Below are 57,671 nucleotides of genomic sequence, written 5' to 3' on the forward strand. Positions count from 1 at the left end.
TTCTTGTCCAGCTCTTGAAGCTTCTATTGATGCATTAAGTCCTAAAAGATTAGTTTGATTAGCTATATTCCTTATAAAATCTGTAATTTTAGAAGTCTCATCTACACTTTTTCTTGTCACTTCAGCGGAAGACACCATTTCTTCCTGCGAGGAGGCTATGTTTTGTGCATTTGTAGTTATATCATTAATGCCTGTTGATATTTGTTCGATGGAACTTGCCAAGCTATCAACAACATTACTTAGTTGTTCATATATTTTAACTCTACTATCTAAACCCCAACCTACTCCTGCAGCACCTATTATTTGTTTGTTTTCATCAAACAAGGGTATGGTAATGGCCTTAAATGGGGTACCAAATAGTTCTTTTGGAACGATGACTCTTAAAGTTTTCTTAGACTGAACAACTTCATATAAGCCATCGCCAGGTCTCAATGATAATCCCTCATGTCCTGCGTCTACAGTTTTTCCAGCTTTGTAATATACTATTTTCTCTAAGTCTGATACCACAAGCATTGCATCTTCATCTTGAAACATATCTTCAAGAACTGAAATAATATTTAACATAGAATCTAACATGTTCAAAATTTTATCCCCCTTAATACAAAATTAAACAATATGTTTAACAACATTAATATGTCATATAAATATATTAGCAAAAATTGCAAAAATATGAAAGTTTTTATTAAAATATTTCTAACAAATTGGTAAAAAGTAATAAAAAGTAATAAAAACGAAAAAAGTAATTTATCATTTATATAGCTAAAAATAGGCGATTAAATAGAAATAAAAGTAGCTTCATGGTATTTGCTAACCATGAAGCTACTTTTTAATAAAATTCAACTCTATCTCTTATTTATCCAGGACAAACCGATGCTTCTAGTTCCTGTATGTACACTTATTACAGGTGATAGCTCTTCAATGAGAATTTCATGTTCAGGATATATATCCATCAACATTTCCTTTAAATCCAAGGCATAATCATATCCATTTGCATGTGCTAGAATAATCTTCGAGTTATTTGTAAGCTTTTCATTTTTAATTTGTTCAATTAAATTGTTATATACTTTTTTCATTGTTCTTACTTTTTGACTTACTAATATTTCGCCTTCCTCAAAGGACAAAATTGGCTTTATACTTAACATTCTGCCAAAGGAGGCTGCAGACAATGATATTCTTCCAGTACGATGTAAATGTGCTAAATCATCTACCACTAACAGTATTCTTGAGTTTGACCTGATGTATTCAAGATTTTTAATAATATGTTCAATACTAGCTCCCTCTTTTATTAACTCCAAAGTCTCAAGGGCCATCTGCTTTTGAATAGTTGCCGTAAATAGGGAGTCAAAAACAGTTATTTTATCCTCGGAAATTTGAGCCCTGGCAAACAGTCCTGTTTGGAATGTACCACTTAGCTTAGAGCTAATGGTAATGTATATAATATGATCGTACTTTTTTACTAATTCATCTAAAAGTTTAAAAACTTCTCCAGCAGAGGGTTGCGAAGTAGTTGGTAGATCCAAGGATTCCTCCATTTTCCTGCAAAATTCACTTGGAGTTATATCTAAGCCGTCTCTAAGATCTTTACCGTCAACTATTACACGTAATGGTATTGAGTATAAGTTGCTATTTTTTTCAATTATTTCTTTGTCAATTACAGCAGTACTATCAACTACTACAGCTATTTTATGCATACAATCCACCTCAAAAAAATGTTATAAATGTTACAAGTTATACACTTGTAACACTTGTATACTTATAATATAATACTATAAAGTGTGAAGTCAATTAAATATAATAAGTTACACAAATAAGGAGAAATGTTACAAATGAATCAAATGAAAGAAAAGGTTAATCCTATAACTTTAAGGTCTAAAAGTTTCATTGTAAAGTCATTAATTGAATTAATGGATAAAAAACCCTATAGTGAAATAACTTTAAAAGAAATTGCGGAAAATGCAGATTTAACTAGGCAAACAGTTTATAGAAACTTTGCTAAAAAAGAAGCTATATTAGAATACTATGTTGATGGATTTTACAATAATTTTATAAACACAATTTCAGCTAAAAATGATATAACATTATATGATCTGCTTATTACATATTTTGAATACTGGTATGAAAATAGAGAATTTGTAAAAAAACTTGTAGATAACAATGTATATCAAATACTGCTTGAGTTACATTTAAAATACTTAAATTCTATGGCAACAGATGAAAAATTTAAAAATTTAGTTTTTGTATCAAATAATAGTTATTTTAATCATTTTTCCGCTGGTGGATTGTGGTTTGCACTGAAAAAATGGGTGGAGGATGGCACAGAAAAAACTCCAAAGGAAATGACAAATACTATTTTAAACTTCTACCATGTTAAGGGGCTAAATGTTAGAAATATAAGAAGAGAATAAAATTTTATCTTATGTAATTACATGGATTAATTTCTAGTTTTTTCATATAACATAGCTAAAGAGTTACAAAAAATGTTGAATGTAACAGTTTTATATGATAATATATCTATGACTTATATTAGTTAAATTTAATTATAAGGAAACAATAAAAAGCTTTCTATAATTTTGTACCTTGAAAGCTTTGAGTTAGTTGTGCAACCGACCTGTATTTACTGAACAGAAGTTATGATGTTGTCTGTTTATAATTCAGGTCTTTTTTAGTGTAAATATATTTTTCAAAAGGGGGGAATATTGATGTATACAACTGCATCATAAGGGGTATGGGAAAACTAGGATTAAAGATTCTAAAAAGGGTAGGATTAATATTTATCTTTTCAATGATTTTACTATTTACAGTTAATTTATTTACCTTTCAGCATGTATTTTCAAAGGTACAGGAGGATGTAGCAGAGAACGCTAAAAAAGCAGTGAGTTCTGTTGATGGAGATAAGGTAGGGAGGCTTATTGAAAATAAGTCTATGGATAGTAAGGAATATAAAGAGCTAAAGGAATCGCTAATAACCTATAAAAATGATACAGGTATAAAGTTTTTATATATTATGGGAAAAGATGATAGCAGTGCCTATATGCTAGTAGATGCAAATATTAAAGAAAGCGACCAGATTGGAGAAAAGTATAACTTAGAGGAGGAAATGTTAGAGGCCTTTGGTGGAAAGGTATCTTATTCAAAGAATCCTGTAGAAGATAGCGATGGTGTACTTATATCTGGATATGCACCTATTAAAAATTCTTCAGGTGAGATTATAGCCATAATGGGGGCAGACATAGATGTATCATTATACACATATACTAAAAAGATCATGAACCTAAGTCTTATAATTACAGTTCTAGTTATGTGCAGCTTAACTATCTTAATGGTTTTTAGCTTATCAAAGAAGATATCCTTAAGTGTAGAAAAGATAAAGTATGGACTTGATAAAATGTCCGAAGGAGATTTAACAACTCCTATGCATATTAAAAGTGGAGATGAATTTGAAGATATAGCTTTATATATTAACAAAGTTAGGGTGGATATTAAGAAAATTGTTGAAGATATAGGAATAAGCTCAAATAGGGTAAGGCAGCAGACAGAAAGCTTATCTGCTGTATCAAAAGAACTGGCAGTTGCTTCTGAAGCTGTTGCTGAATCTACTGATGAAGGTGTAAAAAACCTAAGTGTTCAGAAGGAACAAATGGTAACTATAAATACTATACTAGATAACTTTGGGACAAAGGTTAATGAAATTTTGTCACTAGCGAAAATGTTAAATTCTGAAGTTGAAATTATAAATAATAAGGCTCAGGATAGTAATAAGGATTTAGTAAATTTTGAACAATCAATCAAGGAGGTAAATTTATCTTTTGATGATGTAAGAGATAAAATAAAAGGCTTTGCTATAAACTTAAATAAAATTAGCAAAATAACTAACATAATAAATGATATTGCAGATCAAACTAATTTACTTGCCTTAAATGCAGCTATTGAGGCTGCAAGAGCTGGAGAAAGCGGTAGAGGATTCTCAATAGTTGCAGAAGAAATAAGGAAGCTGGCAGAACAATCTAAGAATTCATCACAGAATATAACTTCCTTAATTGAAGTTGTTTTACATGAAGGGGAATTGATTGCTGAAACATCAGACAATATGAATGACAGGCTCAATGACCAGGTAATAAAGCTTAACAGTTCTACAGATAGTATTAGAACAGTTATCAGTTACATAGAAGAGGTTTTTCCTAAAATCAATAATATACATAATAATATAGTTGCTATTAATGGGGAAAAAGAAAGAATAATCGAAGACACTATGAGTATGTCTTGTGCTTCAGGAAATATTTCAGCTTCTGTAGAAGAAATATCATCTTCTACTCAGGAGATAAGTGCCTCTTCCCAGGAGATAGCAGGTGCCGCTGAGCAGTTAACGGATATAACGGAGGAAATGGTAAAAAATATAGAAAAGTTTCAAGTTTCTGAGGAAAAATAGAGAGTAATATAACTATAAAAATGACAAAAATTAAGTTGATATGTGGTATATTTAACTATATAATATAATTATGATATAAAATTATATTAATCTAAAGGGGGAGTTTATATGTTTTTAAAGGAATTAAATAAAAAAGAGAGAATTGCTTTTATTAATTTAGTTCATGCTTTGTCTAATGTAGATGAAGTATTTTCGAGCCATGAAAAGGAACTAATGGATGAATACCTAGAAGAGCTATCCCTAGATAATGAATCTATAGAAGAGCTAACTTTGGAATCAGCAGCTAAAGAGCTAACTGATTCTTCAGATAGAGCTAAAAATATAATTTATTTTGAGTTATTTGGAGTTGCTTTAATAGATGGAGAATTTGATAAAAAAGAGATTGAGTTTTTAAATACTCTTGCCTCCAAGTTAAATATAAGCTTAAAGAAGCAGCAGGATTTTATAAACTATTTTAAGACTGTTAAGGAAGCTTATGATGGAACTTTTGTTAACTATGAAAGTAAGTTAGATGAATTAGAAAAATTAGCTAGAGAATTAATATAGATACTATGTAAAGGTAATATAAGAAGTGTGGATATTGTTTCTGCACTTCTATCTTTTTAATTATCTTGAAGACAGGAGTTCTATAATAGGTGGTAAGATATATAGTAAAGGTTAGAATTAAGGAGCGTAGGAAAAATAACATAATACTTGGTAACCCTACAGCGTAATCGCCAATATAATATAGTATAACAAAGGATAAATCAATAACTACAAAGTGAGGTAATAATTATGGTCAAATCAGATAAAAACGATTATTCTAACTATTATTGTGGTATTGATATTACTAAGTTAAAGTTTATTGGACAAGGTACTCAAGGAAAAGTTTTTTTCTTACCACCAGATAAAGTAATAAAGGTTTTTCACAGTAAACATTCCTGTAAAAATCAGCTTCTTATCTTGCAGAATGTAAGTAAAAGTAGATTTTTTACAAAGGTATATGATAATGATGAATTTTCAATTGTTATGGATTTTGTACCAGGAATAACTCTTAAAGAATATTTAAATAATAATTCTCTTAGTGAAAAACTAGCCTTGGAATTAGTAGAATTAATATGCGAGTTTGAAAAGTTAGGATTTACTCGGTTAGATATACGTGCTCCTCATATTTTTGTACAAGCTGATGAATCTATTAGAATAATTGATCCTAGGAAAACCTATACTATTGTACAAAAGTATCCGGTAAAAATATTAAGTACACTAGAAAGAGCAGGTGTTTTAGAACAATTCTTTAGAATGATAAAAGACAAATATAATGACAAATATCTACAATGGAAAAATTTATACTAAACTAATGAAATGGTTCAGTCATTTTGATTGAACCATTTCTCATTATGTATATAATTAATTATAGAGAAATTTAATTAAAAATAGAAATGGAATAGGAGAAATATTAATGAAAAGAAACGTACAGATAGATCAGTACTATAGACATTTCAAAAATCATTGGTATAGAGTAATAGATGTAGCGGAGCATACAGAGACAGGAGAAAAACTAGTAATCTATACGCCGCTATACGGAAATAGAGGAACCTTTGCCAGGCCGCTAAAGATGTTTCTTGAAGAAGTACCAGCGGAAAAAGAAAATCCTACAGCACAAAGGTATAGATTTATGAGTCTTGAGGAATTAAACTTAAAATCTGAGGATGTTCATCATAATTAGAAAAGGGGAGAAAAACTAATGGAAGAATGCATATTTTGCAGCTATAACAAATCAGAAATAATAGCGGAAAACAAATTAGCCTTTGCCATAACAGATAAGTTTCCAGTAAATGAAGGGCATACGCTGATAATACCTAAAAGACACTTCAAAAATTTCTTTGAAGCTTCAGAAGAAGAGATTAAGGCTATTTACTCTCTCATGCATGAAGTAAAAGAAATGCTAGATATTCAATATGAACCATGGGGATACAACATAGGAGTAAATGTTGGATACTATGCAGGACAGACGGTAATGCATCTTCATGTACATCTTATACCAAGGTATAAAGGAGATGTAGATAATCCTAGGGGAGGCATAAGGAATTTTAAGACAGCTTTAGTTGAATATGATGGATAAACATAATCCTGATGAGGTGAGTTACAAATGATAGCTATAATATCGCCAGCAAAAACTTTGAATATGGAAAAGCCAATAAATACTGATTTATATACAAAACCTACTTTTATCAAGGAAGCAAGTGAACTAATGAAAGAGCTTCAAAAGTATACTCCACCTGAACTGGAGAGCTTAATGAAGATAAACGGTAAACTTGCAGAAGAAAATTTTATGAGGCACATAATATGGAATGAGGAACATAATCTATCCAATGGAAAACAGGCTCTCTTAGCTTATGATGGTGCAGTTTATAGAGGAATAGATGCTAAGAAGCTTAATAAACAGCAGTTGTCTTTTGCAAATAATCATTTAAGAATAATTTCTGGTTTATATGGCGTACTAAAACCACTGGATTTAATACAGCCTTATAGATTAGAAATGGCGACTAGACTTAAAAATAGTTCAGGCAACAATTTATATAGCTTTTGGAGAGATAAACTTACTAGTTATTTCAAGGAAGAATTAGATAAGCAAGATGATAGTATACTGATAAATTTGGCGTCAAAGGAATACTCTTCAGCAATAGATATGAATAAACTGAATGCAAATATAATAACTCCTATATTTAAGGAATATAAGGGAGGAGTTTATAAAGTTATAACCATTTATGCAAAGCGTGGAAGAGGGCTTATGAGCAGATTTATAATTGAGAATAGCATTGTTTCATCAAATGATTTAAAAGGGTTTGATGAGGAAGGCTATAGTTATAATGAATATCTGTCTACTGACTTAGAATGGGTATTTACTAGATAAGAAGTACTCCTATACCTTTTTTTTCTATATGGCAAAGGATAAATTTATCTTATATAATATTAAGGTACTAAAAATTTTTGGGAGATGGTTAAAGATTAGCATGAAAAGAATAAATGAAATTTTTAGTGATTATGAAGTAGGGGGCAACATAGGCACTGCCATTGTAGAATCGGTAGTTCTAAGTAAAAAGACTAAAACCCTGGAAATGAAAATCAGCTCAGATAAATATATTGAAGTAGGAGAATTTGAAGGTCTTAATAAGTTTATAAGAGAAAGATTTTCGTTGAGAAATTCTGAAATCGCTGTGAAGTATGTTGAGGGAACATATAAAAAGCCTATAGAAGAAGAATTGCAAAAGATTATATCTTCTATTTCAGAAAAATATCCTGCTCTAAAGGCAGTGCTGAATAATAGCCGATACGAAGTGGCTGAAAATACTATAAATTTTAATTTTAAAATTGCAGTATCCGGCTTTTTAAAATCCATGGATTATGATAAAAAAATCTATGATGCCGTAAAAAGCCTATATGGCACAGCATATAAAATAAATTTTATTGATAAAGTAAGCAGTGAAGAATTATTAAAGATGGAAGAAGAAACACGTGCAAGTGAAATGCTGTTTATTCAAAGGGAAGTAAAGGCTGCACCAAGCAATAATACCCCTAGTTTGCCTAGGGTAGCAGCAGAAAAGAAACAGGAAACAAAAGCAGAAAGCGATGGAAAGAAAGTTGATCCGTTCTTGATACTAGGCAGAAATGGTAATATTAGAGAACCTATAATAAAAATTACCGATATTACACCGGATGAAGGTAGGATAGCTTTAGAGGGTGAAATATCAAACATGGAAGCTAAGGAATTAAAAAGTGGAAAAACATTAGTTTCCTTCGATTTATATGATGGCTCAAGTTCCATGACTTGTAAGGCTTTCTTAAAGCCCGGTGAAGAGAGTGAGGTAGTATCCAGACTTAAAAAGGCTAAGGCTGTTAGACTTGCTGGAAATGCAGGTTTCAGTAAGTTCTCTGGGGAAGTTGAAATGATTGCCAATATTATAATAGAAACAGAAGGCATGAAGAAGGCTAAGAGGATGGATGATGCTGAGGTGAAGAGAGTAGAGCTTCATATGCATACACAGATGAGTCAAATGGATGCTATGACCAGTGCCACTGATTTGATTAAAAGAGCCATGAGCTGGGGCATGAAATCTATTGCTATAACGGACCATGGAGTGGTGCAGGCATTTCCTGAGGCACATAAGCTATTAGGAAGAGATAACCCTGACATGAAGGTTATATATGGAGTGGAGGCCTATTTAGCGCCAGATAAAAAACCTTCTGTAACAAACCCTAAGGGACAGAGCATTGATACCACTTACTGCGTACTGGATTTAGAAACCACAGGTTTTTCACCGGTAACAGAAAAAATTACTGAAATAGGAATTATGAAGCTTAAGGATGGAAAGGTAATAGATCAATTTAGTTGCTTTGTAAATCCTGAAAAACCTATTCCAGCAAGAGTGGTGGAAGTTACCAATATAACCGATGATATGGTAAGAGATGCAGAAACCATAGAAAAGGTATTTCCTAAAATGTTAGAGTTTATTGAGGGAAGTGTTTTGGTTGCTCATAATGCTGGTTTCGACGTAGGTTTCTTAAAGCATAATGCTAGAGTTTTAGGTTATGACTTTGATTTTACATATGTAGATACCTTGTCCTTGGCACAGGAGATTTTCCCTGAGTTTAAAACCTATAAACTAGGAAGAATTGCTAAGAACCTTGGCATAAAGGTGGAAGTGGCACATAGAGCTTTAGATGATGTTGATACCACTGTTAAGGTCTTCAAAGTAATGCTTGAAAAGTTAAAGGAAAGAGGTGCAGAAACCCTCCAGGATATAGAAATATATGGATCCGACGAAGTGTCATTGAGGGAGGGGTATAAAAAGCTCAAAACCTATCATGCAATAATATTCGCAAAGAATTATGAAGGATTAAAGAATTTATATAGACTAGTGTCTTATTCAAGTTTAGATTATTTTTATAAAAAACCTCGTATACTAAAAAGTATGTTGAAAAAATATTCTGAAGGTTTAATTCTAGGCAGTGCCTGCAGTGAAGGTGAATTATATCAGTCAATACTTCTAGGAAAATCTGATGAGGAAATTGAAGAATTAGCAAAGGAATATGATTATTTAGAAATACAGCCTCTAGGCAACAATGACTATCTAGTAAGGCAGGAGCAAGTACCTAATAAAGAATATCTAAAGGAAATCAATAGAAAAATTGTAGCTTTGGGAGAAAAATTAAATAAACCTGTAGTAGCAACAGGAGACGTTCATTTCATGGATCCTGAGGATGAGATATACAGACGTATACTAGAAGCAGGCCAGGGCTTTAAGGATGCAGATAATCAGGCTCCACTATACCTAAGAACTACCGAGGAGATGCTTAGGGAGTTCTCCTATTTAGGAGAGGAAAAGGCTTACGAGGTGGTAGTTACAAATACCAATAAGATAGCAGATATGTGTGAGAGAATTAGTCCTATTTCACCAGATAAAGCTACACCTCATATAGATGGCTGTGAGCAGACCATTAAGGATATTACCTTTAGCAAGGCTCATGAGCTTTATGGAGATCCTCTTCCTGAAATTATTCAGGCAAGACTTAATAGAGAGCTGGATTCTATTATAAAAAATGGTTTCTCAGTGATGTACATTATAGCTCAGAAGCTGGTTTGGAAATCCAATGAGGACGGTTACTTAGTAGGTTCCAGAGGTTCCGTTGGTTCTTCTGTTGTGGCATATATGACCGGTATAACAGAAGTAAATGCTCTGCCGCCACATTACAGATGTCCAAAATGTAAGTATTCAGACTTTACCGATTATGGCATTAAATTGGGCTTTGACCTACCTGATAAGGTTTGCCCTGTTTGTGGAGAAAATTTAGCTAAGGACGGAATTGACATTCCTTTCGAAACCTTCTTAGGTTTCAATGGAGATAAAGAGCCGGACATAGACTTAAACTTCTCAGGAGAATATCAAGCAAAGGCCCATAAATACACAGAGGTTATCTTCGGAAAGGGCACAACCTTTAAGGCTGGAACCATAGGTACTATAGCAGAAAAAACAGCCTTTGGGTATGTTAAGAAATACTATGAGGAAAAAAATGTTTCAGTAAATAAGGCAGAAATCCTAAGAATCTCAAAGGGCTGTACTGGTATAAAAAGAACCTCAGGACAGCACCCTGGTGGAATCATAGTTGTTCCTAAGGGAAGAGAAATTTTTGAATTTTGTCCTGTACAGCACCCTGCTGACGATCCAAATTCAGATATTATAACAACACACTTTGATTATCACTCTATAGACCAGAACTTATTGAAGCTAGATATACTGGGCCACGACGATCCTACAGTAATAAGAATGCTGCAGGACATAACGGGAGTGGACCCTCAGACTATACCTATGGATGATAAGGAGACTATGTCTATATTTTCATCCACACAAGCTCTGGGAGTAACACCAGACCAGATAAATTCTAGGGTAGGAACCTTTGGTATTCCAGAGTTTGGCACTAAGTTCGTAAGGGGAATGCTTCTAGACACAATGCCAAAGACCTTTATGGATTTAATATGTATTTCAGGACTTTCACACGGTACCGACGTGTGGCTTGGAAATGCTAAAGACTTAATTGATCAAAAAATAGTTACCAGCATAAGTGAAGCAGTGTGTACCAGAGATGATATCATGGTTTATCTTATTAAAAAAGGTCTGCCTCCAAATTCAGCCTTTAAAATAATGGAGTTAGTACGTAAAGGAAAGGCATTAAAAGATCCAAAGTTTCCAGAATATGAGGCCTTGATGAGGGAACATGAGGTACCAGAGTGGTACATAGGTTCCTGTAAAAAGATAAAATACATGTTCCCTAAGGCCCATGCTGCTGCCTATGTAATGATGGCCTTCAGAATAGCTTGGTTTAAGGTTCACATACCTAAGGCATATTATGCAGCGTACTTCTCCATCAGAGCTAAGGCCTTTGATGCAGAATTTATGATATTCGGAAAAGAAAAGGTCAAAGAAAAGATGAAGGAAATTGAAGCTATGGGCAATCAAGCAGCTCCTAAGGATAAGGATATGTACGATGACTTAGAATTGGTTTTAGAAATGTACGAAAGAGGACTTAAGTTCCTGCCAATTGATTTATATAAGTCTCATGCTACCAAATTCCTAGTGGAGGAAGATGGCTTAAGGCCGCCTCTAAACAGTATAGCGGGCATGGGAAATGTAGCTGCAGAGAGTATATATAATGCTGTACATGAAGAGAAGCCAATAAGCTCCATAGAAGATTTAAAGAAGCGTGCTAAGATTGGAAACTCTGCTATAGACTATCTTAAAAAGTTTGGCTGCTTAAAAGGGCTTCCAGAAAGTGATCAAATTTGCTTTTTTGATGTAATTTAATAAATATAGGTCACTAGCTAGGTTTGAGAGAAGACCACTAGTCTATTATTATGATAAAAGATAGAAAATAAGAAAGTGTATACAGTGCACTTTCTTATTTTTATTTCAACAAATAAGTTATAAAATAATACAATTTGTTAAATCATAATTTTATAAATAAAATAGAAAGGTGGTTACTACATGGAAAAAAACCTTATAAAACCTGAGGAATTAGTAGATGTACTAGAAGAGAATGGAGAATTAAGCATTTACAATGGTGTAAAAGAGTTGTTCATTCAAAGCGTAGATGACAAAGAAGGTTATTCCTATGTAAGCAGCACAAATGAAGAATTTGGCAGCAGCAGAGAAGCTGCAGAATGGGCAATTAATGAGCTCCATAAAAATGTTACGTAAAAGGTAGTTGAATAATGACACCAACAGCCCAACAGGGCTGTTTTTTTAGAGATTTAATAATTTACTACAGTAAACCATGCCTTTTTCAATATCTGAATACCTTCTTCAATCTGCAATGCCGTTAAACCACCAAAGCCCAATAAAACCATAGGAAATTCATTGGTTACGGATTCATTATAATAAATTGAGGTTGGATAGACTTTTACTTTCATCTTATGAGCAGACTGAATCAGCTCTTCCTCTGTCATACCATTTTTAACTTTCAACAAAAGGTGTAGTCCAGAATTGGTCCCGATAGCTTCGACTTTGTCTTTCATATGTTTATCAATTGCAGAAAGTAATATCCCACGTTTTTTACGATATAGTGTCCTCATTTTATTTATATGACTTGATAAGTATCCTTCTTTCATAAATCTATACAGTGTGTTTTGATGAAGCCTAGATACAGTCTGCTTATATCTTTGAAAATGTTGTTGATATTTCTCTACTAATTTTGGTGGTAAAACTAGATAACTTATTCTGATTGAAGGAATTAAAGATTTTGAAAATGTTCCCATGTAAATAACCTTGCCATTTCTATCTAATCCCTGCAAAGAAGGAATTGGTTTTCCTTCATATCTAAATTCACTATCATAATCATCTTCGATTATATAACCATCTCTTTCTTCACACCATTTCAATAACTCTAATCTTCGAGAAACTGGCATAATCATGCCACAGGGGAACTGATGAGAAGGTGTAACATAGACAACTCTAGCAGAACTTTTTCTTAAATCTTCTACACAAATACCATTTTCATCTATTGAAATAGAACAAATATCTATTCCCTGGTCTGTAAAAACATTTCTTGCTTTATCGTACCCAGGATTTTCAATTGCGTATGTATAGTCTTTACCTAATAGCATACATAATAATACCATTAGATATTGTATGCCTGCTCCAATAATAATTTGTTCTGGAATGCACCTCACGCTTCTTGACTGAAAAAGATATTTAGATATCTCTTTACGTAGACATTCCTCTCCTTGAGCTTCACCTACTAATAAGAGGTCGCCTTGGTCTGAATATAAGCATTGGGTTGTTAATTTTCTCCACATGCGGTACGGAAAATGGTCCAAATCAATATTTCCTGAGCTAAAGTCAATTAAGTATTTAAAGTCATCCTTTAATTTTATATTTTCACTAGGATTATTAATAGTTGATAGATTACAAAATAAGTTATCCTCTAGCCTTGTTACAAATATCCCTGAACGGGGTTTACTTTCCACGTATCCTTCTGCATGCAATTGTTCGTAAGCAGCTTGAATAGTGTTTTGGCTGATTCCTAGATAACTTGCCAATTTTCTTTTTGATGGCAGCTTCGTTTGTGGTTTAATCGTCCCAATTTCTATTTCATGTTTGATATATTCATATAATTGCATATATAGTGGAGTGTTTTTTGAGTAATCCCAAAGGGGCATAATTTCAATCATTCTCTCAATCCTTCCATAACTGATACTATAAAATATATTAAAACTGATACTTTTGATGATACCATATTAGAATTATAATATAAACAAGAGGGGGGATAATTTATGGATACTAAATATGTTGTTATCATTCAATGTGACATTGCACACAAAAGGTGCAGCGGGTTCGCATGTACAAATGCTTTTTATAATAAAGATGAGGCTTTTAAAGACTATGATGATACTACAAGATATATTTCTTTTACTTGTGGAGGATGCTGTGGAAAGGGAGTTGCTTCTAAATTAGAACATTTTTTTAAGAAAGCACGTAAAAATAATAATATTACTAAAGATGAGGTGGCAGTTCATTTATCATCCTGTATGGTAACAGATAATTATCATTATGACAGATGTCCAAATGCAGATTATATAAAGAGCATAGTAACAAAAAAAGGCTATAAAAATATGGTGGAAGGTTCTTATATAAGTAATAATGCAAAGAAGAAAAGAGAAGAAGGTATATATAATTGCTATGAGTAAGGTCAGTTTTTTATAAGTGCGGAAAAGAACAAATTTTAATTAAAGAAATAGGAAATCACTTAGGCGGCTAAACACCAAATTCCATTGGGCTTAGGCCCTTTAATTTTTCTTGCAGTCTTTTGAGTGCATCTCAAAAGTATAAACACTAATCCTATATTTACCGCGGATTTTATTATGTTGACTCACTGTTATAATTGGAAGCTTGAATTTGGAAGTAATCTTTATTATAATGGGTAAGCAACATTACTTGAATAAAGGAGATTTTAAATATATGAAGTTTTATTTCGCACCTATGGAAGGTTTGACAGGGTATATTTATAGAAATGCTCATAATACCTTTTTCAATAAAATAGATAAATACTTTTCACCTTTCATTGTAGCAAATCAAAGTAACAGTTTTAAAACACGGGAATTAAATGATATCTTACCTGAAAACAATCAGGGGCTAGTTTTGATTCCGCAACTACTAACAAACAATGCAAAGGATTTTATACATACTTCAAAGAAGATAAAGCAACTTGGATATAATGAGGTCAATTTAAACTTAGGATGTCCTTCTGGAACTGTAGTTTCAAAAAATAGAGGCTCAGGATTTCTTTCAAAAACAGAAGAACTTGATCTGTTTTTAGAGGAAATTTTTTCTGAAGCCACAACAAAAATCTCAATAAAAACTAGAATAGGAAAAGACAGCCCAGAAGAGTTCTATAAGTTGATTGAGATATTTAACAAATATCCCCTAGAAGAGCTTATCATTCACCCTAGAATTCAAAAAGATTTTTATAAAAACAAGCCTAATCTGAAGGTTTTTAAAGATGCCTTGGTTTTAAGTAAAAATCCTGTTTGCTATAATGGCGACATTTTTACAGTTAAAGATTATAGGGAGTTTTTAGCTGATTTTCACAGCGTAGAAACCATAATGCTTGGAAGAGGATTATTAGCCAATCCTGCACTTATTAGCAGTATTGAAAACAATACTAAACTGGAAAAAAAGCTGCTAAAAGATTTTCACGATAAAATTTATGAAGATTATAAAAAGGTACTTTTTGGGGATAGGAATGTGTTGTTTAAAATGAAGGAACTATGGTTTTATATAATACCAATGTTTTCTGATAACGGAAAATATGCGAAAAAAATCAGGAAATCAGAAAGATTACGAGATTACGATGAAGCGGTTTCAAGTTTATTTAGGGAACAGGATATTCTAGAAAATTAGAAAGATTAAAGAAACACTTAGGTTCTACCTAGGTGTTTTTAACTATGCACTTACTTAGTTATCGGACAAAGCAGCAAAACTAATATATGGGACAAGTAAAGATTCTTATATTTTTTGCACAATTGTGAGAAAATGTGGAAAATATGCTATAATATAGTTAAAGTATAAATTAGAATTGTAATATATTTACGAATATAGCTGTAAATATATTTAAAATGGAAATGGAGTGATAAAATTGAAAGAATTTGAAGAAAAATTAAAAGAATATATAATAGAAAATAATATAGACGCAGAACAGCATATTTATGAGAATACCTGCCACACTGTAGAAGAAGCCGCATCTGCTGCTAATGCATCGCCAAAGGATATTGTAAAAAGCATATGTTTAATAGGGAACGAAGGTAATCTTATTGTTGCTATTGTTGGAGGGAACGATAGGGTAAGTACATCAAGGGTAGCAAAAGCATTAAATATAGAAATTCCTAAAATTGCAACTCCTGAAGAAATACTCAATAAAACTGGATACATATGTGGAGGCGTACCGTCATTTGGCTATGAAGGGATATTCTTAATTGACCCTAAAGTTATGGAAAATGAGTTTGTTTACACTGGTGGAGGCTCACCTTATTCATTAACAAAAATTTCAGCAAAAGTATTACAGCAGATAAATAAAGGTCAAATAGTTAGAATAAGAAAATAATTAAGAGAAATAAGGTGGTTTTTTCTTAATAGTTTCCTTATTTAACGTCTCAGTTATAAAAATTAAATAATTTACTAGAGTACCGCGTTATTCATTTGAATTTTGGGGTGTTTTTTAAAAATTATATTTAAGTATTTTTATATAAAATAAACAGAGTGATTGGTAATTGAAAGATTATGTCTACTTATATTGCAAAATTAACCATGTAAAACTGTGGAAATACGATATAATTACCATTAGTTAAGTTAAAATAGTAAATTATAGCGACATATGTAAGTTAAAATAGTAAATTATAGCGACATATGAAGGATGCAAAATAACTCAATAAATAGTAATTTGAAGAGGAGATAAGATATGGCTTCTAGTCAAGAATATTTAGATTTTATTATTGGACAATTAGATACACTGGGCGATATTTCTTTTAGAAAAATGATGGGAGAATATATTTTATATTTTCGAGGAAAGATTTTTGGGGGAATATATGATGACCGTTTCTTGGTTAAGATAACCAAAGCCAGCAGACAGTTAATGCTAGATGCAACTGAGGAACTGCCTTATGATGGTGCAAAAACAATGCTTTTGGTTGAGGATATTGATAACAAGGAGTTCCTATATCAACTGATTACAGAGCTTTATAAGGAACTTCCTACTCCAAAAGTAAAAAAGAAAAAGTGATTTTCAAATTCCAATTTGCAGTTGAGATTATAGAATAATGTTTAGTTGAGTTATTTCGTAATCTTCTTATTTTATCTATTAATCATAAATTCACGATAGTTGGGTATTAGTAAAGTATTGTGGGCTATTGGGCTATCATTTAGAGTAAATCTATTAAAACGATAATAAATTACCTACAGTAAATAGAATACTGATTCTTAAAAGTTAAAATAATACTTGTAATGAGGAGATGTATTATGTGTCAACAGGTTGAAATTAAGAGTTTGGATATTGATGATTTGGTTTTTCTTCCCTATAAAAATAGAAACTGTCAAAAAAAATATTGAAATTAATTGTTCAACTGTAATTCCATTATAATGGAATTAAGTTTCCAAAACAAAAAAACACTCAGGTAAAACCTAGTGTTTTCAATCTGTAAGTAAGTCTATAAGCCGAGTTCTGTATTTGACAATCATCTATCTAGGCCTACTGTTACCAGCAGACTCAAGCGATACTATCGAGAAGTGGAACGGGCCGCCCCTTGGTACTTCTCAATCTTGCTCCAGATGGGGTTTACATAGCCGCAAAGTCGCCAATGCGCTGGTAAGCTCTTACCTCACCTTTCCACCCTTACCGAAACTAGTTTCGGCGGTATATCTCTGTTGCACTTTCCTTCAGGTTACCCTGACTGGGTATTACCCAGCACCCTGCCCTATGGAGCTCGGACTTTCCTCTCCTGTGTTTCCACAGCAGCGATTGTCTGGCTTACTCGCAGATATTATAATATCACAGCATATATCAAATTACAAATAATAATTAATGTTAAATATAGATAACATTAGTTCTATTTCTATTTGATGAAAGCAATAAAGTAGCAATTTTAAATTATTATTTTTTAAGCAATAAGGAATTACCAAAAAAGTATTGACTTGGAGTTGGCTCACAGGAGTATAATTGTTTAAGAAATGGTAAACTTAAGTGGATTTTAAGAATTGGGGGGTAAAGTATGAGTTTTAATATGTATATTCCAACAAGAACTTTATTTGGTGCAGGTCAGTTAAATAATCTAAAAGATCAGGTTATGCCAGGTAAAAAGGCAATGATTGTAATTTCTAATGGAAAATCTACCAGAGAAAATGGCTATCTTGCCAGAGTGGAAGAACAACTGAAAATTGCAGGTGTTGAAACAGCTGTATTTGATAAGGTTGAGCCAAACCCACTGAAATCAACGGTTATGGCTGGAGCTGCATTCTCAAAAGAAAACCATTGTGATTTTATTGTTGCTTTAGGTGGTGGAAGTTGTATGGACGCATCGAAAGCAATTGCAATCATGGCAACAAATCCAGGAGATCTCTGGGATTATGTTCAGTCAGGAACTGGAAAAAGAAAAGTAATTGAGAATAAACCACTTCCCATAGTAGCGGTTACAACAACAGCAGGAACAGGCTCAGAGACAGACATGGGTGCTGTAGTTACCAATGAAGAGACACAGGAAAAACTAGCCATTAAAACACCTGAATTATTTCCTGTCCTTGCTATTGTAGATCCGGAACTTATGAAGTCTGTACCACCTAAGTTCACAGCTTTCCAAGGATGGGATGCCTTGTCACACAGCATGGAAGGGTATATCAATAATAAATCAAATTTAATGAGTGATATGTATGCCATCACTGCAATTGAAAATGTGAGCCGTTATCTTGCAAGGGCAGTAAAAGATGGAAATGATATTGAAGCAAGGGAAAGAGTTGCCTTTGGAAATAATTTATCTGGGATAGTAATGTGCGTTGGTGCAATCTCCAGCCAGCACTCTCTGGAACATGCTATGTCTGCATACCATCAAGATTTACCTCACGGAGCAGGACTGATCATGCTTAGTAAGGCATATTTTACTCACTTCATTGAGAAACATGTTTGTGATGAGCGTTTTATACGTATGGCGAAAGCAATGGGCATGGAGGACGCAAAGGAGCCTATGGATTTTATCACTATGCTTACAAAGCTCCAAGAAGAATGTGGAGTGGCAGACTTAAAGATGTCCGATTATGGAATTAAACCTGAGGAATTTGAAACACTGGCACGTAATGCAAAGGATACAAACAGTGGACTCTTCTTAGTTGATAGGTGTGAACTGAGCATAGAAGATTGTATAGCTATTTATAAGTCTTCTTACAAATAAAAAGAGTCTAAATATACTAACTGCATGAGTTTATTTTTGTGGTTGTTAAAAATGAAGATTTGTCAGGAGGAGTTAAGATATGGATACAATACTTAATAGAAAAAGTATAAGAAAGTACAAGGATATTAAAATAAGTGATGAGATTGTAGAGGAATTGCTAAGAGCAGGAATGGCAGCACCTTCTGCAGGAAATGAGCAACCTTGGGAATTTATAGTTTTGAGAAATAAAGAGCTTATGAAGAAGATAACTGAGGTACATCCATATTCAAAAATGCTATTAAATACAGATGTTGCAATTGTGGTATGTGGTGACGAAGCAAAAGAGGTATTTAAAGGCTATTGGGTACAGGATTGTTCAGCTGCTACAGAAAATATATTATTAGCTGCTGAAGCTAAGGGGTTAGGAGCAGTATGGCTAGGAGTTTACCCATTAGCTGATAGAGTAGAGGCAATAAAAGAACTTCTCAACTTGCCAGCTGGCGTAATTCCTTTATCAATAGTTCCTGTTGGATATCCTGATGAGCAGAGAAAAGCATCAGATAGATTCGACAAAACCAGAATACATTATGATAGATGGTAAGGATTTTTAGTATTGAATATATTAGATAAAATATTTGATGAAAAATACTATAAAATTAAACACTTTGAACAGGATGGAAAAATATATGAATATTTAGGTATAAAGAGATTTAGAAAAGCCTTGCTGCATATAGCCAAGGATAGAAAAGATGAAGTGCCCTTTAAAAACTATTTCTTAACAGAGTACTCCGTAAATGCGATAAAAAAATATGAGCAGATGTCCAGAAAAAGCGAAAAATCTCATGTAATTATTGCAACAGTTATGTTACTTTATATGGTTAGAATAGGTGTTTTTATAAAAGATATTTTTGATGTTATGTTTCTATTATTTTTTACACTAGTAAATATAATAACGAATATTTACCCCATATTCTTGCAAAGATATAATCGTATTAGAATACAAAAAATTTTAAATAAAATTGAGGTTTAGGTTATTAGTAAATTAAGGTGGTGGCGCATAGCAGATATAAAAAGGGAAAATATATTTCCATAGGCTAGGAATAATATTAAATTTTCATACTTACAGGGGGAAAAAATGAGTAGTAATAAGGGCAGAGTTATTTTATATGTAATGAGGCATGGACAGACTATTTTAAATAAAGCTGAAAGAACTCAAGGATGGTGTGATGGAGTTCTCACTGCAGAAGGAATTGAAGTAGCTATAAATGTTGGACTTGGACTTAGTGATATCAAATTTAAATCAGCCTATAGCAGTGATTTAGGTAGGGCAGTAAAAACTGCAAGAATTGTTATAAAGGAAAATATTGCAAGTGCCAATTTAGAATTAAAAGAGCTTGAAGGTTTAAGAGAAGTGTACTTTGGAAAATACGAAGGAGAGCTTGAAAAAGTAAAGTTTAATGATATACTTAACTTTCTTAATGTAAGTTCCTATGAAGAAGCAAAGGAAAAATATGATTTTCAAAGAGAATATGTTAACTCATGTGCTGCTTTAGATGAGACAAAAGAAGCAGAAAATTATGATACAGCAATAAAAAGAGTTATGAAAAGCTTAGAGGATATATGCTTAGAAAATTCTAATGATAATGGTGGAAATGTACTTATAGTAGGCCATGGAGGAATAATTAGGTTAATTATTGATTATATAGATAAGAATTTTAATTTAAGAAACTTAGATAACTCAAGTATATCCAAGATAATATATGAAGACGGAAATTTTAAAGTTGAATCTGTAAATGATAATAGCTTTTGTGAAAAAGGTAAAGCTATGAAAATAGCAATTAAGCAACAGTAAGCTAGAAAAGGACTAATTGAAAACAAAATTTCAATTAGTCCTTTTGAGTATTTACATCAAGCTGTTAGACCTCTGTAATTATTCTAAAAAGTCAGTTGGTACTGGGTACTTTAGTAAGATGTTTTCTTGAAAAAAGGGAAAAAACTCTATTCCTCTATAAACTTTATCAATTCTTTATTAAATTTATCCTTTTCATCATAGAATAATCCATGACCACTAAATTTAAATGGTATAAGTCGAGAATTCTTAATTCCTTGTTTTTGTGCTTTAGCTAATGGGAAAAGACAAACTTTGTCATGAATTCCATGAAGAATTAAGGTTGGAACATTTATTTTTCCAAGGTCATAAAATAATACCTCCTTTAGCCAAGTTTTTGCAATTTCTGCTGTAGCCCAACCTGCTGCTTTTAGTCCCAGTTGGAAAAACCAATCTGAGAATGGCTCAGTTATGTTCTGGAAGAAGAACATTTCCCCAAAGTTTCTGAGCATCTTTGGACGGTTATTGTATGTTCCTTGAATGATGTCATTTATAGCTTCTCTTCTTTGGCCGTAGGGAAAATATGGAAGTTGAATAAGGCTTGGTGCAGCAGCGGCAAAAAGAGCTAGTTTAGATACACCATATCCATTATGTCTAGCCATATACCTAATGGCAATTGCTCCTCCTGTAGAATGTCCAGCTAAGGTAATGTTTTTTAATTTAAGTGTTTCGATTACACATCTTACATCATCTGATAACCTATTGTAGTCATAACCACTCCAAGGCTTATCTGAATTACCGAATCCTCTAGTATCTATTCCAATGCACCTATATCCCATTGATGGAAGCTGGTCAAACTGATATTCAAATAAATTATGATCTCCTGGCCAACCATGTAAGAACAAGATTGTTTTTCTGCCTTCTGGGTTGAGATCTTCTACGTAGATTTTTACATTGGGCTCTACTTTAACATAGTATCCCACACAAATACCTCCAATAATAAAGCTAACTCATTAATTAAGGTATTCTCCTGTACATAAATATGTGCACTGCCTATCTGACTTTAATGGAGAGTTTTAGTTTAAATAATATTCTATGATTTTAGATTTTATTAAAAAATAAACTTTTAATTTGTTAAATAGACAAATTATATCCATTTATGATTTGATATTAGGAGGAATCCTGTATAAAATGTAGAATTTTTTAACTAGGATCATTTATATTTTAAAAATTAATAAGTGGGAGTTAACGTATTCACGTCAAATTATAAAGGAAAGCTTAAAAAATGAAGTAGAAAAAGTGGTGAACTTAAATGAATGCTTATCTTGAAAATTATGAAAAGGCCTTTAATCTCGTTACTACTTTAATAGAAAGCAGTGAAAGGGACAAAGGCTCAAAAGAAAAACTTATGGTTGATAAAATTGAAAAGTTTATTCAAATGAATCTGATAGAGTTTATGAAGGAGGATTCACCTTCTCATAGTGCTGCACTATTTTATGATTTTATCTATGAATTTAATAGATTCAGGGAATTTGTTGCTTTTACAGCACTAGCGAAGAAAAATATAGTAGGACTTGGAGGGGCTTTTGGTTCCGGCAAATCTAGTTTTCTCAATTCTATTTTTGGTAAAGAAATATTACCTGCAAAGCTTACTCCAACTATCTCAGTTCCTTCTTATGTAATTCATGGAGAGAGCTTAGATATATGTGCCATAAACATATTTAATCAAAAGGTACATATGAACGAAGAGGCTTTAAAAGCTGTATCCCATGACTTTACTGAAAGATATGGAGTGGGCTTAGGACATATAATAAAAAGTATATTTATACAAATACCACAGCATGAGTTTCACAATATAGCCTTCTTAGACACTCCAGGTTACAGTAAAGCTCATTCAGAATATTATAGTGTAAATACAGATGAAAAATTAGCCAGAGCCCAATTAAATACTAGCAATTTTATAATTTGGTTTGCAGATGCAGAAGGGGGCACCATAAAGGAAGAGGATATAAGCTTTCTTCAATCTCTGAGAAAGGATATACCTATATTAGTAATTGTAAGCAGAGCAGATAAGAAGATCAAGGAAGACATAGAGAGTATAGTTAAAGAGACTAAAAATAGATTAAAGGAGAAAGCTTTATTTGTAGTGGATGTCGTTCCTTATTCCGCAAGAAAGCCAGCAATCTATCCTGCTGACAACATAATTAAATACTTGAGGATTTGGAATGACAGCAAAATTCAACTTTTGTTCGCTAAAAACTTTAAGATGGTTTTTTCCCAGTTTGAGAAATACTTTGAGGACAGTCTTGAAGAGGAAAAAGAAAAACTTAATAAATTAAATTCTTCCATAGCATTATTGGATAGGGACCAACAGGAAGTGGAAGAATATTTAAGTTGTATGAGAAAGGATGTTAAATCCAGAATTAAAGATTTTAAGGAAAGAAAAGAAAAACTCCAAACTATAAGAACTGATTTCTTTACAATTTTGAAAGCCACAGGAGATCAGGTAGGAATACCTCTGCCAGAGCCAAGGGATATAGATTTAATTGTGGAGAATTTTAAAGATCCTATTATAGTTTTACAGGAATATAAAAATAAAAATGGACTTAAAACCTTAGAATATAGCGGCAGAATAAAGTTTAAATTTGACACCCTAAATGAAAAAAAGGCTGAGAGAAGAATAAATAATTTGAGCAGCATAAGTGAAAACTATGGCAGCATAATTTTTGAAAATTTAAGGGGAGTTAAAATAAAAGATAAAGTTGTTAACTTTGAGGATGTAATTTCTGAAAAACTAAAAAAGGTAAAGGTAAAAGACCGCAGCATTAGCTACGGGGATGTAATAATAAATAAATTTAATGCTTTAGATAAATAAGCCGCTAAATACAATACACATTTTACGGAGGAAATTAAAAGTGGAACTAAAAACAGAAAAAATAATAAACATGATAAAAGAATGTGAAGATAAAGTAAAGAAAATAGAAGGACATGCTCTTTTAAATAGAGGCAATTATACAAAAGATTTATACATGACTTTGCTTAGCTGCATAGCTTTTTCAAATGGAGATATAGATAAAAGGAAGTATAATTTTTTAAAGGCCTTATGTAAAGGTGCAGAAACAAAAGAAGAACCTACTTCTTTTTTAAGCAAGGCAGGGGATCTTAAAATGGAAACTCTAAAGGAATTTTTAAAAAACATAGTATCAGAAAAGCTTCAATACAGCTTTATACTAGATGCACTAATACTTTCTGCTATAGATGGAGGAATAAGTGATAATGAAAGCAGCTTTGTAGGAGAAATAGCTGAAGTATTACAGCTTTCAAGGGATGAAATCGAGTTTTTATGTGATCTTTGTATATGTATTCTAGAAGAGGATGCTAAAAAGTTTAATAAAATAATTGAAAATGTACCTAGAAATATAGATATAAATCAATTTAGTCCATATTTTATGGAGTTTATACATGGATTGCCAATTAAGGATAGCTATATTTCAGGAGATGTTAACTGGAGAGGAAAGTTTATCATTAATAAACCTATTATTAATGAAGGTAATTTAAATATTGAAAATGCCAGAATTACCTTTCTTGAGAATGGAAAAATCACTTCTAAAAATGGCAGTAAAATAAGCATAAGTAATTCTGAATTCATAAACAGTGAATTCATACTTGAAACAGGAAGCACTATAACTGCAAAGAAGAGCGAATTTAGTGATAATGAAAATAAAAGAGTCTTTGTATTACAGAGTAATAAAGAAGAAAATTCTATTGAAAACTGTATTTTTCAAAATTGCAATTTTGATGACCATGGGGGGGCAATTTATTTAAATAACTCTCATTTAAATATGAAAAAGAACATCTTTAGTAATTGTAGGTCTGAGGGAGTTGGAGGAGCAATTTACGTTTCTGGAGAAAATAGCGGATCAGTAGCGATTACTTGGAGTGGACTTCAATTTAATAATTGCGAAGCTAATTATGGTGGAGCTATATATGAGTCTGGCAATATTATCTACTATGTTAACAGCTGTATTTTTAACAGTTGTAAAGCAAACATTGGAAGTGCGGTATATTGTTGTTGTGATTTCTATGTAGAAAACTTAATAGAAGAGTGTGAGTTTAACAACTGTTTATCTAAAACAGATGGAGCTGTATTCATAAAGTACATATATGCAAATAAGAGTGTTGTTCAATGCAGGTTTAATAAATGTGTCTCTGAAAATGGTGGATACAGCTGTATAGCCTATAGCGATCGATCTGATAGTTTTGGAAACGAAAATATATATAATAATTGCAGCAACCCTATTCATAGCTGATAGCATTTTATTATTTTCAAAGGAATTTACCTACAGTTTCTCTTCCTATTTATGAAGAGGATAAACTATTGCAGTTAATTTCCTTTGAGCAGCAAAGCCCTTGCAGAGCTTAAATAGTAAAATAAGTTTCTTCTTTTACTACTTAAGCTCTGTGAGATGAGTCCAATATCTTCTAGGCATAAAAAGGTTACGGAGCCTGTGGTTTTTACGTTCCTTAATGTTAACAGAGTTATAAAAAGTCTTCCAAAGAGCTTCGAACTCATCATCTGCTAAGGAAGATGTGAAGACTTTAGAGTCTTCCTTTTTAAAGTCAGTTATAATAGGGAATTTTTTGTTATACACAATTGCAAGCTCTCTTTTTAAATCATGAATTATAAAGTTTTGATCAGAAAATCTTTCTGTAAAATGATTAAGTATTATAGGTAAAATATTATGATCAGGTTCTATGGAGGCATAAAAACTTAATGGTGCTATTTCTTTAAATCTTACAAATCCAGTGAATCTATGGGCTTCTAAAGTAACTCTTCTAATGTATTTATCAACTAAAATTATAATATCGTTATTCTTAGCTAAGTTAACGTTTATGCCATACTTATAGCAAAGTTTAAGGTATTTCAAAGCCAGAGAATCAGAATCTGGAATGTCACTAAGATATAAGTAATATAGATTTGTTAAAACTTCATCATTAAGTTTTTCTACAATGCTGTTATAAACTCTATTAAATTTATCATATTCAGTTGAAATATCTGAAACTTCATTAAGAAATGAGGCAATATAATCTTTGGATTTTGTTATGATACAATCCTCTTTGCAGCTATAGGCATAAAAAATAGCAGTAAGTAAGCCTTCAAAAGTATTATCATATATATATTCTTTCAAAATAAAAACCCCCTATAGCTCACCGGTAATGGAGCTAGATTTATCATTTAATAAAAGTAACTTATTGTTTAAAGAAGCCTTAGGAAGAAGTGGATTGCTTATATTGTTATCAAAAAAGCTTAACTGCTCGGCACCTTCATCTATTGAATTTAAGTCAAGTTTAGGAGTAAGTGCTTTCTTAATTTTTATATCATCAAAGGAGACTGTTCCATAATACTTACCTTTACAAGTAATGAAATATTGGGCTCTTTTTATAACTATGCCAAGCTTTTTAAGATCAAAGAAGTCCAGTGAGTTAACTCTGCGAGCACTAACTATTTTCTGTGCACCACGTATTCCGATACCAGGGATTCTTATAAGCATTTTGTAAGGAGCTTTATTTATTTCAACAGGAAATAGGTGAATATTATTTAAAGCATAGGTTGTTTTAGGATCAAAGTTAATATCAAAATTAGGATTCTTTTCATTTAGCAATTCTTCTGCTTTAAATCCATAAACTCTTAATAGCCAATCACCTTGATATAGTCTATGCTCTCTAAGAGTAGGAGGATTTTTAAGCTTAGGCAGATTTGTACCGCTATTAACAGGAACATATGCTGAATAGTAAACTCTTTTTAGTTCAAATTTGTCATACAAACTTTCTGTTAGGTTTAGAATATTTAAATCACTTTCCTTCGTTGCTCCAACAATAAGCTGAGTACTTTGACCACCGGGTACAAATATAGGTGAATTTTTATATTTCATACGCTCATATTTATTTATAACAATGCTGTTTTTAATATATCTCATAGGCTTTAAAACATCATCCTTATTCTTTTCAGGTGCTAATAATTTAAGGGATTTTGATGAAGGTAGTTCAATATTTACACTCATTCTATCTACAAGAGAACCAGCTTTTTTTATAAGATCTTCATCAGCACCAGGGATTGCCTTTAGGTGAATATAACCTCCGAAGTTATGTTCATTTCTCAATTTGTGAACAACTGTTGTAAGCATCTCCATAGTAAAATTAGCACTCTTAATAATTGAGGAGCTTAAGAATAAGCCTTCTATATAATTACGTCGATAAAAATTCATAGTAATATTTACAACTTCCTCAGGAGTAAAAGAAGCCCTTTCAATATCATTAGACCTTCTATTAATACAGTATGAACAATCATATATGCAATAATTTGTTAAAAGTATTTTAAGTAGGGAGATACATCTTCCATCTGGAGTAAAGCTGTGACATATGCCACTTGGAGCAACTGAACCAATAGCTCCTTTTTTTGAACTTCGGTTTGAGCCAGAAGATGAACAAGATACATCGTATTTAGCTGCGCCAGCTAAAATTCTTAATTTTTCACTTATTTCCATTTTCATCACCAATCTTTGTATTTTTATAAATTAAGTATAACTGATTTTTGATTAAAGAACAAGTGTTCTATAGTGAAGATTACACCATATAATTAAAAATAAAGTAAAATCTGCTTTATATGATAGATTACTTTATTTATATTGGTTAAAATTGTATAATTAGGATATGTATAAAGATATGCTAGTAACTTAAAGTAAAGTAGGTTTTGAAATTTTAAAAGGAGGAAAAGGTTATGGGAGAATTATGTAAGTTACCTAATATAGGCAGTAAGTTAGAAGCACAGCTTAATGAAACTGGAATAGAAACAGCTGAACAATTAAAGAAAGTTGGCAGCAAACAGGCGTGGTTAGATATTAAAGCTATAGATAGTTCAGCCTGTATTAATAGATTATGTGCTATAGAAGGAGCAATACAAGGAATTAGATGGCATAGTCTTTCAGATGAAGTAAAAAAGGAACTAAAGGAATTTTATAATGCAGTAAAGTATTGATATCTTTGTATAGATGGCTAAAGATAAGAAAATTCCATATATGAAGTTGAAAATCAGGAAGATTTTTTATATATTTCCTGTTACAATTAACCAGTAAGTAAAAGGTGTGTTAATAAAATTCAACTTTACAGGGGGAAATATGTTATGAAAAAAATATATTTTAATCCAGGCTGTGCTTTAAGTATATACAAGCCTGAAATAGAAGATAAAATTTTAAAATTTTTGAATGAGAACTATGGGGAAGTCACATTACATAAAATATGCTGTCGCCATGACCCGCAACTTGAAGCGGATTCACTAATTATTAATGTATGTGCTGGTTGTGATAGGCGTTTTAGGAGTTTATATGAGGGCATATCAACAATTTCTCTATGGGAAGTACTTGATGGGTTGGATTCATTTCAATATCCTGACTATAAAGGTTTGAAGTTGTCAGTACATGATGCCTGCCCTGTGCGTGAGAAGCCACAGGTACATAAAGCTGTACGAAATCTGCTGAAAAAGATGAACATTGATGTTATAGAAACAAAGTTTTCCGGTACCAACTCAATATGCTGCGGAGATGATTTTTATCCTAAGCTTCCTATTGAAAAGATTCATGAAAAAATGAAAGAACGAGCGAATTCCATGCCCTGCAATGAGGTTTGTGTATACTGTGTCTCATGTATCAAATCAATGTATATTGGAGGCAAAACACCTAGACATTTGATTGATCTTTTAATGGGAGAAACAACTGAACCACAAATATACGATACTATCCAGTGGCACGAACAATTACAAGAGTATATTGATAAGCATTAAGGTTAGTTACTATGACTAATGAGAGAAGAGAGAGATGAAGAGCTTATAAAGAGGATAACTGAAGTACATTCCTATCCAGAAATATTATTAAAATTATTTGAGCAGATATTTTTATAAGAATGTCTGCTCTTTTGCTGGAAAAACAAGTAATTCTTAGACCTTCTAAAGTGCAAATTCTTCCAATCTAACCACTGACTATTTAACATAGTCAGTTCAACAATTTCCTAGTCATTCATAAAATTAGTCCTTTTGTGATATCATGAATAAATTATGCAATATTAAAGCTTTTCCTAACCAATTGCATAAACAACGACATTGCAGGACTAACCCACTTGTTCTTATGATATGCGCATATTGCCGTGATTTTGCTATCAGAGCAGCCAACTCTAAGTTCTTTTAACTTACCATTGTTAAGTTCTTCTTCTACTGTAAAACGAGGCAGAAAAGAAATTCCCAAATTACTTGCAACACATTTTTTTATAGCTTCAATGCTCCAAAGTTCAATTGTGCTATGTAACAATATATTGTTATCACAAAAATAATTTTCAAGTATCCTTCGATAAATAGATTCATTTTCATTAATGATAAGGCTTGTATTTATCTTTTGATTTGGTTTAGAAAGATCCAATTTATCTTGCTCTAATAATGGTGAGCATACTAAAGCTAAAGGAAAATCAGCTAGAGGAATAGTAGTCAAACTATCCTTTGTGCTTCCAACATCATACATTAGTCCAATGTCTATCTCACCCTTTGATAGGATATTTTTTATGGAAAAGCAATTTAGGGAAATAATAGAAAGCTTTACATTAGGAGCTTTTTCTTTGAATAAGCTCAATACATTTTGTAATTTATAAGACATCAAGGATTCTGCAACTGCAATTTTCAATTCTCCTGTTATCTTATCGCCATGTTTACCAATATTCTCAATTTTTTTTACTGTATCCAGTAATTCATTTGCATAGGGCACCAACTCTTTTCCTAAGGAAGTTAAAACCATGTTACGACCAATTTTTTCAAACAGCTTGATTGAGAGCTCCTGCTCTAATTGCTGAATTTGAGATGTAACAGTAGACTGTGTGTATCCTAGTTTTGCTGCAGCATTTGAAAAATTACCTTCCTCTATGATACTTTTAAATGTTTTAAAATGCCTAATATCCATTTGTTTCACTCCTATCTTCATGTTATATAATATATTTGTAAAATCGAATTGTCAATTCATAACTATTAATTTTACAAATATATCATTCCTTGATAGTATAAGCCTAAGGAAGGGGTGCATAAGAAATGAATTTATTAGTAGAAAAAATAAAAAATGCAGCACTGAATATGGGCTATGAAAAGTGCGGCATTATTAAAATATCTGATATGTCCGGTTATGAGGAGAAACTTAATGAAAGAATCCAGCGTATTCCAGAGGTTAAACCATATTATGAAGGATTTTATCGCTTTGCCCGCTTGCAAGATACATATCCTTGGGCAAAGTCAATCGTTATCTGTGTAAGACAATACGGAAAATATCATATTCCTGATCACTTGAAAGGTTTGATTGGAAAATATTATTTGGTAGACAGTAGAAGGGATGAGAATTCCGAAGATTTTCAAGATAGTTTAAAATTTGAAGCATATTTGCAGGAAATAGGGCTTAAAACTGCTGCTGAAAGGAAATTTGGTATTACTGCTTTCCGTTGGGCGGCACTAAAGGCGGGACTTGGACTAGTTCGGAGAAATAATTTCTTTTATACAGAGTCTGGTTCATGGGTGCATTTAGAGGCATGGCTGATTGATAAAGAGTTAGAATCTGTTGAAAAACCAACATTGAAGGAATGTCCTAAAAACTGTAATCTATGTATTAAATCCTGTCCAACAGCTTCTTTATCAGAACCCTATACTATGAACCGCTTATCCTGTATCTCTTGCCTTACCACATTTGAAGGTTGGGATTTGCCCAATGAAAAATTTAACAGTCAGATGGGCAGCTGGGTCTTTGGATGTGACGCTTGCCAGGATGTCTGTCCTATGAACAAAGGATCCTGGAGGGCAGCAGAAGAATTTCCAGGTTTAACTGAATTAAGTGAACATATATCATTAGAAAAAATTTTAGAAATGGATTATACATTTTTAGAGAAGGTGATGCAGCCTAAGTTTTGGTATATAGGAAAAGATGATGTTTGGAGATGGAAGACTAATGCCATCAATGCAATGGTAAATGACTATAAGGAACAGTATGGAGAATATATCAGGTGTGCTTCTAACGACAGTAATGAAAAGGTAAGAGAAATGGCTCAGTGGGCCATTGGAAAGCTAAATTTATAAACCCAGTTTTGCATTTGATACTGACATATCTAGGTCTCCTCTTTTATAAATATTTTATAAAAAGAATAATTTTTGTAACATACGTTACTGATTTAATTTGGGTAGCATGGTATTATATAGCTAAATTAAATCCATATAGAGGAAATAACAAAGTATTACTGACAATTAGCTGTAATATCAAAGAAAATTAAAATATTTAATTATAAAATTAAAGGGGGAATATCAAATGTGTAATAATGAAAAAGAAATTAAGAAGGTTGAACCAAATCCAATGTTCTGTTACCAATGTGAGCAAACTCCAGTTACAGGCTGTACTAAATTTGGGGTATGTGGAAAAAATCCTGATATAGCAAGCTTACAGGATATAATGATATTAGGTCTTAAGGGTGTAGCTGCTTATGCAACTCACGCAAGAGAACTTGGAGCTTCTGACGAAGAAGTAAATAACATTACTCACGAAGCACTATATACAACACTTACAAATTCAAACTTTAGCTTAGAAGAGAACATAGGAATGGCTTTAAAGGTTGGTAGTGCTGCAGTTAAAATAATGGACGTGCTTGATAAAGCACATACATCAAAACTAGGTGTTCCAACTCCAGTTACAATATCTCAAGATAAAATAGAGGGACACTGCATACTAGTAACAGGACATAATCTTTATGCTTTAGAAGAATTATTAAAGCAAACAGAAGGAAAAGGAATTAATATATATACTCACTCAGAAATGCTTCCAGCTCACGGATATCCAGAGCTTAAGAAATATTCTCACTTAAAGGGTAACGTAGGTAAAGCATGGTACGATCAAAGAAAGTTATTTGAAGAGTTCCCGGGAGCAATACTTGGAACAACAAACTGCTTAATGCCAATAACTACAGGAACTTATGGAGACAGATTCTGGACTTATGGAACTGCAGGACTTCAAGGTGTTCCGAAGATAGTTAACGATGACTTTAGCCCAGTAATTGAAAAAGCATTATCATTAAATGTTGTTAATCAAGATTCAGATAAGACAGTTACAACAGGTTTCCACCACAACACTGTATTAAGTATAGCACCAGAAATAATAGAAGCAGTTAAAGCTGGAAAGATAAAGAGATTCTTTGTTATAGCTGGTTGTGATGCTCCAACTAAAGGAAGAGAATATTATAGAGATTTAGCTTTAGCACTTCCAAAGGAAGCAGTACTTTTAACAACATCTTGTGGAAAGTTCAGATTTAATGATGTTGATTATGGAACAGTACCTGGCACAGACATTCCAAGATATATCGACCTTGGACAATGTAACAACTCAGGTTCTGCAGTTAAAATTGCATTAGCTTTAGCAGAAGCTTTTGGATGTACAGTAAATGATTTACCATTAAGCATAATTTTATCTTGGTTTGAGCAAAAAGCTGTTGCTATCCTTCTTGGACTATTCAGCCTTGGAGTTAAGAATATTCATGTAGGACCAAGTGCACCTAAGTTTATAACTCCTGGAGTATTAAAGGTATTACAAGATAACTTTAACCTTCAGTTAATAAGCGGAGACGTTAATGCTGACCTTGCTAAGTTTATGGGTTAATGCTTTGCCCTATTTATAAACTGCAATGATTATAAACTAAAGAATAAATCACAAGTAGTGAAGAGCCAAGAATAATTTTTTATTCTCGGTTCTTCATTTTTTATTTCAGTATTTATGAAGATAATTATTCATATTTTAACCGCAGTATATGATATAATATTTGTTAGAATGTAAAAGGCTCATGGCCAGGAGAAGATGACTTTTTATATTCAAAAGTTTTTAATATTTAACAGATGAGGAAGATAAAGAGATGACAATAGAATTAGAGAAATACTACAATAAATTTTGTGAGGACAAGAGATTAACGAGAAAATATGGACAAGTTGAATATATCACTTCTATGAAGTATATTCATGAGTATCTAGGAGATAATGATAATGCAAAAATTTTAGATGTTGGAGCAGGGACAGGCAGATACTCTGTACAATTAGCAAATGAAGGATATGATGTTACTGCCATTGAACTTGTGAAGCACAATCTAGGTATTTTAAAGTCAAAGGGAAGTACAGTAAAAGCATTTCAGGGAACAGCATTAGATTTATCAAGATTTTCAGAAAATACTTTTGACATGACCTTGGTCTTTGGACCAATGTATCATTTGTATAAGTTTGAGGATAAAGTTAAAGTGCTACAAGAGGCAAAAAGAGTAACGAAGGTTGGAGGCGCTATCCTAGTAGCATATTGCATGAATGAATATAGTGTATTAACATATGGTTTTAAGGAAAATAATATTCGTGCATGTATTGATAATGGTAAACTTACTGAGGATTTTCATGTTATATCGGAACCAAAAGATTTATATGATTATGTAAGAATTGAAGATATCAATAAATTAAATGAAGAAGCAAGACTGCACAGGATAAAATTAATTGCAGCAGATGGACCAGCTAATTATATGCGCCCTATTTTGAATTCAATGGATGAAGATACATTTCAGCTTTTCCTTAATTATCATTTTTCCACCTGTGAAAGACCAGATTTGTTGGGAGCAAGCGGGCATACATTAGATATTTTGAGGAAGGAATAAGGAAAATAGAAGAAGGTAATCAAAAGGTATATTTTGAAAATGGTAGTATAGCATGAGTCGATAAGATGGCTTAAGATTAGGCAAGGATATCATTAGGGCAGCACACAGGCTAATTAATATTGATATGTAAATTTTTCTTGACAATTTAAATGAGATTAAGTAAAATAAAACAAAATAAATTGCACACAATTCAATTTTGTTAGATTTAAAATTGAAAGGAGGTAATGGATCATAGAAAGATACGAAAAATTAAAACTAGAAAATCAACTATGCTTTTCATTATATGCTGCTTCAAGAGAGTTAATAAAGTTATATAAGCCTCTTCTTGATAAGTATAACCTTACCTATACACAGTATATTGTAATGCTTGTGTTATGGGAGGGAAAAAAAATGAATGTTAAACATATAGGCGAGAGACTGCATCTGGATTCTGGAACATTAACTCCTCTTTTGAAAAAACTACAGGGTTTAGATTTGATAAAGAAATATAGAGATAGTCAAGATGATAGAGTGGTTATAATAGAATTAACTGAAAAAGGATTAGCTTTAAAGAAAGAAATAGTGGAGGTACCAGAGCAATTGTACTGTAACTTTTCTGAAGATGCTGAAAAACTTTTAATATTGAAGAAATCTTTGGACGATTTTTTAGCTATATTAAGTTAACTGATTAATATGCATTAATACAAGTCTTATTAGAATAAATATGAAATTGAAAGACGAGTTTGGTCAAAAGTGAAAAAAGAGAAGGACGTACGTGAGGTAGCAAAAGCTTATCTGCTTAGCACTCCGTATAAGTCCTTCTTAATATTATATTATTAAGGTCTACAGTGTATCTAATATCTTAAGTATTTCGGAGTTTTCAGGAATATCCTTCATGGAGTTTCCAAAGTGTACATATCTCAGAGTTCCCATTTTATCTACTAGCATCTGTGCAGGCATTCGGCCTAGTTTAAATATATTTATTTTCTGATCATATAGTTTTAGCACCGACTGTTTTCCATCAGGAATACCATAGAATTTAAGATTATTTTCTTCCCAGTAGCTTTTAAAGCTATTTGCATTTTCAGGTCCCATTGCAACTATTATCGTATCTTTTTCAAGGAATTTATCGTAATCTTGATGCAACTGCATCATATGCTTTTTGCAAAAGGGTCAAACAAATCCTCTATTCAGTACAATAAGTACATTCTTCTTTTCTCTGAAATTAGAAAGTTTAAATTTATTTCCCTTGAAGTCTTCAATTTCAAAGTCTGGTGCTTCTTTATTTACTTCTATACTAGCCATTTTTACCATCTCCTTGTTTTACTGTGATTTTTTACTATATGACCTCTATAGAGCCAGGTTTTTTATGTTCATATCTAGTAACGCAGATTAGTTTGACGCAATTATATTTTATGCAATCTTTTATGCTACTGTCAATTGAAATAATATTTTTTTTCATATATTCATCAAATGATATATTTATAGTTATTATTTTAGACAATAATTAGTGGAAATATAAATAAAAATTTCATTGACAGTCTAAATAAAATTAAGTAATATAAAAGAAGTTAAATTGAATACAATTAAATTTTATAAAATCAAAGGGAGAGATTAATATGATATATGATTACAAAGTAAAGGATATAAATGGAAAAGAAGTTTCTATGAATGAATACAAAGGTAAAGTTCTTAAAGACAGAAGCACCAAAGGCAGAGGAAGATGCTGCGTCAGAAGGATTATATAAACAATTACAAGAATACGGCTTTAGCACAACTGGAGATGACATTAAGTGGAATTTTACCAAATTTGTTGTGGATAAAAATGGAGAGGTTGTTGCCAGGTATGCACCAACATGTGAACCAGAAAAACTAGATGAAACTATCAAAGCTTTACTTGAAAAGTAATGATTTTATACAGGTTAGAATTAAAATATGAAAATTCCAAGAAACAAAAAAGTGTAGAAAAATAGCAAAAAAATATATTTTAAACAAAAAAGTGTTGCTTTATGATCAAATTAATGATAAAATTCAAAATTGAAGTCCCTGCTGTGTAAAACACAGCCGATAGTCCAAGGGGAGGAGGTGAACTTAATGAGAAAGTATGAAACTATATTTATATTACATCCATCATTAGACGAAGAAGCTTTTAAAGCTAACGTTGAAAAGTTTAAGGGAGTAATAGAAAATGGTGGAGGAGTAATAGAAAACGTTGATGTTTGGGGTAAGAGAAAGCTTGCTTACGAAATAAACAAAATCAGCGAAGGATATTACACTCTAGTAAATTTCAGTGCTAATCCTGAATTACCAAAAGAGTTAGACAGAGTATTCAGAATATCAGATGCTGTTGTAAGACACATAATAGTTAAGAATGAGCAATAGGCGGTGTTTTAATTGAATAAGGTTGTTTTAATTGGAAGATTGACCAAGGATCCTGAGTTAAAATTTACTCCGGGAACTGGTTCAGCTGTTGCTACATTTACTGTTGCCGTTGATAGAAGATTTTCTAAAGACGGACAGAAGGAAGCCGATTTTATTCCTATAGTTGTATGGGGAAAACAGGCTGAATCTACAGCAAATTATACAGGTAAGGGAAAACTTATCGGTATTAGCGGTAGAATTCAAACAAGAAGCTATGATGCTAAAGACGGTACTAAGAGATACGTTACTGAGGTTGTTGCAGAAGAAGTTCAATTCCTTGAATGGGGAAGTGGAAATAAAGCTGCAGGATCATCATTTAACGGTAATATGTCTGAAGAATTTGGAAAAACTCAAAGTTTTGGCCAAGAAACATATGGAGAGGATATAACTCCAGTAGATGATGGAGATATCCCATTCTAAAGGGTAAGGAGGGAAAAGCATGGCATATAGAGAAGGCGGAAGAAATTCAGCTAAGATGAGAAGAGCTAGAAGAAAAGTTTGTTCTTTTTGTATGGATAAAGTTGAATTTATAGATTATAAAGATATAAATAAGTTAAGAAAATATGTTACTGAAAAAGGAAAGATTCTTCCAAGAAGAATTTCCGGTACTTGCGCTAAGCATCAAAGATCACTTACTGATGCTATAAAGAGAGCAAGAAACATAGCATTACTACCATTTACAACAGATTAATAAAAAGCTGAAGGATATACGCTATATATTCTTCAGCTTTTTTTATTTCTATGTTAGTATTAATTTGCAACATTTTAAAGTGTGCTTTGGTCATCAAATATGATAATATATAATAAATTAATATAGCCTGTTATTCTAGAAAGAATTTGAAAAGGAGAAATAAAATGACGGAAAATAAGAATACTATAAAGGTATTAAAGCCTAAAATCCAAAAGGACTTACGTGAATTAGATTTAACAGAAGGGGACATATCAGATTACACTTCAATTTCATCAGTATTAGTAAAGGAAGGCTTGATAGAAAATATTGACACAAAGGGAGTATCCTTTAATGAAGTAATATTTAAGAATACAAAGTTTGTAGATGTATCTCTAGAGGAAGCAGAATTGTTAGATGTAAGATTTGAAAACTGTGATCTCTCTAATATTAAACTAAATGAGTCATCAATACATAGAGTAGAGTTTATAAACTGCAAACTTACAGGAAGTGATTTCATAGAAACAACCTTTAATAATGTTGTTTTTGATCAATGCAGCGGACAATATGCATCTTTTAGATTTATAAATTGTAAACAAGTGATATTCAGCAACTGCCAGCTTCCTTATGCTGATTTTTATGAGAGTAAGTTTTCTAAAGTAGAATTTAAAGATACTGATATTTTCCAAAGTCAGTTCTATAATACTAAATTAAAAGGAATGGATTTTAGCAGTTGTAAAATTGATGGCCTTGCTGCAAGAGTAGAAGATGTTTATGGTGCAGTAATATCACCTGCCCAGGCTATTTCGCTTATTAGCTTGCTTGGAGTTGTGCTGAAATAACTATAAGCTCAAGGGGTATTGTATTATGGAAAGGCAAAACATATTAGAAAGCATAAAATCAGAAAGAAAAAAAGGTAACCATATTATTGGTGTGGCAACAGGCACAGGAATGACAGTAAAGTATGCTCAAAGGGGAGGAGCTGATTTTATACTGGTACTCAGTTCCGGCAGGTTTAGAATAATGGGGAGAAGCTCTCTAGCAGGTTATCTGCCCTTTTGTAACAGCAATGATATGGTAATGGATTTTGCTTCAAAGGAAATAATACCATTGGTAAAGGAAGTGCCTATTATCTTTGGCTTTAATGGTACAGACCCTACAATAGATATGGAGGACTATATAGAAAAAATAAAAGCTATGGGTTTTTCCGGTATAAATAACTATCCTACAGTAGGCATAATTGACGGCAAATTTAGAGAAGGTCTTGAAGAAGCTGGCTGCTGTTATTCAAAAGAAGTAGAGGCAATAAAGATAGCTCATGAAAAAAATATGTTTACAATTGCTTTTGTATTTAATGAGGTTCAGGCAGAAGAGATGATTGAAGCCGGTGCTGATGTTATCTGTGTCCACTTAGGATTAACTGAGGGAGGTCTCTTAGGTGCAAAAAAGGTATTTTCACTAGAAGCAGCAAAGGTTAAGGCAGCAAATATATTTAATAAATGCAATGAGCTTAGACCTGATGTAGTTAAGCTTATTTATGGTGGTCCTGTTAAAACACCAATTGATGTTCAGTATATGTATAGCAACAATGAAAACCTTATGGGATACATAGGAGGTTCTGCCTTTGAAAGAATTCCCTCGGAAAAGACTATCACAAATGTAACAAAAGCCTTTAAAGTATCAGGGCACCTTGATGAAGATGACTTAATGGTTAAAATGCTGGACGGAGTTAAAAAACACTATGATTACGTTGAGTTTGTGAAGGAGTATGTTGCTCAGAATTATATGCAGGATATATCCTTTATGGATCTGGCAAAGGTTGCTCATGTGTCTAGAAGTTATTTAAGTACTCTTTTTAAAAAGGAAGTGGGCTGCAGTTTTCCAGAGTATTTGGTTAAATTTCGAATAGAAAAGGCAGTGGAAATATTACATAGAGAAAAAATTCAGTTATCAGAGGCAGCGGCTTTAGTAGGGTATAAGGACTATGCACAATTCAGTAAGATATTTAAAAAATATATGGGCTTTTCTCCAAAGGAAGTTAGGTTGAAAAACAAAATATAACATAAACACAAAAACACAGAACATAATAACGTTTACATTGAACATTAAAGGCAGTATGATTAATTTACAGTTAATCATGCTGCTTTTGTTCATTTTTAAAGAGATTAGTTTTGTAGTTATAAAGGCTCTAAATATTACTAAATAACTTTAATATGCTTACTAATATTTTCATAAATATTAAAATAGAGGTTTTGGGGAGGGGTATTAATTGAAGACAGTTGCAATTGCAGGAACATTTGATACAAAGGGAACTGAGTACTTATACGTAAAGGAATTAATTGAAAGTCAGGGATTAGGCACTTTTACCATTCACACAGGAGTATTTGAACCTATATTTAAACCAGATATAACAAACAAAGAGGTGGCAGAGGCTGCAGGCACAAATATTGAAGAGCTTGCTGCTAAAAAGGACAGAGCTTTAGCAACTGAAATGTTATCAAAGGGTATGGAAAAATTGGTACCTAAATTATACAAAGAGGGTAAATTTCATGCAATAATCTCCTTTGGAGGCACCGGTGGAACTTCTCTGGTAACACCAGCTATGAGAGCATTGCCTATAGGCGTGCCAAAGGTTATGGTTTCAACAGTTGCTTCAGGAAATACTGAACCCTATGTAGGTACCAGTGATATCATGATGATACCTTCTGTAGTGGACGTTGCAGGTCTTAACTCAATTTCAACAAAGATTTTTACAAATGCTGTATTTGCAATTACAGGTATGCTTAAGTTCGAAAACACAAAGGTTGTAGATAAAAAGCCATTAGTTGCTGCAACTATGTTTGGTGTGACAACACCTTGTATAACAGCTGCAAGAGAATATCTTGAAAAGAGAGGTTATGAAGTTCTTGTATTCCATGCTACAGGTATTGGAGGACGTTCAATGGAAGCACTTATTGATGGAGGTTTCATTGAAGGAGTATTAGACCTTACAACCACAGAATGGGCAGATGAAATTATCGGTGGTGTTTTAAATGGAGGACCTCATCGTTTAGAGGCAGCAGGTAAGAATCATATACCACAGGTTGTATCAGTAGGTGCCCTTGATATGTGTAATTTTGGACCTTATGATACAGTACCGGAGAACTTTAAGGGACGTAACCTATATAAACATAATCCTACAGTAACTCTTATGAGAACAAATAAAGAGGAAAACCAAGCTATTGGTAAAAAGCTAGTGGAAAAGTTAAATCTAGCTAAAGAGAAAACCGCTTTATTTATACCGCTAAAGGGAGTATCTGGTATTGATGTTGAAGGTCAGCCGTTCTATGGTCCAGAGGAAGATAAAATACTATTTGATACACTAAGAAATGGCGTAAACAAAAATATTGTAGAAATAGTGGAGATGGACTGCGCTATTAATGATGTGGAGTTTGCTGAAGCTGCAGCACAAAAATTAATAGACATGATGAAAAAATAGAAAATCAATAAATTATAGGAGGGTTTATTTATGAATACAATGACAAGAAGCGAAATTATGGCAAAGTTTAAAGAGCAGGTTAAAAATGGGCAAACACTGTTAGGTGTAGGGGCAGGTACTGGTATTACAGCTAAATTCAGTGAAGCAGGCGGAGCAGATATGCTTATAGTTTATAATTCAGGCAGATATAGAATGGCAGGAAGAGGCTCTCTTGCAGGTCTATTATCCTATGGTGATGCCAATCAGATTGTAGTTGAAATGGGATCAGAAGTACTTCCAATTGTTAAAGATACTCCAGTGCTTGCTGGCGTTTGCGGAACTGACCCATTTAGGGTAATGGATATTTTCCTAAAACAATTAAAAGAACAGGGCTTTGCAGGAGTGCAAAACTTCCCAACAGTAGGCTTAATCGATGGTGTGTTTAGACAAAATCTAGAAGAGACTGGCATGGGATATGGATTAGAAGTTGAAATGATAAGAAAAGCACATGAATTAGATATGCTTACAACACCTTATGTATTCGACCCTGACCAAGCAAGAGCAATGGCAGAGGCCGGTGCTGACATATTAGTTGCTCACATGGGACTTACTACAAAGGGTACAATAGGAGCGCAAACAGCACTTACATTAGATGATTGTGTAGAAAAAATTGAAGCTATTATTAAGGCAGGCAGAGAAGTTAATCCTGATATTATGGTAATCTGCCATGGCGGACCTATTGCAGAACCAGAAGATGCTGCTTATGTAATAGAGAGAACAGAAGGAATTGATGGTTTCTTCGGTGCTTCAAGTATTGAAAGATTTGCAGCAGAAAAAGGCATAAAATCACAAACAGAAGCCTTTAAAGCAATAAGAAAATAGTTTAAAGTAGGGATTCACCACATTGTTTTTGAATTTATTTAAGTAATACTTAATCTATTCTAAAGCCTGTGGGGAATCCTATTTTTATTTGCATAACTTTTTGCCACTAGAAAGTATTAATTTATCATGAATATACAAAGCATCTGAATAATTAATCTTTTGTATTTACAGAACATTTCTGTAATATGAAAGATTAAATTTTTTGTTGTTAGTATGATTTGAATTGGTAGACAATTATACAAATTTTTCACTTATAATGTGATAGAATGTAAGAAAAGTAAGCACAAGAACATTAAAGTAACGGATAAATGTAAAATTATATTATAATTTGATACTGTACAAAAGATAAGTCTTAGATAGGTGGTTTGAATATGAATAGAAAACAAAGTTCCATAAGATTTAGAATCAGTATATCCTTTGTAGTGCTTATGATAAGTACTCTTATCATTATTGGCACTATTATATTTTCTAATTGGAAAACATCTTCTAGGAGCCTCATAGAACAAATGGAGAATGAAGCCGGTAAAGATATACTGGGGGAGATAGATAACCTTATCAATGTTCCACTGTATATTAATAAAGTAAACCATAATTTGTTACAAAATCAAATTATAGATATACAGGATAAAGAAAAAAGAGATACCTTCTTTGCAGGAGTAATAAAATCAAGCAGCGAAGAGATTTATAGTTTTAGCTACGGTATGGAGAATGGCCAGTATTATGGAGCTCGAAAGAACAAAAATAATGATATAGAAATATATAGGAGCAATGGGGAAACAAAGGGTCACTCTTATTACTACTCTGTTACAAAAGACTTAACTGAGGGAGAATTTGTACAAGACTTTGGTGAGTTTGATCCTCGTACAAGAGATTGGTATAAAATTGCAAAGGAAAAGGGTAAGCCGATATTTTCTCCTCTCTACAAGCATTTTGTAAAGGAGGATCTTGTGCTTTCTGCTGCCTATCCTATTTATGATAAAGAGGGTATTCTTATGGGAGTACTAGGCACACATGTTACCCTTTCCACACTAAATAAGTTCCTAAAAGAGATTACCAGTAATCAGGTAGAGGCTGCTTGTATTATTGAAAAAAATTCTGGTGAACTGGTAGCCAATTCTCTAGAGGAATCTAACTTTTCAACTTCTGATGATGGTAAAGTTAAAAGGAGAACAATTAAAGAAATTGAAAATAAATCTATTATAGAGGCTTATGAACTCTATAAAAAATCTTCAAATGATAACTTTGTTATAAATAGATTAAATGATAAGATTCACATAAAAGTATCGGAATATAAAAGAGAAGGATTAGACTGGTTAATTATAACAGCTATTCCTGAGAGTTTCTTTACATACCCTATTAATAAAAACATCCGTATTTCATTAGTTCTATCTATAGTTGCTCTTCTTTTTTCCTTAGTAATTTACATGAAAAACACAGAGACTTTTCTAAAGCCTATTAATCATCTAATTGACGCTTCAGAAAAGTTTTCTAAGGGAGACCTACTGCAAAGGGCGAAGATTTTTAAAAATGATGAAATTGGCAAGCTTTCAACTGCATTTAATGCCATGGCAGAAGAATTACACTTACATATAAATAATCTTGAAGAAAAGGTTAAGGGGAGAACTGCAGAGCTAGAGAAAGCAAACACTGAATTAAAATATGCAAAAATAGAAGCAGAAAAGGCTAACAAGGCAAAAAGCCAGTTTATTGCCAACATAAGTCATGAGATTCGCACCCCGCTAAATGCTGTTATAGGTTTTAGTGAATTGCTGCAAAGTACAATAAAAGATGAAAAACATAAAAGTTATGTTGAAACTATAAATACTGCCGGGAACAATCTTCTTACTCTTATCAATGATATTCTTGACTTGTCTAAGATAGAAGCGGGGAAAATTGAGCTGCAGTATAAACCGGCAAAGCTTAAGAATGTTTTTAAGGATATTGAAAATATATTTAGGCAGAAGCTTCAAGATAAAAATGTTGAATTTATAATAAATATTCAGAAGGGGTTTCCAGATAGTCTTTTGTTTGATGAAGTAAGAGTTCGTCAAATACTATTAAATCTAGTAGGTAATGCTGTAAAGTTCACTGATAAGGGCTATGTGAAACTCTCGTTAAAGGCCAGTGCTGCTGATGAAGATAGTAGTAGCTTGGATCTCCGCATTTCCGTCGAAGATACAGGTATTGGTATCCCTGAAAATGAAAGAGAAAGGATATTTGAAGCTTTTAGTCAAGTATCAGGACAAAGTATAAAAAAATATGGTGGTACAGGCCTAGGGCTTTCTATTACTAAAAAACTAACTGAAATGATGGAGGGAAAAATATTTATTGATAGCACCCTTGGCAGCGGAAGTGCTTTTCATGTGGAATTTTACAATGTTCAAGTAGCTGCCACAGAAGAGGTTCTGGAGGATACATATAGAGCTTGTTTTGAAAACTATAATTTTTCTAAGGAAAAGGTGCTTATTGTAGATGATATAGAAACCAACAGACTTTTGTTAAAGGAATTGCTCTCCAAAGTGGGAATTACAGTAATAATGGCGGAAAATGGATGTGAAGCATTAAAAGTTTGCAAGGAAGAGAAACCTACATTAATAATTATGGATTTGGTTATGCCAGTTATGGACGGTTTTGAAGCTTCTTCTAAGCTTAAGAAAACCCAAGAACTGAGAAATATTCCAATTATAGCTTTAAGTGCCTCTGCTGCACAGTGTATATCAGAGAATTGTAACTTCGATGATTATTTGATGAAGCCTGTTAAGGTTGAGCAGCTGATGAAGAAAATATCAAGGTATATCAATAACAGGGTGAAAAAAGAAACCTACGATTTTTCTAAGTCTAAGGTTGAAAACATAATAATACCTTCAATTGATGCTAAAATACTTACTGATTTAAGAAACAAGATTAGTCCGTTAATTGAAAAATTAGAAACATCTATGATTATAGGCAGTGTAAAAAATCTAGCTAGCATACTAAGTTCCTTTGGAAAGCAACACCATCTGCAGTTTTTATCTACAATAGGTGAAGAATTAATGATTAGTGCTGAGAGCTACAATATAATTAAGATAAAATTACAGTTAGAGCAAATTAAGAATTTAATTTTGGAGTATAGAGAGGTTGAATAATATGAGTAATGACTTAATTTTAATAGTAGATGACAATCCTAGCAATATACAAGTAGTAGCCACAATCATGGCGGAATATGGTTATGAACTGGGTATTGCAATGAATGCTAGTGAAGCCTATAGTTTTCTTGGAGAGAATACTCCAGAGCTTATTTTGTTAGATATTGATATGCCGGAAATTGATGGATATGAAGTGTGCAGTACCCTTAAAAAGGATTATAGGTATAAGGATATCCCTATAATATTTCTAACTGTAAAGGATGAAAAAGAGGATATTGTAAAAGCCTTTGATTTAGGGGCAGTAGATTATGTTACCAAACCTTTTAATAGAAAGGAACTGGTTTCCAGAGTAAGAACCCATCTTTAGCTAAAAAAGGCAAAGGATGAACTTCAAAGAAAGAATCGTGAACTTAAAAAGGCGATGAAAATAAAGGACGAGTTTTTATTACTAATGACTCATGAATTTAAGACACCACTAAATGTTATCTTGGCAGCACTGCAAACTATTGAGAATATATATGGGTATCAAGTAGGGGAGAAAGTAAAAAATTATTTAAAGAGTATAAAATTAAATTCCTTCAGACAACTAAGACTTGTGAATAATTTATTGGATATAACTAAAATTAATACGGAACATTTTAAAATGCATAAAAGAAATGTAGATATTATTTTTGTATCTCAGGCTATTGTAGAATCCGTTGATATATATGCTAAACAAAAGGGGGTAGAGTTAAAATTTTCATCGGAGGTTGACTATTTAGAAATGGCTATTGATGAAGAGAAGTATGAGCGTATACTTTTAAACCTCTTATCAAATGCAATCAAGTTTACCCCTGAAGGTAAAGCTATTTATGTAAATATTTCATACAAAAATAGAAAAGCAACAATAACAGTAAGGGATGAAGGTATAGGCATACCTAAAGAAAAACAGGAACTAATATTTGAGCGATTTGGACAGGTAGATAGTACTCTTTCCAGACAGGCAGAAGGTACAGGGGTAGGGTTGTCACTGGCAAAAAGCCTTATTACCGCAATGGGAGGTAAAATATCAGTTGACAGTGAGGAAAGAAAGGGAAGCCTATTTACAATTACCCTTCCTGTAACAAAATTAAGGGCTAAGGACTCTTCCCGTGACATGTCGCTAATGCAAGACCATAGGATAATACAGGCTGTACAAATTGAGTTTTCTGATATTTATTTTTAAGGGTAAAGTTTCACGAAAAAATAATATAATGTATTTTCCCTCAAACTTAGCTTTGAGGGAAATTTCTTTTATGTGCATTTTACAGAGAGGCCAGAAATGTTTCGTATGTGTCATCAAATAAGTCGTATGGATAGGGATTTCCACCATTTGTACTTTTGCATTGATTGTCGCTATATTCTTGACCAACTGCGAAAAGGTCACCAACGGTGATAGGATGTCCAACTTCGCAAGCTATTTTACAAAAGGCATCCATAGGGTCATCTGCTGAACGGGTTGCAAGAAGCCTTTCTCTAAGTAAAGGATCTCTTCTAGCATCAGAATAGAGTTGTTCTAATTCAATAGTTATTTTATTCATGATTACATCTCCTCGCACTTTAAATTAATAATATTATTATAGCACCATTGGAAAATTTAAGCTAATAGATGATAACACATTGCTTATGCGTAATTTATCATTTTGAAAATTTTGGAAATAAAAGAGACAATTATGTAACTACAGGTGACTAATTCAATTGAATAAATAACTTAAATATGTAACACCCTAATATAGAATAAAATTAAAATGGAGGTAAAATTAAATGGCTAAGGTGTTATATATTAAAGCAAATGCAAAACCAGAAGGTCAGTCTAGAACATTTAAGATATCTGATAGTTTTATTGAGTCGTACAAGCAGAGCCATCCAGAGGATGAAATTATTACTTTAGATTTATACAAAGAAGGAATAGGGCTACTATCAGCAGAGGATATAAACACTGTCTTTGGTCCTAAAACTGAAGAAAGTAAAAAGCATCCTATTCTTAGGTATGCATATCAATTTGCTGAAGTTGATAAATATGTAGTTGCAGAGCCAATGTGGAACTTGAGCATACCAGCCATATTAAAGGCATACGTGGACTATATCTGTGTTACTGGAATTACATTTAAGTATACTGCAGAAGGTCCTGTAGGTTTATGTAAGAATAAAAAGGCTATTAATATTACAGCAAGAGGTGGCCAATATTCATCAGAGCCAAATTCATCCTTTGAAATGGGAGATAGATATTTAAGAACTATTTTCGGATTCTTAGGAATTACAGATTTCAATACCATATCTGCAGAGGAATTAGATGTAGTAGGCAATGATGTTGATGCTATTGTAGGAAATGCAATTAAAAAGGCTGAGGAAGCAGCTAAGAACTTTTAATTATAAATAAATATTAAAAGCACATTAAGTAATATCATAAGTATTTCTTAATGTGCTTAAGTAATCATTTATAATCTTATAAGTAAAGCTTAGTAAAAATGGTGCCCAATAGAAAGACTAGCTTTCTATACAAATATCTGCCATAATTACTCCAGCTATGTTTCCATTTGGATCTTTGAAAGGCTTGGAAATTGTAATGCAATAATTAAAAGTTGTATTAGAAATATAAGCTTCAGTATGATATTCTTTTCCCTCTAAGGCTATTTTAAAATAAGGTCTGTATGTAAAATCATTGCCTATATTAGTATCAACACTTGCAGATATCATTATGCCCTCTCTATTAATTGTTGATATCAGCTCAAATTGTGGGTAGAATTTTACTTTTTCCCTAAAGAAGTTTGTAGCATTTTCAATAGTTATATTTTGGTTATTCATATCTTCATTAAAGGTTCTAAGTATTTTTAATCCTTCGTTTATCAAAGCCTTTTCACTTTCACCAACGGTAGTATTTTTAATAAAGGAATTTAACGTTTTGTCAATATCATCAGCGGTAGTGTTCATTTTTTCAACAAGTCTGCTCATTTCCTGCATTGAGCCAAGCTGTTCTTCACAGGCAGCAGAAACTTCCTCAGTAAATGCCCCAGCCTCCTGTGTTGAAGAGGATATTTCTTCAACTAGTTTAGTTACAGTGGAGGTTATTTCCATAGAGTTTACTGATAGTTCATTAATTTGTTTTATTGCATCAAAGGTAGATTGTGTTGACTCCACAATTTTAGAAAAAGATTCCTTTGATTCATCTGCAAATTTTATATCTTTTTCTATTTCCTTTACTTGATTGTTTGTTTCTGATGTTATATTTTCGATTGTTAATGTAATATTTTCAATTAATTTTTTTATTTCCCCAGCGGAGTCGGAAGACTGTTCTGCAAGCTTTCTAACTTCATCTGCTACAACAGAGAAGCCCTTTCCCTGTTCTCCTGCACGAGCTGCCTCAATTGCTGCATTAAGAGCAAGTAAATTAGTTCGCTCGCTAATCTCAGTTACAACATTGGTAATGTTTTTTATTTTATCTGCTTCTATTTGAAGTTGATAGATCTTTGATGCAAGCTTTGTTGTAATATCTCCAGTATTTTTTATATTGCCGATTAAATCACCGAAAAGCTGGCTATTTGCCTTTACGATTTCTATCATTTCACCTGCAACTATTTTTGTTTTTTCTGCTTGTTCCATAATTATGTTGTTATTTTCAGCCATCCTTTTCACATTATCGTCTGATAACATAGCAGCATGGGACTGTTGATTTGTTCCTTCAGCAATGGCTTGTACAGAATTTGCTATTTCATTTGAAGCTCTTTCTGTACTTTCTGAGTTGTCCTTGATTGTCAGTGCAAGCCCCCTATTTTTATCAGATATTTCACCAACTTGGCACAGTACCTTTTTTGTATTATTTATAACTTTATTAATATCTGCAGCAATTGCTTTTAAAATACCTTGTTCCTTTACTCTAATTGAAAGTTGTCCATCTGCTATAAATGAAAGTTTTTCTTTAAATACAATAATATTCGTGAACACATTATTAATGTATATTGATAAAATTATCATTGCTAGAACAGTACAGGCTATAGTTGTGCCTAGGATCACTAATATAATATTAGAACTAAATAATGGGGACACTTCACTACTAGCAGAGTTCTTATACAATAGGTTTATTGCTAAAGAACTAGCTGTACCAGATACTAACAATACGACAAAAAATATAGTGGTAAGTGATAGTATTATTTTGTTTTTCATTTCAGTAATTTCACTCCTTATTATAATGCAATACTCTGGTGATATACCAGTTTATTAGGTTTTATATTCTATAGTCTTTAAAATTGGTAGCATAAAACCTATTACTAATATAACACAAATTAGTAATATAATTAATAGTCTACGTAAAATTTTAAAAAATCTATACCTAGAATAAAAAAGACAGAATCTACATATTGATATATATAAAGGAGTAAACAATTAAAAGCAAAGAAAGAATATTTAAAAAAGTGATATAAGATAAATCAATCGAATAATTATTGACAATATTCGGAGAATAAAATAAACTAATAGTGAAAGATATTAAATAAAAGGGGGAATTAAAATGAGCAATGAGTTCCAAACTCAAAATGGCGAAGGCCTTGAACGTGGTCTTGAAGAAAGACACATTAAAATGATGGCGATAGGAGGAGCTATTGGAGTTGGTCTATTCTTGGGATCAGCAACAGCTATACAGGCAGCAGGTCCAGCTATATTATTTACATATGCTGTTGCAGGAGTAATGATATTTTTCATCATGCGTTCCCTTGGTGAAATGGCCGTTGAACATCCGGTTGCAGGTTCTTTCAGTGCATATGCGAACGATTATGTAAGTCCTCTTGCAGGGTATCTGACGGGATGGACTTACTGGATAATGTGGGTTGTAACTTGTATGGCAGAAGTTACAGCAGTAGGTATTTATATGACCTTCTGGTTCCCTAACTTACCTCAGTGGATATCAGCACTAGTTGCCGTTTGTTTACTTACTATTGTAAACTTAACTGCAGCATCAGCCTTCGGAGAAATCGAATTTTGGTTTGCACTTATAAAAGTTGCTACAATAGTTATTATGATAGTAATTGGTTTAGCTATGATAATGTTCGGTTTAGGAAATAATGGAGTACCAATTGGTATTTCAAAGTTGACCGCTCACGGTGGTTTCTTCCCTAAAGGAATCATGGGACCTATATCAACCTTGACTATGGTTTCCTTTGCTTTCGTAGGAGTTGAGCTTATTGGTGTTACAGCTGGAGAAGCAAAAAACCCTGAAAAGGTAATACCAACAGCTATAAACAGCGTTTTCATAAGAATAATGATATTCTATATCGGTGCATTGTTTGTTATAATGTCACTTTATGCTTGGGACAGCATAGGAACAAAAGGAAGTCCATTCGTTCTTACATTCTCTAAACTTGGTATAGCAGCAGCAGCAGGTATCATAAACTTTGTTGTACTTACAGCAGCATCATCATCATGTAACTCAGGTATATTCACAACAGGTCGTATGCTTTATAATCTTTCACTTCAAGGACAAGCGCCTAAGGTTTTTGGAAAGCTTAATAAAAATAACATTCCTCAAAACGCAATACTTACTTCAGTAGGATTTATGTTAATCGGAGTTATACTAAACTATGTTGCACCTGGTAAAGCATTCACTTATGTTACAAGCGTGGGAACTTTTGCAGGAATATTTGCATGGTTCATGATTGTTTACACTCAAATTAAATTCAGAAAGAGTCTTACACCTGAACAGGTTAGCAAGTTAAGATTTAAAACAGTACTTTATCCAGCTTCAGGCATCATCACTATGATATTCCTAGTTGGCGTATTTGTTTCTATGCTTTTAGGTGCAGATACTAGAATTCCAGCTATAGTTGGAGTTGTATGGATGATAGTTTTACTTGCTGCTTGGTATGGAACTGGATTAAGTAAAAAGAAAGCTGCTAAACAGCTTAGTTAAAATTTTTAGTAATATGCCACATGCTTATGCATAAGTATAAAATTTACAAGAAAAAACAGATGAGTTAACTGCATTTAATAATATGATAAATTAAAAAAGAGGCTATCTTAAAATGAAGTTGGAATCATTCTAAGATAGCCTTATAATAATTTTCAGCATAAGATTTTTGGGAATTTTGCTCTGTAATATCAGAGTATCAGCCGTATTATGTATGGCAGAAAGATTTAACAAACTAAAGGTTAAAAGTAACTTGATTTTACTAGAACTTTACGAGAGGATGTGCAAAGGTGATATATCTTGTAACTATTGGAAGTAAAATAGAAAAAGTAAATACTGATGAAGAGAATTTAAATAATCACTTAAAGGAACCTGATTCTGGAGAGGATGTTGGACTTTATAGAGAAGTTGAATTTTTAGATAAATTAGGGCAAGATGAAAGATTTCAGTATTCAATTAATAACATGCCTACTGAAAGAGTAATTAGTCTATTAAAGGAAAAATGCTATAATCTCATAGATGAATTTAATTTAGGATTATAAGGTTAGTATCTTTGGAACTTCAATAAAATAAATATTTATACAGTGAATCTACAGGGGAGGTATAGTATTTTAGCTATACCTTCTCTGATGCCAATTGTAAAACTGCAGGAATATCTGCTGGAGCCCATTTTAAGGAAGGCAGGTTCTCTCTCTTTAACCATATAAGCTTAGAATGCTCACTGGCAGTAGGAGTGCCTGAAATTAATTTGCACTTCACAGTAATTAAATTCACTGTAAAGGTATCGTATTCATGAGTGTTATCATTAAATATATTAGAATACTGAACTTTACATCCTAACTCTTCCTTTATCTCTCTTTCTATAGCTTGTTTTAAATTTTCATCTTTTTCAACTTTTCCCCCAGGGAATTCCCACATATTTGGAATGGACATCTTTGGAGAACGAAGAGCACATAGTATCTCATTGTTTTCGTTTTCTATAACAGCTCCAACTACTTTTATCAGTTTTTTCATTGTAGTAACACCTCTCTTCTAGATAAGTTTACCATAAGTGTACATATTAATGCAATTTGAACAGGCTTTGCCCACCTGCAAGTCTTGATAAGATTAGGCAATTACAGCAGATGAGGATCTTTGGTTACCAGAAATTTAAATAGGAAAGTAAAATAACATTTTTGAATAAAAATTATTTTATAATTCAATTTACAGAATTAAACTGACAATTCCCTTGAAATGTTATATAATGTATGAAAAGGACAAGTATTACTATATGGATATTAGTAAGGAGATTTTAGTATGATCATTAAAATTATCTTAGGAATCCTTTCAATTTTCACCATGGTTTTTGCGTTTATTTTTTTCCAGGATTACATGAAGGCAAAAAAAGAAGGAAGACTTGAGAAGGGCGGCAATTGGTTAGTTTATGGAACAGTAGGTTTGGTAGCAAATTTCTTTGACGCCTTGGGAATTGGAAGCTTCGCCCCTACCACTGCGGTTTATAAAGTGTTAAAGCTTGTGGATGACAGAATAATCCCAGGTACTTTGAATGTTGCAAACTGTGTTCCGGTGGTAACACAGGCACTTATATTCGTCACTGTTATTAAAGTTGATATAACTACGTTGGTTACTATGATTATAGCAGCTACTGCAGGCTCCTATTTTGGTGCTGGAATAGTTGCCAAGCTCCCGAAGAAAAAGGTTCAGATTGGAATGGGAACAGCCCTTGTGATTGTTGCATTTGTAATGCTGGCAGGATTGCTAAATATTATGCCTGTAGGAGGAGCAGCAACAGAACTTACAGGAGTTAAGCTGATAATAGGATTGATAGGTAACTTTATTCTTGGAGCTTTAATGTGCATAGGAATAGGAAATTATGCACCATGTATGGCTTTGGTTTTTGCTTTGGGAATGTCCCCTAAGGTAGCCTTTCCTATAATGATGGGTTCCTGTGCATTCCTTGAACCTGTAGCGGCTATAAAGTTTGTTAGAGAAGGAGCATATCATAGAAAGGTATCCTTGGCTACAAATATTTTTGGTATTGTAGGAGTTCTAATCGCTGCCTATATTGTTAAAGAACTGCCCCTCACCATGTTAAAATGGGTGGTAGTGTTTGTAATTCTATCTACCTCAGCTATGATGTTCAGATCAGCAATGAAAAGTAAAATTTAATTTTAATGGGTAAACTGTACCCTGTAGGGTTGATACAGAAAAAAGGCTGCATCACCCTACAGGGTACTTTTAGTTTCTTACCAGTTAACTTTTTCAACCAAAATCAACTAGCAATCCATTGACGGTAAATACCCAAAGTAATAACATATTGTTAGAGGTGAATGATATGAAAGAAGAAGATATATATAAATTATTAATAAAACGCTTAGAGCAAAATTTGAGAGGTAAGTAAATGAATGCAATAAATATGAAAGATATTAAGAAATCCTATGATGGACAGATTAATGTATTAAATGATATAAATCTCAGTATACCTAAAGGTGAGATATTTGGCTTTCTTGGACCTAATGGCTCTGGAAAGACTACTACTGTTAGAATTTTCAATGGGATTCTTTTGCCAACCTCTGGATATGCTGAAATCTTAGGAAAACCTTTGAAGAAAAACAATATTGAGCTTCACAGACTTTGTGGAGTTATGACGGAAAGTGCATCCTGCTACGAAAATCTTACTGCTGAGCAAAATTTGATATTCTTTGGAAAGATGCATGGCATGGAAGAAGAACTTTTAAAAAAACGCAGGAATTTCTTATTGGAAAAGCTGGAATTGTCAGAGGTAAGGGATAAGAAGGTAAAGACTTTCAGTACAGGAATGAGAAAGAGAATTTCTTTAGCTATTTCTCTCATACACAGTCCACAGGTTTTATTTCTTGACGAACCTACTTCTGGCCTGGACCCAGAAAATGCACTTAATGTTACAAGACTTATAAAAGAACTTGCAGAGGAAAATGAAGTTACAATTTTTCTTTGTACTCATCAATTAAAGTATGCGGAAGATATATGTACACTGTATGGTTTTATAAATAAAGGCAATATATTAGGTGTAGGTACTTTTGATGAGCTTGCTTCAAAGAAAAATGCTAAGATTGAATTAAAAATTAGAGGAAAAAATATTCCGGAGAAGCTTGGCTTTATTTATGAAGGTAATAATTTATATAGCAAGCCTATTTTAGGGGATAAAGAGGTAACTGCTCTTATTGAAAATATAGTAGTAAATGGTGGAGAAATCTATGAAGTGTCACAACAAAAATGGTCCTTGGAACAATTGTACTTTAAGTATATAAAAGGTACAGCTGATAATACAATATTGGAGGATTGAATATGAATAGTAGTGAAAGGGCATTGATTGATAAAGATATACATGAAATAACAAATTCAAAGCAAGTTATTCTACCGATGACTATTGTACCGATTATTCTTACTGTAATTATACCTTTGGCGATGGTGATAGGTGCTAATTATATTGGATATGATGATAATGTGCTTAGGGATCTTGGACCAATTATAAAAAAACTACCATCTGAATATATGGCATATAGTCCTTCTCAACTGTTTATAAAAGTTGCTATAAACTATATGTTTCCATCATACTTTCTTATAATTCCAGTAATGTGCTCAGCAACCATTGGAGCCAGCAGCTTTGTAGGGGAAAGGGAGCATAAAACGATGGAGACACTACTTTATACACCAATATCCATGGAAGAACTGCTAAGGGCAAAGATTTTAGGTGTTTTTATACCTGCATATATTATAACATTACTTTCCTTTGTTGCTTTTGGTATTATAGTAAATATAGGCGGTTTTATCTATTTTGGAAGACTTATCTTTCCAGATATAAAATGGCTGATTATTATACTTTGGATTTCACCAGCAATTAACTTGTTTTCTTTGATTTTTACTGTAATGGTATCAGCAAAATCAAAAACCTTTCAAGATGCTCAACAGGTAAGTTCTCTTCTTGTTATTCCTATAATTCTCACATTAGTAGGTCAGATGACAGGTGTACTTACTATTAGTAATCTTGTTATGGTTATAGTAGGTGCTGCTTTATTCATAGCTGATTATATATTGATAAGGTGGATTTCCTCTAAATTTATTCCTGAGAAATTGATTTAAATAAAAGTTACTTATCCTCCTAGTTAATTTATTTTAGAGTAAATTAATGGAACTATTTCCAAATAGATATTATAATTGATATATGAGTTATAGATAGGAGGATAAGTATGAAGAAAAGATTGTTAATGTCTATTTCTACTGCAATTGTGTCTTGTCTAATATTTTTCACATCAAATGTTGTTAAAGCAGCAACATTACAAGATAGGTTATGGGGAAATGACAGGTATGAGACTAATTCTAAAATTGTAAGCTCCGGTTGGACATCATCCCAATATGCTGTAATAGCAAGTGGAGAAGGTTTTGCAGATGCATTATGTGCTGCTCCTTTGGCCAAGCAGTATAAAGCACCTATACTTTTAACTAGTAAGAATGCCTTAGGTATAGAGAGCAAAGACCAATTATTAAAACTGAAGGTAGAAAAAGTATTTATTATTGGTGGAACTGGAGTTGTATCTGATAACGTAAAAGCTGAATTAGAAAACATGGGGATTGAAACCACTAGAATATATGGACAAGATAGATTTGAAACAGCTATAGAAGTAGCTATAGAAGTAGCTAAAAATTTAGAAAATACAACTGGAGTAGTAGTAACCAATGGCTATGGATTCGCAGATTCATTATCTATTGCTCCAATTGCAGCACAAAAGGGAATGCCCATACTTCTTACTGACAAAGATGATTTGCCCATAGTAACCAAAAACTTTTTAGCAAATAAAACTTTTATGGAAAACTATATAATTGGCGGCACAGGAGTAGTAGGAACTAAGATTGATTCATATTTAAATAATTCTGTAAGACTTGGAGGCTTAAGCCGATATGAAACCAATTCAGCAGTACTAGATTATTTTGCGGATAAGTTTAACTATGATAAAGTCTATGTTGCGTCAGGAGAAAATTATCCAGATGCACTATCCGGAAGTGTATTAGCCTCTTCCAGCAACTCACCTTTAATTCTAGTTGGTAACTCCGTTGACTCTTCAGTAATGGAGTCCATAAAAGCCCAACATAACAAATATAATAATGTAATAATTTTAGGTGGCACTGCAGTAGTTTCAGATGCATCAGTAAATAGTATTGTAACTGGAGTTGGTTCCAGCTTTGAAGTATCTGAAACAATGGAAAGAATAAAAAAGACAGGCAAACTTGTACTTGGAACCAGTGCAGACTATCCACCATATGAGTTTCATAAGTCGATAAATGGAAAGGATCAGATTGTTGGTTTTGATATAGAGATTGCAAAAGAAGTTGCAAAAGACTTAGGTGTTCAATTGGAAATAGTAGATATGCAATTTGATAGACTGCTGGCTGCGCTAGATCAGGGAAAAGTGGATTTAGTTATATCAGGAATAAGTCCAACAGTAGAAAGACAAAAACATGTAGATTTTTCTGATATTTATTACGAAGAGATTCAAAACATAATAGTACGAACTGCAGATAAGAACAAGTTTAGGTCAGCTACTGATTTCAATGGTAAAATTCTAGGAGTTCAAAAGGGAAGTATTGAAGAATCTATAGTTAAGGAAAAAATTACACTAACTGAACCTATGGCATTTACAACAATATCAGACTTAGTTTTGGCATTAAAGAATCACAAAGTAGATGGGGTAGTTCTTAGAACACCAATTGCTAAAGCATATGTGGATAGTGATATAGTTATATCTGATATAAAACTTAGTACTGACTATACAGGTTCTGCAGCAGCAATGAAAAAGGGAAGTGAAGATTTAGTAAAAGAAGTTAACAGGACTTTAGATAGACTAAAGGATAGTAATAGTATAGATAAATTTGTAATAGATGCTAGCAATTCAATAACTTATTAGCAGTGGCCCAGTGGTATCATGTGAGTAAGACGGTTAGCAGCATTCAAAGAATAATAGATAGATTTGATATGATAATATAGGTTAAATAAAATAAAGGTAGACTTGTCCGGGGGCAAGTCTACCTTTATTTAAAAGTTTATTATATACAATTTAGAATCGTTTTTCAAAGTTTCCGATAACCCCTAAGTCATCATTGAAAATCATAAATGCATCAGAATCAATCTCATGAACAATCTTTTTTAATCTTTTTACTTCATACTTTGAAATAACTGTCATTAAAATATAGGTTTTTTCATTAGTATAACAGCCGCTTCCGATCCAGCCAGTTACACCTCGATTTAATTGGTGCATTATGGAATCAGGAATGCCTTCTTTTTTTGTAAAGATTAGAGCACTGGTTTTTATGTTTTGATCGTGTACCTTATCCATTACAAAAGTTGATATGGCAGTTAAAATAATGGAATATATAGAGGTTTCTAAATTGAACATGATGGCACAGCCACTAAATACAAAAAAGCTTATTAACAAAGTTATTTTTCCAACACTAAAATCAGGATACTTTTTTGCACAGTATATACCTAAAATATCTACTCCGCCTCCAGAACTTCCAAGTCTCAAAGTAATTCCTACAGCGTAGCCCATAATTACTCCACCAACAACACAAGCAGCCAAAGTGTCTTTAATGATTGGAGTTTTTGGTATAGGTATAAAAGATAGAAAGATGGATTGGCAAGTAACTGTAATAATTGTTTTTACAAAAAAGTCACGGTTCAACTCTTTATAAGCCAATATAAGAAGAGGAACGTTAAGTAAAAAGAAAATAGTTCCTGTGATATCAAAGTTTTCAGGAAAAGTTATGTGAAGATAATTGATTAGTATTGCTCGAACAAGTTGTCCTATTCCTGTAAAACCTCCATTATATAAGTTTAATGGAACAATAACTATATTTAAAGCAGCAGCAAAAAAAAGAGCTCCACCAACTGCACCAATATACTTATAAAAGATTTCTTTGTTTAACATAGCTTTCATATTACAACCTCCATTTCACTGATAGATAAAAGTTTCATAAAATAAATATTTATGAATGAACTTTTGAGATGACTAGTTAAGTTGAAAAATAAACCGAACTTAGAACATCAATTGATAATTTTACCAAAGTATCGAAGGTTTGTCCACCAGAACTATAGTAAGTTCTCCCTTATCAAAAGCAACAGCTTCTACTTAGGAAGAAAACTATATAGCAGAATTTAATTAGAGGAAAAAGTCATAGAGATTTATACTTTCATTTTAAGTTTATTTTATAATTCTTTATAAAATTTTTAAAATTACTTTAAAGGATTTTTAACCTCTGTCTTTATAATGAACTCATAGGAAGCAAGGACACCAAATAATATCCTTGCAAAAATATTAGGAGGTCATATTAATGAACAAGATTAAACTTTTATATGATGTATTTAAAACTATGAAGGAAAAAGAAGCCTTTGATGTAAACATTAAAATTGATGCAGCAAAGGGTGAAGAGAAAGTATTGTCCTTGTCTAAAGAATTTATTACTAACACAACTACCGGGGAATCTAAGGCTAAAATAAACAGTGAATTTAACTGCGATGGAAAGAAAGTAAAACATGAAAGCAATACAGAATTTAACATGCAGGATTGTAAACATCACAAATTAAACCATCATATGGGTCATCACGGTAGGGGATGTTGTGGACATGGAGGTATAAAGGCAAAACTTTCAAAAATTACTTTTATACTTAATGTACTAGAAAATCTTAAAGCTGAAGAAAAGGATGGAATATCTATATTATCTCTCAACTTAAAGGATATAATCAATGAAATTAAG

The 57,671-nt window shown here is 32.5% G+C and carries 55 protein-coding genes, 1 other RNA gene, 2 pseudogenes and 1 riboswitch (2 of these 59 cut by a window edge); of the genes and pseudogenes, 44 read left to right on the top strand and 14 right to left on the bottom strand.

Going from position 1 to position 57,671, the window contains the following annotated elements:
- Positions 1 to 576, bottom strand: partial view of a methyl-accepting chemotaxis protein gene (locus P8V03_RS11375; protein WP_318798246.1) — the 5' portion only. The gene continues 255 nt to the left of window position 1, outside the view; the window shows 576 of its 831 coding nt (coding positions 1-576); the start codon lies at positions 574 to 576; its stop codon lies beyond the left edge, outside the window.
- 266 nt (positions 577 to 842) lie between these two features.
- Entirely contained in the window at positions 843 to 1,691 is an 849-nt protein-coding gene (locus tag P8V03_RS11380) for a DegV family protein (RefSeq protein ID WP_318798202.1), read from the bottom strand.
- A 135-nt stretch (positions 1,692 to 1,826) separates the two neighbouring features.
- On the opposite strand from P8V03_RS11380, the gene P8V03_RS11385 reads away from it, so the two are divergent.
- The 9 genes and pseudogenes from P8V03_RS11385 to P8V03_RS11425 all read left to right on the top strand — a co-directional run bounded on the left by P8V03_RS11385 (position 1,827) and on the right by P8V03_RS11425 (position 12,159).
- On the top strand, positions 1,827 to 2,405 hold the full coding sequence (locus P8V03_RS11385; protein ID WP_318798203.1) for a TetR/AcrR family transcriptional regulator: 579 nt from the start codon (positions 1,827 to 1,829) through the stop codon (positions 2,403 to 2,405).
- Positions 2,406 to 2,534: 129 nt separating this feature from the next.
- A riboswitch (cyclic di-GMP riboswitch) is annotated at positions 2,535 to 2,617 on the top strand.
- A gap of 108 nt (positions 2,618 to 2,725) precedes the next feature.
- The gene (locus P8V03_RS11390; RefSeq protein WP_318798204.1) at positions 2,726 to 4,426 is read left to right on the top strand and encodes a methyl-accepting chemotaxis protein; all 1,701 of its coding nucleotides are present in this window, start codon (positions 2,726 to 2,728) and stop codon (positions 4,424 to 4,426) included.
- A 108-nt stretch (positions 4,427 to 4,534) separates the two neighbouring features.
- On the top strand, positions 4,535 to 4,972 hold the full coding sequence (locus P8V03_RS11395; protein ID WP_318798205.1) for a tellurite resistance TerB family protein: 438 nt from the start codon (positions 4,535 to 4,537) through the stop codon (positions 4,970 to 4,972).
- A 228-nt stretch (positions 4,973 to 5,200) separates the two neighbouring features.
- The gene (locus P8V03_RS11400; RefSeq protein WP_318798206.1) at positions 5,201 to 5,758 is read left to right on the top strand and encodes a serine/threonine protein kinase; all 558 of its coding nucleotides are present in this window, start codon (positions 5,201 to 5,203) and stop codon (positions 5,756 to 5,758) included.
- 106 nt (positions 5,759 to 5,864) lie between these two features.
- Complete coding sequence (locus P8V03_RS11405) at positions 5,865 to 6,131, top strand: DUF1653 domain-containing protein (protein WP_318798207.1); 267 nt, start codon at positions 5,865 to 5,867, stop codon at positions 6,129 to 6,131.
- A 15-nt stretch (positions 6,132 to 6,146) separates the two neighbouring features.
- Positions 6,147 to 6,527 (top strand): annotated as a pseudogene (locus P8V03_RS11410) (HIT family protein); the annotation flags it as partial.
- Between the two features lie 27 nt (positions 6,528 to 6,554).
- Complete coding sequence (gene yaaA / locus P8V03_RS11415) at positions 6,555 to 7,319, top strand: peroxide stress protein YaaA (RefSeq protein ID WP_318798208.1); 765 nt, start codon at positions 6,555 to 6,557, stop codon at positions 7,317 to 7,319.
- 100 nt (positions 7,320 to 7,419) lie between these two features.
- A complete protein-coding gene (polC, locus tag P8V03_RS11420; protein ID WP_318798209.1) occupies positions 7,420 to 11,766 on the top strand; it encodes a DNA polymerase III subunit alpha in 4,347 nt (1,448 codons plus the stop codon).
- Between the two features lie 180 nt (positions 11,767 to 11,946).
- The gene (locus tag P8V03_RS11425; protein WP_318798210.1) at positions 11,947 to 12,159 is read left to right on the top strand and encodes a hypothetical protein; all 213 of its coding nucleotides are present in this window, start codon (positions 11,947 to 11,949) and stop codon (positions 12,157 to 12,159) included.
- A 53-nt stretch (positions 12,160 to 12,212) separates the two neighbouring features.
- Here the strand turns inward: P8V03_RS11425 and pdxR are convergent, their stop codons facing one another.
- Positions 12,213 to 13,631 carry a MocR-like pyridoxine biosynthesis transcription factor PdxR gene (pdxR, locus tag P8V03_RS11430; RefSeq protein ID WP_318798211.1) on the bottom strand — a complete coding sequence of 473 codons (1,419 nt, stop codon included), beginning with the start codon at positions 13,629 to 13,631 and terminating at the stop codon, positions 12,213 to 12,215.
- Between the two features lie 102 nt (positions 13,632 to 13,733).
- On the opposite strand from pdxR, the gene P8V03_RS11435 reads away from it, so the two are divergent.
- The 4 genes from P8V03_RS11435 to P8V03_RS11450 all read left to right on the top strand — a co-directional run bounded on the left by P8V03_RS11435 (position 13,734) and on the right by P8V03_RS11450 (position 16,735).
- Positions 13,734 to 14,147 (top strand): CGGC domain-containing protein, encoded by a 414-nt coding sequence (locus tag P8V03_RS11435; protein ID WP_318798212.1) that lies wholly within the window; start codon positions 13,734 to 13,736, stop codon positions 14,145 to 14,147.
- 271 nt (positions 14,148 to 14,418) lie between these two features.
- On the top strand, positions 14,419 to 15,360 hold the full coding sequence (locus P8V03_RS11440) for a tRNA dihydrouridine synthase (RefSeq protein WP_318798213.1): 942 nt from the start codon (positions 14,419 to 14,421) through the stop codon (positions 15,358 to 15,360).
- Positions 15,361 to 15,595: 235 nt separating this feature from the next.
- Positions 15,596 to 16,060, top strand: a complete 465-nt coding sequence (locus P8V03_RS11445) for an aminoacyl-tRNA deacylase (protein WP_346432505.1) — start codon at positions 15,596 to 15,598, stop codon at positions 16,058 to 16,060.
- Positions 16,061 to 16,414: 354 nt separating this feature from the next.
- Positions 16,415 to 16,735 (top strand): TfoX/Sxy family protein, encoded by a 321-nt coding sequence (locus P8V03_RS11450; RefSeq protein ID WP_318798215.1) that lies wholly within the window; start codon positions 16,415 to 16,417, stop codon positions 16,733 to 16,735.
- Positions 16,736 to 17,146: 411 nt separating this feature from the next.
- Here P8V03_RS11450 and rnpB read toward each other — a convergent pair.
- Positions 17,147 to 17,486, bottom strand: an RNA gene (gene rnpB, locus P8V03_RS11455) — RNase P RNA component class A.
- A gap of 234 nt (positions 17,487 to 17,720) precedes the next feature.
- On the opposite strand from rnpB, the gene P8V03_RS11460 reads away from it, so the two are divergent.
- The 4 genes from P8V03_RS11460 (at position 17,721) to P8V03_RS11475 (ending at position 20,721) form a co-directional block, all read left to right on the top strand.
- The gene (locus P8V03_RS11460) at positions 17,721 to 18,890 is read left to right on the top strand and encodes an iron-containing alcohol dehydrogenase (RefSeq protein WP_318798216.1); all 1,170 of its coding nucleotides are present in this window, start codon (positions 17,721 to 17,723) and stop codon (positions 18,888 to 18,890) included.
- A gap of 79 nt (positions 18,891 to 18,969) precedes the next feature.
- Positions 18,970 to 19,470 carry a nitroreductase family protein gene (locus P8V03_RS11465; RefSeq protein WP_261671738.1) on the top strand — a complete coding sequence of 167 codons (501 nt, stop codon included), beginning with the start codon at positions 18,970 to 18,972 and terminating at the stop codon, positions 19,468 to 19,470.
- 12 nt (positions 19,471 to 19,482) lie between these two features.
- The gene (locus tag P8V03_RS11470; protein ID WP_318798217.1) at positions 19,483 to 19,899 is read left to right on the top strand and encodes a glycosyl-4,4'-diaponeurosporenoate acyltransferase CrtO family protein; all 417 of its coding nucleotides are present in this window, start codon (positions 19,483 to 19,485) and stop codon (positions 19,897 to 19,899) included.
- A 105-nt stretch (positions 19,900 to 20,004) separates the two neighbouring features.
- The gene (locus P8V03_RS11475) at positions 20,005 to 20,721 is read left to right on the top strand and encodes a histidine phosphatase family protein (RefSeq protein ID WP_318798218.1); all 717 of its coding nucleotides are present in this window, start codon (positions 20,005 to 20,007) and stop codon (positions 20,719 to 20,721) included.
- Between the two features lie 146 nt (positions 20,722 to 20,867).
- Here P8V03_RS11475 and P8V03_RS11480 read toward each other — a convergent pair whose 3' ends face one another.
- On the bottom strand, positions 20,868 to 21,680 hold the full coding sequence (locus P8V03_RS11480) for an alpha/beta fold hydrolase (RefSeq protein ID WP_318798219.1): 813 nt from the start codon (positions 21,678 to 21,680) through the stop codon (positions 20,868 to 20,870).
- A 329-nt stretch (positions 21,681 to 22,009) separates the two neighbouring features.
- On the opposite strand from P8V03_RS11480, the gene P8V03_RS11485 reads away from it, so the two are divergent.
- Positions 22,010 to 23,572, top strand: coding sequence for a dynamin family protein (locus P8V03_RS11485; RefSeq protein WP_318798220.1), 1,563 nt, complete (start codon positions 22,010 to 22,012; stop codon positions 23,570 to 23,572).
- Between the two features lie 40 nt (positions 23,573 to 23,612).
- Positions 23,613 to 25,007, top strand: a complete 1,395-nt coding sequence (locus tag P8V03_RS11490; protein WP_318798221.1) for a hypothetical protein — start codon at positions 23,613 to 23,615, stop codon at positions 25,005 to 25,007.
- A gap of 138 nt (positions 25,008 to 25,145) precedes the next feature.
- On the opposite strand, the gene P8V03_RS11495 is transcribed toward P8V03_RS11490, so the two are convergent.
- Both P8V03_RS11495 and P8V03_RS11500 read right to left on the bottom strand, forming a co-directional pair.
- On the bottom strand, positions 25,146 to 25,886 hold the full coding sequence (locus P8V03_RS11495; RefSeq protein ID WP_318798222.1) for a TIGR03915 family putative DNA repair protein: 741 nt from the start codon (positions 25,884 to 25,886) through the stop codon (positions 25,146 to 25,148).
- 12 nt (positions 25,887 to 25,898) lie between these two features.
- On the bottom strand, positions 25,899 to 27,242 hold the full coding sequence (locus P8V03_RS11500; RefSeq protein ID WP_318798223.1) for a putative DNA modification/repair radical SAM protein: 1,344 nt from the start codon (positions 27,240 to 27,242) through the stop codon (positions 25,899 to 25,901).
- Between the two features lie 233 nt (positions 27,243 to 27,475).
- On the opposite strand from P8V03_RS11500, the gene P8V03_RS11505 reads away from it, so the two are divergent.
- Both P8V03_RS11505 and P8V03_RS11510 read left to right on the top strand, forming a co-directional pair.
- Positions 27,476 to 27,733 (top strand): TfoX/Sxy family protein, encoded by a 258-nt coding sequence (locus tag P8V03_RS11505; RefSeq protein WP_261671730.1) that lies wholly within the window; start codon positions 27,476 to 27,478, stop codon positions 27,731 to 27,733.
- Between the two features lie 144 nt (positions 27,734 to 27,877).
- Entirely contained in the window at positions 27,878 to 28,534 is a 657-nt protein-coding gene (locus P8V03_RS11510; RefSeq protein WP_261671729.1) for a (Fe-S)-binding protein, read from the top strand.
- Positions 28,535 to 28,802: 268 nt separating this feature from the next.
- Here the strand turns inward: P8V03_RS11510 and P8V03_RS11515 are convergent, their stop codons facing one another.
- A complete protein-coding gene (locus P8V03_RS11515; RefSeq protein ID WP_318798224.1) occupies positions 28,803 to 29,693 on the bottom strand; it encodes a LysR family transcriptional regulator in 891 nt (296 codons plus the stop codon).
- 125 nt (positions 29,694 to 29,818) lie between these two features.
- On the opposite strand from P8V03_RS11515, the gene P8V03_RS11520 reads away from it, so the two are divergent.
- From P8V03_RS11520 to P8V03_RS11535, 4 genes are all read left to right on the top strand, one after another.
- Positions 29,819 to 30,847, top strand: a complete 1,029-nt coding sequence (locus tag P8V03_RS11520; protein ID WP_318798225.1) for an epoxyqueuosine reductase — start codon at positions 29,819 to 29,821, stop codon at positions 30,845 to 30,847.
- A gap of 271 nt (positions 30,848 to 31,118) precedes the next feature.
- Positions 31,119 to 32,411 carry a hydroxylamine reductase gene (gene hcp, locus P8V03_RS11525; RefSeq protein WP_261671864.1) on the top strand — a complete coding sequence of 431 codons (1,293 nt, stop codon included), beginning with the start codon at positions 31,119 to 31,121 and terminating at the stop codon, positions 32,409 to 32,411.
- A gap of 250 nt (positions 32,412 to 32,661) precedes the next feature.
- Complete coding sequence (locus tag P8V03_RS11530) at positions 32,662 to 33,438, top strand: class I SAM-dependent methyltransferase (RefSeq protein ID WP_261671726.1); 777 nt, start codon at positions 32,662 to 32,664, stop codon at positions 33,436 to 33,438.
- Positions 33,439 to 33,669: 231 nt separating this feature from the next.
- The gene (locus P8V03_RS11535) at positions 33,670 to 34,101 is read left to right on the top strand and encodes a MarR family winged helix-turn-helix transcriptional regulator (RefSeq protein ID WP_318798247.1); all 432 of its coding nucleotides are present in this window, start codon (positions 33,670 to 33,672) and stop codon (positions 34,099 to 34,101) included.
- Between the two features lie 159 nt (positions 34,102 to 34,260).
- Here P8V03_RS11535 and P8V03_RS11540 read toward each other — a convergent pair.
- Positions 34,261 to 34,578: pseudogene (locus tag P8V03_RS11540) on the bottom strand (peroxiredoxin family protein); the annotation flags it as partial.
- A gap of 12 nt (positions 34,579 to 34,590) precedes the next feature.
- Positions 34,591 to 34,722: a hypothetical protein gene (locus tag P8V03_RS19265; protein WP_487286212.1), complete on the bottom strand. Its 132-nt coding sequence runs from the start codon at positions 34,720 to 34,722 to the stop codon at positions 34,591 to 34,593.
- Between the two features lie 366 nt (positions 34,723 to 35,088).
- On the opposite strand from P8V03_RS19265, the gene P8V03_RS11545 reads away from it, so the two are divergent.
- The 11 genes from P8V03_RS11545 (at position 35,089) to P8V03_RS11595 (ending at position 45,173) form a co-directional block, all read left to right on the top strand.
- Positions 35,089 to 35,325: a hypothetical protein gene (locus P8V03_RS11545; RefSeq protein ID WP_318798227.1), complete on the top strand. Its 237-nt coding sequence runs from the start codon at positions 35,089 to 35,091 to the stop codon at positions 35,323 to 35,325.
- 186 nt (positions 35,326 to 35,511) lie between these two features.
- Positions 35,512 to 35,799, top strand: a complete 288-nt coding sequence (gene rpsF, locus P8V03_RS11550) for a 30S ribosomal protein S6 (RefSeq protein WP_261671724.1) — start codon at positions 35,512 to 35,514, stop codon at positions 35,797 to 35,799.
- Positions 35,800 to 35,811: 12 nt separating this feature from the next.
- Complete coding sequence (locus P8V03_RS11555) at positions 35,812 to 36,258, top strand: single-stranded DNA-binding protein (protein ID WP_261671723.1); 447 nt, start codon at positions 35,812 to 35,814, stop codon at positions 36,256 to 36,258.
- A 19-nt stretch (positions 36,259 to 36,277) separates the two neighbouring features.
- Positions 36,278 to 36,529, top strand: a complete 252-nt coding sequence (gene rpsR, locus P8V03_RS11560; protein ID WP_261671722.1) for a 30S ribosomal protein S18 — start codon at positions 36,278 to 36,280, stop codon at positions 36,527 to 36,529.
- A 164-nt stretch (positions 36,530 to 36,693) separates the two neighbouring features.
- Complete coding sequence (locus P8V03_RS11565) at positions 36,694 to 37,347, top strand: pentapeptide repeat-containing protein (RefSeq protein ID WP_318798228.1); 654 nt, start codon at positions 36,694 to 36,696, stop codon at positions 37,345 to 37,347.
- Positions 37,348 to 37,372: 25 nt separating this feature from the next.
- The gene (locus tag P8V03_RS11570) at positions 37,373 to 38,566 is read left to right on the top strand and encodes a phosphoenolpyruvate hydrolase family protein (RefSeq protein WP_318798229.1); all 1,194 of its coding nucleotides are present in this window, start codon (positions 37,373 to 37,375) and stop codon (positions 38,564 to 38,566) included.
- Between the two features lie 208 nt (positions 38,567 to 38,774).
- Positions 38,775 to 39,983 (top strand): Tm-1-like ATP-binding domain-containing protein, encoded by a 1,209-nt coding sequence (locus P8V03_RS11575; protein ID WP_318798230.1) that lies wholly within the window; start codon positions 38,775 to 38,777, stop codon positions 39,981 to 39,983.
- 30 nt (positions 39,984 to 40,013) lie between these two features.
- A complete protein-coding gene (locus P8V03_RS11580) occupies positions 40,014 to 40,844 on the top strand; it encodes a phosphoenolpyruvate hydrolase family protein (protein ID WP_261671718.1) in 831 nt (276 codons plus the stop codon).
- 371 nt (positions 40,845 to 41,215) lie between these two features.
- Complete coding sequence (locus tag P8V03_RS11585; protein WP_318798231.1) at positions 41,216 to 43,969, top strand: hybrid sensor histidine kinase/response regulator; 2,754 nt, start codon at positions 41,216 to 41,218, stop codon at positions 43,967 to 43,969.
- A gap of 1 nt (position 43,970) precedes the next feature.
- On the top strand, positions 43,971 to 44,336 hold the full coding sequence (locus tag P8V03_RS11590; protein ID WP_318798232.1) for a response regulator: 366 nt from the start codon (positions 43,971 to 43,973) through the stop codon (positions 44,334 to 44,336).
- 54 nt (positions 44,337 to 44,390) lie between these two features.
- Positions 44,391 to 45,173 carry a sensor histidine kinase gene (locus P8V03_RS11595; protein WP_318798233.1) on the top strand — a complete coding sequence of 261 codons (783 nt, stop codon included), beginning with the start codon at positions 44,391 to 44,393 and terminating at the stop codon, positions 45,171 to 45,173.
- 79 nt (positions 45,174 to 45,252) lie between these two features.
- On the opposite strand, the gene P8V03_RS11600 is transcribed toward P8V03_RS11595, so the two are convergent.
- Complete coding sequence (locus P8V03_RS11600; protein ID WP_261671715.1) at positions 45,253 to 45,546, bottom strand: hypothetical protein; 294 nt, start codon at positions 45,544 to 45,546, stop codon at positions 45,253 to 45,255.
- Between the two features lie 205 nt (positions 45,547 to 45,751).
- Between P8V03_RS11600 and P8V03_RS11605 the strand changes: the two genes are divergently transcribed.
- Positions 45,752 to 46,357 (top strand): FMN-dependent NADH-azoreductase, encoded by a 606-nt coding sequence (locus P8V03_RS11605; protein ID WP_261671714.1) that lies wholly within the window; start codon positions 45,752 to 45,754, stop codon positions 46,355 to 46,357.
- 117 nt (positions 46,358 to 46,474) lie between these two features.
- On the opposite strand, the gene P8V03_RS11610 is transcribed toward P8V03_RS11605, so the two are convergent.
- Positions 46,475 to 48,148, bottom strand: coding sequence for a methyl-accepting chemotaxis protein (locus tag P8V03_RS11610; RefSeq protein ID WP_318798234.1), 1,674 nt, complete (start codon positions 48,146 to 48,148; stop codon positions 46,475 to 46,477).
- Between the two features lie 343 nt (positions 48,149 to 48,491).
- On the opposite strand from P8V03_RS11610, the gene P8V03_RS11615 reads away from it, so the two are divergent.
- Positions 48,492 to 49,886: an amino acid permease gene (locus P8V03_RS11615; protein WP_318798235.1), complete on the top strand. Its 1,395-nt coding sequence runs from the start codon at positions 48,492 to 48,494 to the stop codon at positions 49,884 to 49,886.
- Positions 49,887 to 50,173: 287 nt separating this feature from the next.
- Positions 50,174 to 50,425, top strand: a complete 252-nt coding sequence (locus P8V03_RS11620) for a hypothetical protein (protein ID WP_318798236.1) — start codon at positions 50,174 to 50,176, stop codon at positions 50,423 to 50,425.
- 73 nt (positions 50,426 to 50,498) lie between these two features.
- Here P8V03_RS11620 and P8V03_RS11625 read toward each other — a convergent pair whose 3' ends face one another.
- A complete protein-coding gene (locus P8V03_RS11625; protein ID WP_318798237.1) occupies positions 50,499 to 50,897 on the bottom strand; it encodes a (deoxy)nucleoside triphosphate pyrophosphohydrolase in 399 nt (132 codons plus the stop codon).
- 282 nt (positions 50,898 to 51,179) lie between these two features.
- On the opposite strand from P8V03_RS11625, the gene P8V03_RS11630 reads away from it, so the two are divergent.
- The 4 genes from P8V03_RS11630 (at position 51,180) to P8V03_RS11645 (ending at position 55,825) form a co-directional block, all read left to right on the top strand.
- On the top strand, positions 51,180 to 52,052 hold the full coding sequence (locus P8V03_RS11630) for a sulfite exporter TauE/SafE family protein (RefSeq protein ID WP_261671709.1): 873 nt from the start codon (positions 51,180 to 51,182) through the stop codon (positions 52,050 to 52,052).
- A gap of 232 nt (positions 52,053 to 52,284) precedes the next feature.
- A complete protein-coding gene (locus tag P8V03_RS11635) occupies positions 52,285 to 53,208 on the top strand; it encodes an ABC transporter ATP-binding protein (protein WP_318798238.1) in 924 nt (307 codons plus the stop codon).
- Between the two features lie 2 nt (positions 53,209 to 53,210).
- Entirely contained in the window at positions 53,211 to 54,005 is a 795-nt protein-coding gene (locus P8V03_RS11640) for an ABC transporter permease subunit (protein WP_318798239.1), read from the top strand.
- Positions 54,006 to 54,112: 107 nt separating this feature from the next.
- Positions 54,113 to 55,825 (top strand): cell wall-binding repeat-containing protein, encoded by a 1,713-nt coding sequence (locus tag P8V03_RS11645; RefSeq protein WP_318798240.1) that lies wholly within the window; start codon positions 54,113 to 54,115, stop codon positions 55,823 to 55,825.
- A 150-nt stretch (positions 55,826 to 55,975) separates the two neighbouring features.
- Here the strand turns inward: P8V03_RS11645 and P8V03_RS11650 are convergent, their stop codons facing one another.
- Complete coding sequence (locus tag P8V03_RS11650; protein WP_318798241.1) at positions 55,976 to 56,854, bottom strand: YitT family protein; 879 nt, start codon at positions 56,852 to 56,854, stop codon at positions 55,976 to 55,978.
- Between the two features lie 394 nt (positions 56,855 to 57,248).
- Between P8V03_RS11650 and P8V03_RS11655 the strand changes: the two genes are divergently transcribed.
- Positions 57,249 to 57,671 carry the 5' portion of a hypothetical protein gene (locus P8V03_RS11655; protein ID WP_261671704.1) on the top strand. Its footprint extends 219 nt past the window's final position, so the window shows 423 of its 642 coding nt (coding positions 1-423); the start codon lies at positions 57,249 to 57,251; the stop codon falls past the right edge of the window.

This window comes from Clostridium tanneri, from assembly GCF_033659955.1.
GTDB lineage: Bacteria > Bacillota > Clostridia > Clostridiales > Clostridiaceae > Clostridium_AM > Clostridium_AM tanneri.

Coding starts and splice junctions, on each gene's coding strand:
- hcp (WP_261671864.1), top strand. CDS start 31,119: ATGTTCTGTTACCAATGTGAGCAAACTCCAGTTACAGGCTGTACTAAA.
- P8V03_RS11460 (WP_318798216.1), top strand. CDS start 17,721: ATGAGTTTTAATATGTATATTCCAACAAGAACTTTATTTGGTGCAGGT.
- P8V03_RS11500 (WP_318798223.1), bottom strand. CDS start 27,242: ATGGAAATAAGTGAAAAATTAAGAATTTTAGCTGGCGCAGCTAAATAC.
- P8V03_RS11605 (WP_261671714.1), top strand. CDS start 45,752: ATGGCTAAGGTGTTATATATTAAAGCAAATGCAAAACCAGAAGGTCAG.
- P8V03_RS11440 (WP_318798213.1), top strand. CDS start 14,419: ATGAAGTTTTATTTCGCACCTATGGAAGGTTTGACAGGGTATATTTAT.
- P8V03_RS11380 (WP_318798202.1), bottom strand. CDS start 1,691: ATGCATAAAATAGCTGTAGTAGTTGATAGTACTGCTGTAATTGACAAA.
- P8V03_RS11595 (WP_318798233.1), top strand. CDS start 44,391: ATGAAAATAAAGGACGAGTTTTTATTACTAATGACTCATGAATTTAAG.
- P8V03_RS11625 (WP_318798237.1), bottom strand. CDS start 50,897: ATGAAAAAACTGATAAAAGTAGTTGGAGCTGTTATAGAAAACGAAAAC.
- P8V03_RS11390 (WP_318798204.1), top strand. CDS start 2,726: ATGGGAAAACTAGGATTAAAGATTCTAAAAAGGGTAGGATTAATATTT.
- P8V03_RS11640 (WP_318798239.1), top strand. CDS start 53,211: ATGAATAGTAGTGAAAGGGCATTGATTGATAAAGATATACATGAAATA.
- P8V03_RS11530 (WP_261671726.1), top strand. CDS start 32,662: ATGACAATAGAATTAGAGAAATACTACAATAAATTTTGTGAGGACAAG.
- P8V03_RS11635 (WP_318798238.1), top strand. CDS start 52,285: ATGAATGCAATAAATATGAAAGATATTAAGAAATCCTATGATGGACAG.
- polC (WP_318798209.1), top strand. CDS start 7,420: ATGAAAAGAATAAATGAAATTTTTAGTGATTATGAAGTAGGGGGCAAC.
- P8V03_RS11585 (WP_318798231.1), top strand. CDS start 41,216: ATGAATAGAAAACAAAGTTCCATAAGATTTAGAATCAGTATATCCTTT.
- P8V03_RS11630 (WP_261671709.1), top strand. CDS start 51,180: ATGATCATTAAAATTATCTTAGGAATCCTTTCAATTTTCACCATGGTT.
- rpsR (WP_261671722.1), top strand. CDS start 36,278: ATGGCATATAGAGAAGGCGGAAGAAATTCAGCTAAGATGAGAAGAGCT.
- pdxR (WP_318798211.1), bottom strand. CDS start 13,631: ATGATTGAAATTATGCCCCTTTGGGATTACTCAAAAAACACTCCACTA.
- yaaA (WP_318798208.1), top strand. CDS start 6,555: ATGATAGCTATAATATCGCCAGCAAAAACTTTGAATATGGAAAAGCCA.
- P8V03_RS11400 (WP_318798206.1), top strand. CDS start 5,201: ATGGTCAAATCAGATAAAAACGATTATTCTAACTATTATTGTGGTATT.
- P8V03_RS11510 (WP_261671729.1), top strand. CDS start 27,878: ATGAAAAAAATATATTTTAATCCAGGCTGTGCTTTAAGTATATACAAG.
- P8V03_RS11565 (WP_318798228.1), top strand. CDS start 36,694: ATGACGGAAAATAAGAATACTATAAAGGTATTAAAGCCTAAAATCCAA.
- P8V03_RS11650 (WP_318798241.1), bottom strand. CDS start 56,854: ATGAAAGCTATGTTAAACAAAGAAATCTTTTATAAGTATATTGGTGCA.
- P8V03_RS11505 (WP_261671730.1), top strand. CDS start 27,476: ATGGGAGAATTATGTAAGTTACCTAATATAGGCAGTAAGTTAGAAGCA.
- P8V03_RS11435 (WP_318798212.1), top strand. CDS start 13,734: ATGGATACTAAATATGTTGTTATCATTCAATGTGACATTGCACACAAA.
- P8V03_RS11545 (WP_318798227.1), top strand. CDS start 35,089: ATGAATACAAAGGTAAAGTTCTTAAAGACAGAAGCACCAAAGGCAGAG.
- P8V03_RS11580 (WP_261671718.1), top strand. CDS start 40,014: ATGAATACAATGACAAGAAGCGAAATTATGGCAAAGTTTAAAGAGCAG.
- P8V03_RS11485 (WP_318798220.1), top strand. CDS start 22,010: ATGAATGCTTATCTTGAAAATTATGAAAAGGCCTTTAATCTCGTTACT.
- P8V03_RS11465 (WP_261671738.1), top strand. CDS start 18,970: ATGGATACAATACTTAATAGAAAAAGTATAAGAAAGTACAAGGATATT.
- P8V03_RS11515 (WP_318798224.1), bottom strand. CDS start 29,693: ATGGATATTAGGCATTTTAAAACATTTAAAAGTATCATAGAGGAAGGT.
- P8V03_RS11590 (WP_318798232.1), top strand. CDS start 43,971: ATGAGTAATGACTTAATTTTAATAGTAGATGACAATCCTAGCAATATA.
- P8V03_RS11610 (WP_318798234.1), bottom strand. CDS start 48,148: ATGAAAAACAAAATAATACTATCACTTACCACTATATTTTTTGTCGTA.
- P8V03_RS11475 (WP_318798218.1), top strand. CDS start 20,005: ATGAGTAGTAATAAGGGCAGAGTTATTTTATATGTAATGAGGCATGGA.
- P8V03_RS11385 (WP_318798203.1), top strand. CDS start 1,827: ATGAATCAAATGAAAGAAAAGGTTAATCCTATAACTTTAAGGTCTAAA.
- rpsF (WP_261671724.1), top strand. CDS start 35,512: ATGAGAAAGTATGAAACTATATTTATATTACATCCATCATTAGACGAA.
- P8V03_RS11520 (WP_318798225.1), top strand. CDS start 29,819: ATGAATTTATTAGTAGAAAAAATAAAAAATGCAGCACTGAATATGGGC.
- P8V03_RS19265 (WP_487286212.1), bottom strand. CDS start 34,722: ATGGCTAGTATAGAAGTAAATAAAGAAGCACCAGACTTTGAAATTGAA.
- P8V03_RS11395 (WP_318798205.1), top strand. CDS start 4,535: ATGTTTTTAAAGGAATTAAATAAAAAAGAGAGAATTGCTTTTATTAAT.
- P8V03_RS11425 (WP_318798210.1), top strand. CDS start 11,947: ATGGAAAAAAACCTTATAAAACCTGAGGAATTAGTAGATGTACTAGAA.
- P8V03_RS11615 (WP_318798235.1), top strand. CDS start 48,492: ATGAGCAATGAGTTCCAAACTCAAAATGGCGAAGGCCTTGAACGTGGT.
- P8V03_RS11450 (WP_318798215.1), top strand. CDS start 16,415: ATGGCTTCTAGTCAAGAATATTTAGATTTTATTATTGGACAATTAGAT.
- P8V03_RS11570 (WP_318798229.1), top strand. CDS start 37,373: ATGGAAAGGCAAAACATATTAGAAAGCATAAAATCAGAAAGAAAAAAA.
- P8V03_RS11645 (WP_318798240.1), top strand. CDS start 54,113: ATGAAGAAAAGATTGTTAATGTCTATTTCTACTGCAATTGTGTCTTGT.
- P8V03_RS11405 (WP_318798207.1), top strand. CDS start 5,865: ATGAAAAGAAACGTACAGATAGATCAGTACTATAGACATTTCAAAAAT.